The 57,671-nt window shown below is 34.4% G+C and carries 56 protein-coding genes, 1 other RNA gene and 2 pseudogenes (2 of these 59 cut by a window edge); 20 read left to right on the top strand and 39 right to left on the bottom strand.

Annotation, left to right across the window (positions count from 1 at the left end):
• Window positions 1-2,225, bottom strand: the 5' portion of a protein-coding gene (locus tag CIGNP109_RS06480; protein ID WP_086228648.1) for a S8 family peptidase. Its footprint begins 1,690 nt before the window's first position; 2,225 of the gene's 3,915 nt are visible here — the first part of the coding sequence; the start codon lies at window positions 2,223-2,225; the stop codon falls past the left edge of the window.
• A 211-nt stretch (window positions 2,226-2,436) separates the two neighbouring features.
• Here CIGNP109_RS06480 and CIGNP109_RS08465 point away from each other — a divergent pair, with 211 nt between their 5' ends.
• Window positions 2,437-2,595 (top strand): hypothetical protein, encoded by a 159-nt coding sequence (locus CIGNP109_RS08465; protein ID WP_180379762.1) that lies wholly within the window; start codon window positions 2,437-2,439, stop codon window positions 2,593-2,595.
• Window positions 2,595-2,969, top strand: coding sequence for a type II toxin-antitoxin system death-on-curing family toxin (locus CIGNP109_RS06475; protein WP_086228647.1), 375 nt, complete (start codon window positions 2,595-2,597; stop codon window positions 2,967-2,969). The genes CIGNP109_RS08465 and CIGNP109_RS06475 overlap by 1 nt, the downstream gene beginning before the upstream one ends.
• Before the next feature lie 57 nt (window positions 2,970-3,026).
• Here the strand turns inward: CIGNP109_RS06475 and CIGNP109_RS08780 are convergent, their stop codons facing one another.
• The 9 genes from CIGNP109_RS08780 to CIGNP109_RS06435 all read right to left on the bottom strand — a co-directional run bounded on the left by CIGNP109_RS08780 (window position 3,027) and on the right by CIGNP109_RS06435 (window position 10,582).
• Window positions 3,027-3,152 carry a hypothetical protein gene (locus CIGNP109_RS08780; RefSeq protein ID WP_272887908.1) on the bottom strand — a complete coding sequence of 42 codons (126 nt, stop codon included), beginning with the start codon at window positions 3,150-3,152 and terminating at the stop codon, window positions 3,027-3,029.
• Window positions 3,153-3,165: 13 nt separating this feature from the next.
• Entirely contained in the window at window positions 3,166-3,801 is a 636-nt protein-coding gene (locus CIGNP109_RS06470) for a protein-L-isoaspartate(D-aspartate) O-methyltransferase (RefSeq protein ID WP_086228646.1), read from the bottom strand.
• Window positions 3,794-4,456, bottom strand: coding sequence for a carbon-nitrogen hydrolase family protein (locus CIGNP109_RS06465; protein ID WP_086228645.1), 663 nt, complete (start codon window positions 4,454-4,456; stop codon window positions 3,794-3,796). Before CIGNP109_RS06465 ends, CIGNP109_RS06470 begins: the two co-directional genes overlap by 8 nt.
• Complete coding sequence (locus CIGNP109_RS06460; protein ID WP_086228644.1) at window positions 4,446-5,468, bottom strand: ribonucleotide-diphosphate reductase subunit beta; 1,023 nt, start codon at window positions 5,466-5,468, stop codon at window positions 4,446-4,448. Before CIGNP109_RS06460 ends, CIGNP109_RS06465 begins: the two co-directional genes overlap by 11 nt.
• 27 nt (window positions 5,469-5,495) lie before the next feature.
• Window positions 5,496-6,860, bottom strand: coding sequence for a nicotinate phosphoribosyltransferase (locus tag CIGNP109_RS06455; protein ID WP_086228643.1), 1,365 nt, complete (start codon window positions 6,858-6,860; stop codon window positions 5,496-5,498).
• A gap of 78 nt (window positions 6,861-6,938) precedes the next feature.
• Window positions 6,939-7,433, bottom strand: a complete 495-nt coding sequence (locus CIGNP109_RS06450; RefSeq protein ID WP_086228642.1) for a phosphatidylglycerophosphatase A family protein — start codon at window positions 7,431-7,433, stop codon at window positions 6,939-6,941.
• 8 nt (window positions 7,434-7,441) lie between these two features.
• The gene (locus CIGNP109_RS06445; protein ID WP_086228641.1) at window positions 7,442-8,620 is read right to left on the bottom strand and encodes a sulfate adenylyltransferase; all 1,179 of its coding nucleotides are present in this window, start codon (window positions 8,618-8,620) and stop codon (window positions 7,442-7,444) included.
• Entirely contained in the window at window positions 8,598-9,470 is an 873-nt protein-coding gene (locus CIGNP109_RS06440) for a response regulator (protein WP_086228640.1), read from the bottom strand. The genes CIGNP109_RS06445 and CIGNP109_RS06440 overlap by 23 nt, the downstream gene beginning before the upstream one ends.
• The gene (locus tag CIGNP109_RS06435) at window positions 9,467-10,582 is read right to left on the bottom strand and encodes a bifunctional 2-C-methyl-D-erythritol 4-phosphate cytidylyltransferase/2-C-methyl-D-erythritol 2,4-cyclodiphosphate synthase (protein WP_086228639.1); all 1,116 of its coding nucleotides are present in this window, start codon (window positions 10,580-10,582) and stop codon (window positions 9,467-9,469) included. The genes CIGNP109_RS06440 and CIGNP109_RS06435 overlap by 4 nt, the downstream gene beginning before the upstream one ends.
• A 384-nt stretch (window positions 10,583-10,966) precedes the next feature.
• Between CIGNP109_RS06435 and thiC the strand changes: the two genes are divergently transcribed.
• Entirely contained in the window at window positions 10,967-12,328 is a 1,362-nt protein-coding gene (gene thiC / locus CIGNP109_RS06430; RefSeq protein ID WP_086226618.1) for a phosphomethylpyrimidine synthase ThiC, read from the top strand.
• Window positions 12,309-13,295 carry a YeiH family protein gene (locus CIGNP109_RS06425; RefSeq protein ID WP_086228638.1) on the top strand — a complete coding sequence of 329 codons (987 nt, stop codon included), beginning with the start codon at window positions 12,309-12,311 and terminating at the stop codon, window positions 13,293-13,295. Before thiC ends, CIGNP109_RS06425 begins: the two co-directional genes overlap by 20 nt.
• On the opposite strand, the gene CIGNP109_RS06420 is transcribed toward CIGNP109_RS06425, so the two are convergent.
• A complete protein-coding gene (locus CIGNP109_RS06420; protein WP_086225271.1) occupies window positions 13,287-13,862 on the bottom strand; it encodes an anthranilate synthase component II in 576 nt (191 codons plus the stop codon). The two genes, CIGNP109_RS06425 and CIGNP109_RS06420, sit on opposite strands and share 9 nt — an antisense overlap.
• On the bottom strand, window positions 13,859-15,598 hold the full coding sequence (locus tag CIGNP109_RS06415; protein WP_086228637.1) for a bifunctional chorismate-binding protein/class IV aminotransferase: 1,740 nt from the start codon (window positions 15,596-15,598) through the stop codon (window positions 13,859-13,861). The genes CIGNP109_RS06420 and CIGNP109_RS06415 overlap by 4 nt, the downstream gene beginning before the upstream one ends.
• Before the next feature lie 85 nt (window positions 15,599-15,683).
• Between CIGNP109_RS06415 and CIGNP109_RS06410 the strand changes: the two genes are divergently transcribed.
• Together CIGNP109_RS06410 and CIGNP109_RS06405 are read left to right on the top strand one after the other, a co-directional pair.
• Complete coding sequence (locus CIGNP109_RS06410; protein WP_086228636.1) at window positions 15,684-16,754, top strand: Mrp/NBP35 family ATP-binding protein; 1,071 nt, start codon at window positions 15,684-15,686, stop codon at window positions 16,752-16,754.
• Window positions 16,755-16,774: 20 nt separating this feature from the next.
• Window positions 16,775-17,149, top strand: a complete 375-nt coding sequence (locus tag CIGNP109_RS06405; RefSeq protein ID WP_086228635.1) for a group III truncated hemoglobin — start codon at window positions 16,775-16,777, stop codon at window positions 17,147-17,149.
• Window positions 17,150-17,194: 45 nt separating this feature from the next.
• Here the strand turns inward: CIGNP109_RS06405 and CIGNP109_RS06400 are convergent, their stop codons facing one another.
• The 16 genes and pseudogenes from CIGNP109_RS06400 to rsmA form a co-directional block, all read right to left on the bottom strand.
• Window positions 17,195-17,728 carry a GNAT family N-acetyltransferase gene (locus CIGNP109_RS06400; RefSeq protein ID WP_086228634.1) on the bottom strand — a complete coding sequence of 178 codons (534 nt, stop codon included), beginning with the start codon at window positions 17,726-17,728 and terminating at the stop codon, window positions 17,195-17,197.
• Window positions 17,725-18,168, bottom strand: a complete 444-nt coding sequence (locus CIGNP109_RS06395) for a low molecular weight protein-tyrosine-phosphatase (protein ID WP_086228633.1) — start codon at window positions 18,166-18,168, stop codon at window positions 17,725-17,727. Before CIGNP109_RS06395 ends, CIGNP109_RS06400 begins: the two co-directional genes overlap by 4 nt.
• Window positions 18,169-18,747: 579 nt before the next feature.
• Window positions 18,748-19,326 (bottom strand): hypothetical protein, encoded by a 579-nt coding sequence (locus CIGNP109_RS06390; protein WP_180380024.1) that lies wholly within the window; start codon window positions 19,324-19,326, stop codon window positions 18,748-18,750.
• Between the two features lie 217 nt (window positions 19,327-19,543).
• Window positions 19,544-20,443 (bottom strand): helix-turn-helix transcriptional regulator, encoded by a 900-nt coding sequence (locus CIGNP109_RS06385; RefSeq protein WP_086228631.1) that lies wholly within the window; start codon window positions 20,441-20,443, stop codon window positions 19,544-19,546.
• A 260-nt stretch (window positions 20,444-20,703) separates the two neighbouring features.
• On the bottom strand, window positions 20,704-22,734 hold the full coding sequence (locus CIGNP109_RS06380) for an AAA family ATPase (protein ID WP_086228630.1): 2,031 nt from the start codon (window positions 22,732-22,734) through the stop codon (window positions 20,704-20,706).
• Window positions 22,735-23,752: 1,018 nt separating this feature from the next.
• Window positions 23,753-24,457: an SIR2 family NAD-dependent protein deacylase gene (locus CIGNP109_RS06370; RefSeq protein ID WP_086228628.1), complete on the bottom strand. Its 705-nt coding sequence runs from the start codon at window positions 24,455-24,457 to the stop codon at window positions 23,753-23,755.
• A gap of 67 nt (window positions 24,458-24,524) precedes the next feature.
• Window positions 24,525-26,033: a DUF2779 domain-containing protein gene (locus tag CIGNP109_RS06365; protein ID WP_086228627.1), complete on the bottom strand. Its 1,509-nt coding sequence runs from the start codon at window positions 26,031-26,033 to the stop codon at window positions 24,525-24,527.
• Window positions 26,034-26,317: 284 nt separating this feature from the next.
• Window positions 26,318-27,664: a PD-(D/E)XK nuclease family protein gene (locus CIGNP109_RS06360; RefSeq protein ID WP_086228626.1), complete on the bottom strand. Its 1,347-nt coding sequence runs from the start codon at window positions 27,662-27,664 to the stop codon at window positions 26,318-26,320.
• 100 nt (window positions 27,665-27,764) lie between these two features.
• Entirely contained in the window at window positions 27,765-28,667 is a 903-nt protein-coding gene (locus CIGNP109_RS06355; protein WP_086228625.1) for a hypothetical protein, read from the bottom strand.
• Between the two features lie 73 nt (window positions 28,668-28,740).
• Window positions 28,741-29,262 (bottom strand): DUF1643 domain-containing protein, encoded by a 522-nt coding sequence (locus CIGNP109_RS06350; protein WP_086228624.1) that lies wholly within the window; start codon window positions 29,260-29,262, stop codon window positions 28,741-28,743.
• A gap of 72 nt (window positions 29,263-29,334) precedes the next feature.
• Window positions 29,335-29,409: pseudogene (locus CIGNP109_RS06345) on the bottom strand (arsenate reductase/protein-tyrosine-phosphatase family protein); the annotation flags it as partial.
• A gap of 82 nt (window positions 29,410-29,491) precedes the next feature.
• A complete protein-coding gene (locus tag CIGNP109_RS06340) occupies window positions 29,492-30,439 on the bottom strand; it encodes an HTH domain-containing protein (protein WP_086228622.1) in 948 nt (315 codons plus the stop codon).
• Window position 30,440: 1 nt separating this feature from the next.
• Window positions 30,441-31,205, bottom strand: coding sequence for a pseudouridine synthase (locus CIGNP109_RS06335; protein WP_086228621.1), 765 nt, complete (start codon window positions 31,203-31,205; stop codon window positions 30,441-30,443).
• A gap of 1 nt (window position 31,206) precedes the next feature.
• Window positions 31,207-32,160 carry a KpsF/GutQ family sugar-phosphate isomerase gene (locus CIGNP109_RS06330; protein WP_086228620.1) on the bottom strand — a complete coding sequence of 318 codons (954 nt, stop codon included), beginning with the start codon at window positions 32,158-32,160 and terminating at the stop codon, window positions 31,207-31,209.
• 11 nt (window positions 32,161-32,171) lie between these two features.
• The gene (locus tag CIGNP109_RS06325; protein ID WP_086228619.1) at window positions 32,172-34,139 is read right to left on the bottom strand and encodes a ribonuclease J; all 1,968 of its coding nucleotides are present in this window, start codon (window positions 34,137-34,139) and stop codon (window positions 32,172-32,174) included.
• Window positions 34,108-34,914: a 16S rRNA (adenine(1518)-N(6)/adenine(1519)-N(6))-dimethyltransferase RsmA gene (gene rsmA / locus CIGNP109_RS06320; RefSeq protein WP_086228618.1), complete on the bottom strand. Its 807-nt coding sequence runs from the start codon at window positions 34,912-34,914 to the stop codon at window positions 34,108-34,110. The genes CIGNP109_RS06325 and rsmA overlap by 32 nt, the downstream gene beginning before the upstream one ends.
• A 63-nt stretch (window positions 34,915-34,977) precedes the next feature.
• Here rsmA and hisF point away from each other — a divergent pair, with 63 nt between their 5' ends.
• The 4 genes from hisF (at window position 34,978) to CIGNP109_RS06300 (ending at window position 37,780) form a co-directional block, all read left to right on the top strand.
• Window positions 34,978-35,739, top strand: coding sequence for an imidazole glycerol phosphate synthase subunit HisF (hisF, locus tag CIGNP109_RS06315; RefSeq protein ID WP_086228617.1), 762 nt, complete (start codon window positions 34,978-34,980; stop codon window positions 35,737-35,739).
• Between the two features lie 26 nt (window positions 35,740-35,765).
• A complete protein-coding gene (locus CIGNP109_RS06310) occupies window positions 35,766-36,296 on the top strand; it encodes a phosphorylase family protein (RefSeq protein ID WP_086225306.1) in 531 nt (176 codons plus the stop codon).
• A complete protein-coding gene (gene rlmN / locus CIGNP109_RS06305; protein WP_086228616.1) occupies window positions 36,293-37,369 on the top strand; it encodes a 23S rRNA (adenine(2503)-C(2))-methyltransferase RlmN in 1,077 nt (358 codons plus the stop codon). The genes CIGNP109_RS06310 and rlmN overlap by 4 nt, the downstream gene beginning before the upstream one ends.
• Before the next feature lie 216 nt (window positions 37,370-37,585).
• The gene (locus CIGNP109_RS06300) at window positions 37,586-37,780 is read left to right on the top strand and encodes a hypothetical protein (RefSeq protein ID WP_086228615.1); all 195 of its coding nucleotides are present in this window, start codon (window positions 37,586-37,588) and stop codon (window positions 37,778-37,780) included.
• Window positions 37,781-37,803: 23 nt separating this feature from the next.
• On the opposite strand, the gene CIGNP109_RS06295 is transcribed toward CIGNP109_RS06300, so the two are convergent.
• Window positions 37,804-38,781 (bottom strand): pseudouridine synthase family protein, encoded by a 978-nt coding sequence (locus tag CIGNP109_RS06295; protein ID WP_086228614.1) that lies wholly within the window; start codon window positions 38,779-38,781, stop codon window positions 37,804-37,806.
• An 81-nt stretch (window positions 38,782-38,862) separates the two neighbouring features.
• Here CIGNP109_RS06295 and purB point away from each other — a divergent pair, with 81 nt between their 5' ends.
• The 4 genes from purB to CIGNP109_RS08820 are packed head-to-tail and all read left to right on the top strand — an operon-like array spanning window position 38,863 to window position 43,363.
• Window positions 38,863-40,194, top strand: a complete 1,332-nt coding sequence (gene purB / locus CIGNP109_RS06290; RefSeq protein ID WP_086228613.1) for an adenylosuccinate lyase — start codon at window positions 38,863-38,865, stop codon at window positions 40,192-40,194.
• Window positions 40,195-40,216: 22 nt separating this feature from the next.
• Entirely contained in the window at window positions 40,217-42,595 is a 2,379-nt protein-coding gene (locus CIGNP109_RS06285) for a ribonucleoside-diphosphate reductase subunit alpha (protein ID WP_086228668.1), read from the top strand.
• A 35-nt stretch (window positions 42,596-42,630) separates the two neighbouring features.
• Window positions 42,631-43,131 carry an amino acid permease gene (locus CIGNP109_RS08660; protein WP_336526417.1) on the top strand — a complete coding sequence of 167 codons (501 nt, stop codon included), beginning with the start codon at window positions 42,631-42,633 and terminating at the stop codon, window positions 43,129-43,131.
• A gap of 1 nt (window position 43,132) precedes the next feature.
• Entirely contained in the window at window positions 43,133-43,363 is a 231-nt protein-coding gene (locus CIGNP109_RS08820; RefSeq protein ID WP_336526416.1) for a hypothetical protein, read from the top strand.
• 190 nt (window positions 43,364-43,553) lie between these two features.
• On the opposite strand, the gene ruvC is transcribed toward CIGNP109_RS08820, so the two are convergent.
• Window positions 43,554-44,030, bottom strand: coding sequence for a crossover junction endodeoxyribonuclease RuvC (gene ruvC, locus CIGNP109_RS06275; protein ID WP_086225245.1), 477 nt, complete (start codon window positions 44,028-44,030; stop codon window positions 43,554-43,556).
• A 121-nt stretch (window positions 44,031-44,151) separates the two neighbouring features.
• Here ruvC and dnaA point away from each other — a divergent pair, with 121 nt between their 5' ends.
• From dnaA to CIGNP109_RS06250, 5 genes and pseudogenes are all read left to right on the top strand, one after another.
• Window positions 44,152-45,462 carry a chromosomal replication initiator protein DnaA gene (gene dnaA / locus CIGNP109_RS06270; RefSeq protein ID WP_086228612.1) on the top strand — a complete coding sequence of 437 codons (1,311 nt, stop codon included), beginning with the start codon at window positions 44,152-44,154 and terminating at the stop codon, window positions 45,460-45,462.
• 132 nt (window positions 45,463-45,594) lie between these two features.
• On the top strand, window positions 45,595-46,665 hold the full coding sequence (dnaN, locus tag CIGNP109_RS06265; RefSeq protein WP_086228611.1) for a DNA polymerase III subunit beta: 1,071 nt from the start codon (window positions 45,595-45,597) through the stop codon (window positions 46,663-46,665).
• A gap of 8 nt (window positions 46,666-46,673) precedes the next feature.
• A complete protein-coding gene (gene gyrB, locus CIGNP109_RS06260) occupies window positions 46,674-48,998 on the top strand; it encodes a DNA topoisomerase (ATP-hydrolyzing) subunit B (RefSeq protein ID WP_086228610.1) in 2,325 nt (774 codons plus the stop codon).
• Window positions 48,999-49,006: 8 nt separating this feature from the next.
• Window positions 49,007-49,450 (top strand): preQ(1) synthase, encoded by a 444-nt coding sequence (gene queF, locus CIGNP109_RS06255; protein ID WP_086225241.1) that lies wholly within the window; start codon window positions 49,007-49,009, stop codon window positions 49,448-49,450.
• A pseudogene (locus CIGNP109_RS06250) lies at window positions 49,450-50,649 on the top strand (HD domain-containing protein); the annotation flags it as partial. The gene queF and the pseudogene CIGNP109_RS06250, both read left to right, overlap by 1 nt.
• An 18-nt stretch (window positions 50,650-50,667) precedes the next feature.
• Here CIGNP109_RS06250 and ffs read toward each other — a convergent pair.
• Window positions 50,668-50,765: signal recognition particle sRNA small type (gene ffs / locus CIGNP109_RS06245), an RNA gene on the bottom strand.
• Between the two features lie 46 nt (window positions 50,766-50,811).
• On the opposite strand from ffs, the gene CIGNP109_RS06240 reads away from it, so the two are divergent.
• The gene (locus CIGNP109_RS06240) at window positions 50,812-51,240 is read left to right on the top strand and encodes a hypothetical protein (protein ID WP_086228609.1); all 429 of its coding nucleotides are present in this window, start codon (window positions 50,812-50,814) and stop codon (window positions 51,238-51,240) included.
• 148 nt (window positions 51,241-51,388) lie between these two features.
• Here the strand turns inward: CIGNP109_RS06240 and CIGNP109_RS06235 are convergent, their stop codons facing one another.
• The 8 genes from CIGNP109_RS06235 to recA all read right to left on the bottom strand — a co-directional run.
• Entirely contained in the window at window positions 51,389-52,453 is a 1,065-nt protein-coding gene (locus CIGNP109_RS06235) for an ATP-binding protein (RefSeq protein WP_086228608.1), read from the bottom strand.
• Window positions 52,450-53,019 carry a ribonuclease HII gene (locus tag CIGNP109_RS06230; protein WP_086225238.1) on the bottom strand — a complete coding sequence of 190 codons (570 nt, stop codon included), beginning with the start codon at window positions 53,017-53,019 and terminating at the stop codon, window positions 52,450-52,452. The genes CIGNP109_RS06235 and CIGNP109_RS06230 overlap by 4 nt, the downstream gene beginning before the upstream one ends.
• Window positions 53,012-53,983: a DUF475 domain-containing protein gene (locus tag CIGNP109_RS06225; RefSeq protein WP_086228607.1), complete on the bottom strand. Its 972-nt coding sequence runs from the start codon at window positions 53,981-53,983 to the stop codon at window positions 53,012-53,014. Before CIGNP109_RS06225 ends, CIGNP109_RS06230 begins: the two co-directional genes overlap by 8 nt.
• On the bottom strand, window positions 53,980-54,411 hold the full coding sequence (locus tag CIGNP109_RS06220) for a nuclease-related domain-containing protein (protein WP_086228606.1): 432 nt from the start codon (window positions 54,409-54,411) through the stop codon (window positions 53,980-53,982). The genes CIGNP109_RS06225 and CIGNP109_RS06220 overlap by 4 nt, the downstream gene beginning before the upstream one ends.
• Before the next feature lie 96 nt (window positions 54,412-54,507).
• Window positions 54,508-55,218 carry an AMIN domain-containing protein gene (locus CIGNP109_RS06215; protein WP_086225235.1) on the bottom strand — a complete coding sequence of 237 codons (711 nt, stop codon included), beginning with the start codon at window positions 55,216-55,218 and terminating at the stop codon, window positions 54,508-54,510.
• 7 nt (window positions 55,219-55,225) lie between these two features.
• Window positions 55,226-55,495 carry a hypothetical protein gene (locus tag CIGNP109_RS06210; protein WP_086225234.1) on the bottom strand — a complete coding sequence of 90 codons (270 nt, stop codon included), beginning with the start codon at window positions 55,493-55,495 and terminating at the stop codon, window positions 55,226-55,228.
• A complete protein-coding gene (eno, locus tag CIGNP109_RS06205; protein WP_086228605.1) occupies window positions 55,492-56,742 on the bottom strand; it encodes a phosphopyruvate hydratase in 1,251 nt (416 codons plus the stop codon). The genes CIGNP109_RS06210 and eno overlap by 4 nt, the downstream gene beginning before the upstream one ends.
• Window positions 56,742-57,671 carry the 3' portion of a recombinase RecA gene (recA, locus tag CIGNP109_RS06200; RefSeq protein WP_086225985.1) on the bottom strand. Its footprint extends 105 nt past the window's final position, so 930 of the gene's 1,035 nt are visible here — the last part of the coding sequence; the start codon falls outside the window, past its right edge — the gene reads right to left on this strand; the stop codon is at window positions 56,742-56,744. The genes eno and recA overlap by 1 nt, the downstream gene beginning before the upstream one ends.

Here is a 57,671-nt window from a genome sequence, read left to right as displayed (position 1 = left end):
CCAGTTTTGAAAAACTCCCCACTAAGCGGGATATAAACCAAATTTCCGCCCTTGATATCATAGTTTGTAGCGATGATATCTGAGTTTGCTTGGTTATTAAAATTTATGTGTAGGCTTGCGTTTTGATTTTGGGTATATGTGCCATTTACATTTAAAACGCCGATTTGCCCCGCTCCACCAGGCATCACAATACCGCTTTCATTTATGAGATTTTTGGCTATGGTTCCAGTTCCGCTTATCAAACCACGATTTCTAGCATAGACATCGCCACCAGTGAGCATGCCAATTATTCTAGCCTCACCGCCATTGATAGCGTATAAATTTTGTTTGGCGTTAGTTTCGCCTGATATTAGGATTTGACCGCCATTATCAGCATAGAGAGCTGAATTCTCCGCTGTTACTCTATCAAATTCCAAAATCCCGCCACGAGCTATCGTAGGGCCAAAATAGTTTAGAGTATTTTGGCTAAATGTCAAAGTCCCATCGCCAGTTTTTATAAATCCAGCTTGTAGAGTAGATAAATTCACATTTACTCTATCATCGCTTTTAAGGGAGTTTGTAGCGTCATTTAGATGGTATTTATCATCCCATTTTATCTCATCTATACTGTTTGTGAAGGTGCCATTTAGCCCATTTGTATCGATGGTGTAAAATCCATAATATTTATTATCAAAGCTCTCTATATCACTAGGATTTAGGCGATTTATATTTAGTGCTGCTAAGCCATTTAGAGCCTTACTAGCATCCAAGATACCACTACCTATGAAATCTTCTTTGCTTAGTTTCATCACTGCTACTGAATTTGCTTTGAGACCACTGCTAGCATCGGCATCGCTTTTTAACAAATGTTCTATTATATAGTTTGCTATGGTTTCATCATTTTGGCTTGATTTAAATCCAGCTGCTACTAAATCTTTTTTTACTTGTTCCCAGTCTATACCGCTACCATTTGTTGGCACTTCATGACCAATATAAAAAATGCTATAAAATTCAGACGAGCCAGTTTTGCCGACATTTTTGGTTACTACCAATTTTGGAGTCTCTACATTTTTATTAGCCGTAGTTAGCAAGATATCGCCGATTTGTGAGCCATTTAAAAATGGAAACTTCTGCTCTACCAAAGCTGCCACCCCACTCACAAGCGGCGCAGCAAAGCTAGTCCCAGAATCTGTGATAGTAGTGGTTAGGTCTGTTTGCTCTTTATATCCATTATTAGCATCATAATATGTATAGCCATATCTACCATTAGCTGTTACTATGTTTTGAGCCGGCGCCATAATACCATAAAGCGAGGCTGATCCAGCAAAAAAATTGCTATAAGTATAGATCCCTTGCTTATTAATTAGCTCATTTAGGATTATTCCGCTTTTTTTATTGCCTGTGCCTTGGCTCCATTTATCGGCTGCGGCTTTCCACTCATCATCAGTGATTCCACCGATTGTTATCTTATCATCTTGGATAGTGATTTTATCAGCGTTCAAGCCCCCAACAGCCAAAAGCCCACGATAGCTCTCATCATAACTTGGCAAAACAGAATTCGCCCTAGGTGAGCTAAAACCATCATTTCCTACGCCAACGATATTTAATATTCCTTGCTCTTTAGATAGTTCGGCCAAGGCTTGAGCCCTTTGCAAACTTATATCACTTTGTGTGAGCTTTTGGAATTCATCATAGCTTATAGCACTGCCATTTTGGCTATTTGGGGCTATAGCCTCTAGACCATTGCCCCATTTGCGATTTATAAGAGCAAATCCATTGCTAACATAGCTATGATTTATCACCTTTACGCCACTATCTATCATCTTTTGGACATCGGCTTTTATATCGCCTGTGTATAATGGGCTTGGATTTAGATATGCTAGGCCATAAAATGTCGCACCATTTGCCACGCCCATTAGATCGCTACTATTACCCACTATGAGAGATGATACTTGAGTGCCATGAAGCATAGTGATCTTATCACCACCAGCGAAGCGATCTGGGTCTATGCTGTTATTTATCGAATTTATCAATTTATTTTGGATTATTGGATTTTTGGTATTAAAGACGCTATCTACAACGCCGACCACCACGCCAGTGCCATCTATATTTGGATTTTCTACTTTGGCATTATGGAGATTTATAACGCTATAAACCTTATCATTGGCCTGTGCTAGGGAATTTGTAGCTGATAATAAAACAGAAGCACAAACTAATGATAGCGTGATTTTTGAGATTTTTTTCACAAATTTTCCTTAAAAATATGATAAATAATTTTGCCTAATAATTAAAATTATCACTTTTTATCACTTTAAATTCGCTTAAATTCATTTAAATTACATTAAAAATTATAAATTTTTAAACCACTATAGCTCAAATATCCAAAATATGATTTTTCATTTAAATAATTTTAAAATATTAAAAATATATAATAATCAAAACTAATAAGGAGATAAAATGAATGTAAATAATACCCAAAAAAATATTGAGAAAAAAAATAAAGAAACATCTCGTATGATTACTCGTGAAGAGTTTGAAAAAACTAGACAATATGGATTAGAAAAACTAAAAGACCCAGAAATTAGAGCCGTATTTATGCGTTTAAAAGATAAATAATGTATTATTTTGATTTGCGATGTGCTATTGATTTTCACGATGATATAATTCGTGAAATAGGTGGTTTAGAAGGATATAATAAAACTCAAATAGGATACCTAAATTCAGCATTAGATCAGATACAAAATGATGATTATTATCCAACTTTTTTTGATAAAATGGCTCATATAATTTTTTCTTGTGTAAAATTTCATCCTTTTTTAGATGGCAACAAAAGAACTGCAATTTATCTTGGTTGTCATTTTGCTAAAGTAAATGGCTTAGATTGTCCAAATCGATATTATACCAAAATGGAACATGTAGTTGTTAAGATTGCCGAAGATTACATATCAAAAGATGATTTAAAAGATATTCTTTCTGTAATTCTCGCTTAAAAATCTCCTAAACAAAGAAATAAGCAATGAAATCAAAAGAAGGGCTTTTAGAGTAGATTATCCCCTTTTGATTATCATAATATCACTATTTTTAGCATTAAAAGTATATTTTTTCTCTAGCGTGTGATAAGGTGGATTGTATCTTAAAACCTCATCTTTTCCTATCCAATTTAAAGATGGCATATTACTCCTTTTTTTATCTCTGCTCTGTTCCATCAAGCAATGGGACAAATACACACTCATCTAAAATTTTGCTAATGATTTGGCCATTTGATTTTTTGTATTGTGTGATATATTGTTTATTATCTTTAGCTACTGGTGCGACCAAAATTCCATCATCTTTAAGCTGGCCAAATAGCCTATCAGGCACACTTTGACAAAAACAACTAAGTATAATCCTATCATAAGGCGCATAGCTTCGCCAACCTAAATTCCCATCATCAAATCGTATAAATACATTATTTATCCCTAAATTTTTCATCAAAGATTTAGCCGAATTTGCCAACGTCTCAATCCTCTCCACACTAAAAACACGCCTTGCGATCTTAGCCAAAATCGCCGCTTGATATCCGCTACCGCAGCCAATCTCTAGTATATTATCGCAATTTTCGGCCTCTAGTGCCATTGTCATCTTAGCTACAGTTAGCGGTGAACTAATCCACTGATTTGAACCAATTGGATGCGCATCAAGCTTAAAAGCATTGATAGATACCGGCACAAAAGGCGTCCTAGGCGTACTGCTAAAGGCCTTATAAACCAAGGGGCTAAGTTCTACTAAATTTGCTATCTCATCGCTCATTTTTTGACATTTTGCTGCTTCTAAACTACTCATCATCTATCCATTTTCTAAATTTTTTAATCAAATTAATATCAAATTTAGCCACATCTGCCTTGCTACCATCAGGGGCAAAAACTGCACTAAATTTCAAATCCACATCGCTACACGCTAAAGTGTAACAACGATTTTGCAGAGCCAAAGCCTTGCATAAAGTCTCATAATGCTCACGCCTGCTTTGCCCCCACATTGCTGGTACTAGTATAACATCAGCGCCACGCAATCTACTCCAAAGATCTATAAATCTAAGCTCAAAACAGATCAAAACGCCAACTTTTATCCCTGCTATTTCTCGTATGGAAATCTCATCTAAATTGCCAAATTTAAAAATTTTATCCTCACCATTTGGCTTAAATAATTTATATTTTCTTTGTTTAAACTCAAGCCCGTTTGAACCTAAAAGCCTAAACTCATTATACCCATCAAACTCGCAGCTATATCCTAGATATGCACCACTTTTTAAAAAATTGGCTAAATTTTCATCCAAATCCAGCCAAAACATCCTATCAAGTCTCTCATAGCCGCTCACACACAGCTCACCACAAAGCGCTAAATCCCCACTTTTAAGCGAACTAGCAAATTCGCAAAGCTCGCTAGCTCTACGAACTGCTCCTAAAGAGCTTAAAACTTGCGTTTTAAGATTAGAAATCATCAAAGCTTAGGCTACCTTTGCTATAATTTGTAACCTTGCTTTCAAAGAAATTTGATTTTTGGTCATTAAATTTAGCAAAATCATCAACCCATTTTATCGGATGAGTTACATTATATAGCTTTTTAAGCCCAATTGATGTAAGTCTATCATCTACTAAATACTTTATATATTGCTCGATTATATCATCTGTAAAGCCCATTATTTGATTTTGAGTAATATATTTACCCCATTCAATCTCTAAAGCTCCAGCCTTTTGAAACATATCATAAATTTTAGCCTCAATTTGTGGAGTAAATAGATCTGGGCTCTCCTTACGAACTGAGTTTATCATATTTTGAAATAAAAGCAAGTGAGTTATCTCATCTCTTTGGATAAACCTTATCATTTGAGCGCTTCCAAGCATCTTTCCAGCCCTTGCTAAGGCATAAATTGCTGTAAATCCACTATAGAAATATACCCCTTCTAGAATTTGATTTGCCACCATAGCTAGAAGCAGTTTCTCATCAGTTACCTCTCCGGCTAACTCTTCATAAACACTTGAAATATAATCATTTTTACGCCTTAAAACCTCATCATGCTTCTCCATCTCATATATTAAATCTGTATTGTCACAGATCGCTTCTACCATTACTGCGTAGCTTTTAGAGTGATTTGCCTCTTCATAAGCTTGACGAGCCAAAACCGCATTTATCTCAGGAGCAGTGATATATGGATTGATATTATCAGCTAGGTTATTTGTCTGAAAGCTATCCATTGAGATAAGCTGGCTCCACACTAAATCATACATACGCTTTTCAGCCGCTGTGAGATTACAAGCATAGTCACGCACATCATCAGTAGTATCAACCTCTTTTGGAAACCAAGTATTTGCCTCCATAAGATCCCAAAGTTTAAGCGCCCAAGTATATTTAGCCTTTGTGAAATTCAAAATTCCATGCGGATTACCATTAAAAATTTTACGCTCACCTAGCGTCTCATTTGATGCTGGATTATATATCTTTTTTCTATGCATTTTCTATCCTTTATCTAAATTTATAAATTAATCATACTCCTTAGCCCTAGCCCTGATATCATCAAAGCTAAATTTGCGTAAAATTTCACCATCTTTAAATACCTTAGTTAGCCAATTTTGCCTACCATTTAACTCATCAAATCTTATAGTTTTATATAGGTCATTCTCTTTAATGAGTGCTAAGCGACCTGATTTTGAGCGTTTTTTGGGATCTGTAACTGGATCTTTATATACATCTCTCCACTTTATCCCATCGCTACTTACGGCATTTACCTTCATAGCAAACCTTAGAGTATCTCTATTTAAGTGTTGAAGCAACGCCCCACCCATACCAAAGACAATATTATCGCTACTAATTTTTCTAAATTTAAGCTCATTTAAGATATCTTCTATACTTTGCGGATTTATCCCATCGCCATATATAAGCCTTATATGATCTGGCAAGACCTTATAACCTTTGGAATTTACGCTATATCCTGCTAGGCTCATCATCTTCTCTATACACTCACTAGCCATTGTTACAGGATTACCACTATCTGGGCGAAGCACCACCTTGCCACCTAGCTTTTTAACCTTATCAAAGAGTTTGCCCCACAAATCAATAGCATTTAAGGTATCATAGCTATCAATCACACAAGCAAAAATCCCATCGCCGTAGCTTTGTACCATATTCTCATAAGCTTGAAATTCCCCATCCTTGCCCCATGAAGTCATCGTGCTATGCTCGCTAGCTGGTATGCTAAATGCCGCCATATCCGCACCATAATATTTTTTGGCAAATAGCGCGCCTGTGATGGTATCAGAGCCTTTGAAATTCACCATATGAGCACTCCCACCAATACCAGCACTCTCAAAGCTACTAACCCCCCTAGCACCAAAATCATGTAAGGCAAAATCGATATTTTCAGGTGTTCCGCTCTCTTTTAAAAAATGTAAGATATTTTGCTTACAAAAGTAGCTATTAGTCGCTACAGCCACAGGATACCAAATTGAGCGCAAAATCGCCGTCTCAAAATACCCCACAAGCCACGCTAAATTCGGATCTGTATTTTTAATCTGTAAAAGGACATTTTCAGTTTGTATAATGCTACCTTCGGCCACCGCCTCTATCTCTAAAGGCAAAACCCCACCATGATGCTCTACTATATATTTCCAGCCATCTTTATTACATTTCATCCCATGTGCTTTGATAAACTCATCAGCCTCATCTATATCATCGTAGCTTATCTTTTGACTTAGATACTCCATCAAAAATATCTGTAATCCATAAAATAACAAGCGATTCCACCGCCCACCACGAGACTCAATATATGAGCTTATAAATTTAATATCTTTTGGGTATTGTAAATAGTGTGAAATTTTGTAACTATCGGTATTTAGTATTGGATTCATATCTGCCTCTTTTGTAAAATTTGGCTTGTATTTTATCAAATTTAATTTGAATTTTGGGCATAATTAACTACAAATCCACTAAATAATTAAACCAAATTTAACCAAAATAGCCACAACTGCAGCGGTGATAAGCCCAGCAAATCCCCCTGCTACCATATCATCGCTCATTACACCAAGACCGCCTTTGAGATTGCGGTCTAGCCTACCAATGATACTAGGCTTAGTAATATCTAAAATTCGAAAAAAGACAAAAGCCAAAATCACACTAATCCAGCCAAATTTATCCACCCCAAACTGCTCCCAGCTAGATAAAGCTATAGATATTGCCACCCACACACCAGCAACCTCATCAATGACTATAGAGCTATCATCGTGTGTGCCACTTTTAGCCTCATAAGAGTCAATCACGCTAATACTAGCCAAAAATAGCAATATACTAGCCATAAATAGCGTCTCAAGCCCGATATAATAATATATAGCCACGCCCGCTATACTTCCAGCCAAGCTACCCCAAGTCCCAGGTGCTGGCCTTAGTAATCCAGAGTAAAAAAATGTTACAAATAGCTTTTGCATTTTCATCCTTATGTAAGTGAAGTAGTCTGATATAAACTCATCAAATCTAGATAAAAATCATTTTGAGTGCGATCTTCTAATAACCCAACATTAGGGAATAGATCATTGCAAATTTTTTGGAAATTTTCAAATCTATTTGGAAATAGCGTGCTTAATATCATAGCTGAAATCTCCTTTCGCATTAAAATCGCAGGCGGCAAAATCCCACTAAATAAAAGCTCTTTTAGTGTATCGGATTTATACTTGATATGATGGTGTTGGCCATGCGGACAAGTCTTGATACTCACAATCGTTCTACACTGATTACAATAGACTAATTCAGGCATAACTATAAGCTCTATATCCAAATTTTTTGTTACGCTATCTAAGATTGTATTTGGTTGATTATGATCGTAAAACATTCCGATACCGCCGTGATTTTGCCCTACTACTAACTTCGTCGCACCAAAGTTATAAGCTGCTAAGCACTCCAAAACCGGATTTATATGATTGCTAAATAGATAGGTATTTTCAAAAGGCACTATAACCACACGCTCATTAGGCAAGAAATTGCTTACGAAATATTCTAAGGTTTTTAATCTCAATTTAAAATCCAAATTTCGCCTATTTTCAAGGGTACAAATCAAGAAAATTATAGTGATATCAGCCTTATCAATAGTCATTCTCACTAGCCTTTCATGAAGTCTGTGGAATGGATCAGCTGTGAGCATTAAAGCGGTTACTTTTTGATAGTTATTTTCCTTTATTCTATTTAGAACATTTTCTTTAATCTTAGCTAAATTATTATCATAAATTTCAAATTCGCCGCTAACTGCGTATTTACCTGTTTTATTATCTTCATCAAGTTCAATCTCTCTAGCAGCAAAAATACTATTATAAGGATTTTCAAGCTTATAAACAGATGAGACAACCATATGACCAACTATATTTCCATTTAGTGCAAATTCAAGTTTTTGACCCTGCTTGATAGTTCTAATTACAGCTTGATTTCGCCTACCAAATGGAGCAAAGGTATAAGCATATGGCATAGGCTCACCTCTAAAATATCCAGTTTGATAAACTGTTTTAGCCTCATTAGCATCCATAAGCCTTTTAAATTTACCTAAAATTTGATTTTTGATAAGACCTAAGGTGCCATATGTATCTTGATTGATATTTATAATATTACTTCTGTCTGTAGATATCATGCCTTTTTCTTCTTTCCCATATAGATTTACGCGATATTCCAAGTTTTTTTGATATCTCAGTATCTGGCAAGATATCTTGATATAATAAAATCATCTGCTTAACATACTCATCAATTGATAATATATCACTCATCATAGCAGCACGCGGCTCACCTAGCATCATAAAATTAAATCCTATATGATCACTTGCGCTATGAACGATAGTTGGCGTACCTCGCAAAGAATCAAGCATATTAGCCCTTGCATCTAAGCTAAGCTCATCAATATTTCTAATATATATAAAGCTATTTGGCAATAAAGCCTTAATATCAAAGCCAAGCTTAGCATCTGCAATTTTACAATTTAATCCGCTCTCTTTAGCATAACTAAAAACAAAACCATCGCTAATTTGAATTTTACTAGAGCTAATAATCAATGGTAGCTTAATCTTTTTATGGTCTAAGCTAGCTGGTTTATTAACTATCATAGCCGATTCTAGCATAATGCGGTAAGTTTCATTTAAGGTCTCATATCGCTTAAAAGACTCAAAAAATTTAATCTTTCTAACAAGCTCTTCTATCATAAATGGCTTTTGGATATAATCACTCACCCCAGCTTTAATAGGATTTAGCACGGTATCAGAGCTAATGTAGCTAATTAATAAAATTATAATTGAATTTTTGTGATTTTCTATAACCTTATAAAATTCATTAGCCCCAAAGCTAGTAGAGAGCAAAACTACATCATATTTATCATCCCTTAAAGCCTCAAATGTATGAGTAGCAATCTCACAGCTATAGCCAAATTCAGATAACTTGCTAGCGATACTTTGAGCTAGGTAAATTTCGTTTTCTACTATTAAAACTCTCATATCCTAGTCCAATCAAAATATTTTAAATTCGCATTTGCTATCACAGCTACCCCTTCGCTACGCCCTGTAAAGCCTAATTTCTCGCTTGTTGTGGCTTTGATATTTACTCTAAATCTACTTATACCCATCACACTTGCTAAGGTTTGAGCCATCTCATCTTTATATGGAGAGATTTTAGGCTTTTCACAAATGATAGTCAAATCCACATTTACAATCTCAAATCCAATAGAACGGATGAAATCCACACTCCTTTCAAGCAAAATTTTGGAGTCAATGCCTTTAAATTTCATATCATTATCTGGAAATAACTGCCCAATATCAGGTGCGCTAGCCGCCCCTAAGATCGCATCACAAAGTGCATGTATAGCTACATCGCCATCGCTATGAGCCTTAAAAGCTCTATCAAATTCTATCTTCACACCGCCTAAATTCAGATGATCGCCATCGCAAAAGGCATGGACATCAAAGCCATTACCACAAAATATATCAGATGAAGGCGGATCAAGATTTATAAGCTTCAAATCATCTTTATATGTTAGTTTCCTAGCTCTCTCATCACCAGCAACATACCATACCTTACCACAGGTAGCAGCGATAGCCGAGCTATCATCTGTGTAAATTTTATCGCTATTTAAAGCCTTTTTTAATACCGCAGTTTTGGAGAGTTGTGGGGTTTGAATTCGCTTTAACTCATCTCTATTTATATACTCACTACCATAAGCAACTGTGTCGCTGACTTTTAGAGCTGGCACGATACAATCAGCCAAATTCGCATTATCTATCAACCGCTTTATCAAAGCTTGACTTATATCCACTCTAGCTATATCACTCACCATAACATAATCGCTATTTATATGATTAAGAGCGTTTTTAAGGCTCTCTTGCCTAGTGGCGCCACCTTGGATGAATTTGATATTGGTAGCGAATTTGGACATATATTCGCACTCATTACTAACTACAATAATCTCTTTAAAATTATAATTTGAGCTTATATTTCTAGTCGCTTTTAGCCACAATGGGGTATCACCGCTGCGTAGCCACTGCTTTTTAACAGGCAGTCCAAACCTTGTAGAGCTTCCCGCACCTAGCATTATTAAAGATATATCAATCAAAATAGATCCTAAATTTAAAATTATGTTACGAAATTATACATAGTTTTAAATTTCATTTGACTGAAATTAACATAAATTTTAATCCAAATTTGGCTAGTTAATCACCAAATTATAGATATTTTAATCAAATATAAACCAAATTTACTTACAAAAGCCACTTAAAAACTATATTTAAGATATATTAAATTTAAGCTTTTTAATGTGTAATCTCTACTCAACAATATTATAAAAGCTAAATTTGTAACACAAATAGCTCAAAATAGTCTAAATTTAATGAAAAAATTATATAAATCAAATTTAAATCAACAAATTATTTAAGAGTTGTTTTGTATTTAATTAAATATTGTAAAATTCACTTTTTAAACGCTTAAAAAAGGATAATAAATGAGAAAAGAGTGGTGTCAAAAACGCCAAAACGACGCTACCCCAACTCAAATGTATTACGCCAAAAAGGGCATAATCACTGAAGAGATGGAGTATGTAGCCAAGATAGAAAAGCTTCAAGCAACCCAAATTCGAGACCTAGTCGCAAGTGGAAAGCTCATAATCCCATCAAATATCAATCATCATCATCTAATTCCGATGGCAATAGGCAGAGCCGTAACTTGTAAAATCAACGCAAATATCGGATCAAGTGCGATAATCAGCAATATAAATGAAGAGATAGAAAAGCTAAATGTATGCTTAAAATATGGAGCCGATACCGTGATGGATCTAAGCACTGGTGGGGATTTAGATGCTATTAGAAAGGCTATAATAGCCAACTCAACCGTCCCGATTGGCACCGTGCCAATATACCAAATCATTCACGATATCAAGGATTTAGATAATCTCACACCACAAATTATGCTAGATTGTATCGAAAAACAGGCTAAACAAGGCGTTAGCTACTTCACTATCCACGCTGGATTTTTGCTTGAGTTTATGCCATTAGTGGCTAAACGCAAAATGGGAATTGTCAGCCGTGGCGGTAGCTTGATGGCTAGTTGGATGATGAAACATCACAAAGAAAATCCATTCCACACAGCCTTTGATGATATATGCGATATCTGTGCTAAATATGATGTGGCTCTATCTTTGGGTGATAGCTTGCGTCCTGGCTGCTTGGCTGATGCGAGCGATGCTGCTCAAATGGCTGAGCTTAAAGAGCTTGGCAATCTAACTAGAAGAGCCTGGGCCAAAAATGTCCAAGTAATGGTAGAAGGCCCTGGCCATGTGCCATTTAATCAGATTGAATTTAATATGAAAGAGGAGCAAAGACTTTGCGATGATGCGCCATTTTATATCCTTGGGCCACTTCCAACTGATATAGGCGCTGGATATGATCATATCACAAGTGCTATTGGTGGGACTATGGCTGCATATCATGGTGCTAGTATGCTATGCTATGTAACGCCAAAAGAGCATTTAGGCCTACCAAACGCAAAAGATGTAAGAGATGGGATAATAGCACACAAAATCGCTGCCCACTCTGCTGATATCGCCCTTAATAGACCAGGAGCTATAGATAGAGATCACGCTATGAGCGACGCTAGATATAAATTTGAGTGGAATAAACAATTTGAATTAGCCCTAGATCCTGATAAGGCTAGAGAGCTTCATGATGAGAGCTTGCCTCAAGATGTCTTTAAAGAAGCTGAATTTTGCTCTATGTGTGGGCCGAAATTTTGCGCTTATAAAATCAGCCAAGAGATAGCCAAAACTAGCTGTGAAAGCTACCCTACAAATGAGAGCAAAGATATATAAAACAAGGAAAATTTACGCCGCTACTATCTTGATAATTTTAGCGGCGATATCTATTTTAGCAGCGAATTTTTTAAGCGCTTATGGGATTAGTGCTTTGATAATTGCTGTGATTTTGGGTGCTATTTTAGCCAATAGTAGCAAAAAAAGTGCGAATTTGATAGCTAGAAGTGGAATTTTGGCTATATCTACAAAGCAAATTCTAAGACTAGGCATTGTCTTATATGGATTTAAAATCAGCCTTGATGAAGCACTTAGTATCGGCTATGCTGGGATTTTAAGCGCTTTTATCATTGTTTTTAGTAGTTTTATTTTTGGATATTTTATCTGTCGTGTTTTTGGTATTGATAAGAAACTTTCAGTCTTGATAAGCTCTGGGTCTAGTATCTGCGGTGCGGCTGCTTTACTAGCCACTCAAAGCATTGTCAAAGCTTCACCAAATACCGTGGCCATCGCACTTTGCTCGGTTGTGGTATTTGGTAGTTTAGGGATGTTTGTATATCCATTTGTCCTTAGTGAAATCCAAAATCTCAAAGCTGGATTTATAATCGGTGCTAGCTTACACGAAGTAGCGCATGTAGCTGGTGCTAGTGCTTATAATGAAGTAGTAGCCAATAACGCAATTATAATAAAAATGTTAAGAGTTCTAATGCTAGCGCCATTTTTGATAATTTTAAGCCTTGCTAGTGGATTTTTCATCGGCGAAAAATCAAGCATTAGGGCAAATTTCCCATATTTTGCTCTATGGTTTTTTGTAGCGTTGCTCTGCTCTGGATTTATAAATCCGCAAGTTAGAGAATTCATATCTTTAGTTGATAATTTCTTGCTTAGTGTTGCGATGAGCGCCCTAGGGCTTACAATCACCAAAAAAGCTTTGAAAAATGCGAATTTAAAGGTATTTATCGCTTCTAGTTTGATATTTTTGTGGCTTATTGTTTTGGCTTTTGTATTAGCAAATTTGCTATTTTAAATTTAAGAAATTTTTTAATATCTTTTTGCCTTGAGCTTGCAATATAGACTCAGGGTGAAACTGCACCCCATAGCAACTATATTTTTTATGCTTGATAGCCATTATAATGCTTTTATTCTCCACTTTTATATCTGCTAAGATATCAAATTCAGCCGTATTCTCCACGCACAATGAGTTATATAAAGCGATTTTTAATGGCTTTTTCACCCCTTTAAAAAGTGTGGATTTTTTAAATTCGCACTCCACACTCACCCCATGAAAAGGGCGTGGCATCCGCACCACTTCTGCGCCAAAAGCCTTAGCCAAACATTGATGACCTAAGCATATACCTAGAATCTGCTTTTTAGCCCCAAGAGCCTTAATAATATCCATACAAACTCCAGAATCATCAGGTGTGCCAAAGCCTGGTGAAATAATGATTTTATCAAATTTATTAGCATATTTTATAGCTTTTTTGGCTTTAGCAAAATCATTTTTGACTACCTTGACTTTAGCGCCTAACTCCTTCAAATAATAGACTATATTATAGGTAAATGAGTCGTAATTATCTATTAGTAAAACTCTCATAACTCCACCTTGATAGCGCCACGAAGTGAGTTAATAGCGTAAATTTCTTTAGCATTTTTTAAATCATCTAAACCCAAAATCGCCTCTTTTATCTCGCCAAATTTCAGCAGTCTCTCACGCAAAGTCCCAGCCAATAGACCACAATCTAATTTTGGTGTTAATAGCTCATCTCCGATATTTAAGACGATATTTGAGCGACTCCCCTCACATAGCTCATCTCTTTGATTAAGATAAAAAATATCAAAAAGCCCATCATCTATAATCCGCTCATCTCTTAGCGTGGTTTTGTGATACAATAGATCATTACAAGAGTTTAGGCGGTTTTGGCTAATTGCGATTTTATGGGATTTAAGTGGGGGAATTTGAGTTTGGGTTATCTGATATTTGCCACTTTTATTAAGGGTTAAATTCACTCTTAAATCCACATTATCAGCCCTTAAATCAGCAAAAATATCTTTAAATTTATCTATACTCTCAAATCCGCCATTAATCCCACCAACTATATCGCTAAATTTCAATCTCTCTTCATCCATCTCGCAAAGCTCAAATCCCATAGGCAATTTAAATCCTAACAACCTAGCGCTATTTATCAATCTTTTTAAATGATTTTGTAACAAAAATATCTTATCCCCGCGTAGTAACATAGTCTCAAAAAGATTAAATTCAATTTTTGGTTTTAAAAAGCTACTTTTTAGCTCCAATTCAGCAAATTCATCATCGCACTTTGAGTCCCATACCACGCCACTCCCAACGCCGTATCTATAATATTCATCTTTAGTCCATCTTTGAAGTGTTCTAATCGGCACGCTAAATTCCGCCCTTTTATCACTGATAACCCCCATCGCACCGCAATAAACCCCACGATCTCTAGCTTCTAAACGCTCTATAATACGCATTGTGGCAAGTTTTGGCGCACCAGTAATCGATCCACACGGATAAACCGCTTCAAAAATCTTATTTAAATTTCTATTCTTAAGCCTTGCTTTAAGCGGCGAAATCGCTTGAAATAGCGTTTTTAGCTTGATGATTTTCATCGGCTCTTTTAGCTTTAATGAGCCAATTTTGATAATCTTACTCATATCATTACGGAGCAAATCAACTATCATCAAATTTTCACTTCTATTTTTTGGGTCGTTTTTAAGCTTATTTTTTAAAACCCTATCTTCATCTTTATTTTGACCCCGTTTTATCGTGCCTTTCATAGGTGCAAAGGTGATTTTCTTGCCTTTTAGTTTAAAAAACAGCTCTGGCGAAAATGATATTATCTCACAAAATTCACTCTTAAAATAGCCAAAATATCTACTCTTTTGCCTACTTAAAAGTAAGGTTATAATCTCCTTGCTACTAGCTTTGGTTGATATTTGTAGTTCATTTGTGAAATTTATTTGATAGCTATTGCCACTGGCTAATTCATCTTTTATTTGATTAAATGCTTTTTCATACTCTTTTTTGGATAAATTTTTTACAATTTGCGGATAAAAATATGGCTTAAATATAGAGAATTCAAAACTCTTGTCTGGTTTGAAAATCTCTTTATTGTTATAACCTTTAAAGTGCGCTATAGGATAATTTGACGCTGTTTTACTAATATCATAAACTATATAACCTACAAAATATAAATTTTTTATCTTTTGTATAGTTTTTAAAGCTTGATTAAGCTCATCTTTATTAAAGCAGATAAATTCGCTTTTTAAATCACGATATAAATATTTACCAAAAATACTAAATTCACTCATACAATTCTCTATTTTAATTTAAAAAATTTTAGCCAAAGATTTATAATTTTTAGCTAATATACCTAAATTTTAAAAAGGACTAAAAATGGATGAAAAAATTCTAGACAGACTAAAAAGCGTGATCTACCCAGGCTTTAAAAAGAGCATTGTAGAATTTGGCTTTGTCAAATCCACAGATCCAAAGATCATAGTAGAGATCACCTCAGCCAAACCAGAAGTAGCTCAAACTATCAAAAATGAGATAGAAAAGCTAAATTTAAACAAAGAGATAGAGATCATCGCCCCAAAGCCTCAAACCCAGCAATCCAACTCACAAAGCGGCAAAAATATCGCCCCACAGATTAAAAACTTCGTAATGGTAAGCAGCGGCAAAGGTGGCGTAGGCAAATCCACAACTACTTTAAATTTAGCCATTAGCCTAGCCAAACAAGGCAAAAAAGTAGGGCTATTAGACGCTGATATCTATGGGCCAAATATCCCAAGAATGCTAGGCGTCCAAGGCAAACAACCCGAAGTCATAGGCCAAAAGTTAAAGCCACTTCAAACTCACGGAATCGAGATGATGAGCATGGGGCTTTTGATAGAAGAGGGTCAAGGACTAATGTGGCGTGGCGCTATGATTATGAAGGCTATAACTCAACTTTTAAATGAAGTTGAGTGGGGAGAGCTAGATATCTTACTTCTTGATATGCCTCCAGGCACAGGCGATGCGCAAATCACCCTAGCCCAAAGCGTGCCAGTAACAGCTGGAATTTGCGTTACAACTCCGCAAACAGTCGCCCTAGATGACTCCGCTAGAAGCCTTGATATGTTTGAAAAGCTCCATATCCCAGTCGCTGGCGTGATAGAGAATATGAGTGGATTTATCTGCCCTGATAATGGCAAAGAGTATGATATATTTGGCAAGGGTGGAGCTGACGCGCTGGCTAGTGAGTATGATACTACGATACTAGCTCAAATCCCTATAGAACCATCTGTTAGAATAGGTGGTGATAGCGGAAGGCCAGTTAGCTTTTATGAGCCAAATTCAATTAGCGCTAAACGATATGAAGAGGCCGCTACAAAGCTATGGGATATTATAGAAGATATCAACGCAAATGGCGGTGCTGATAACTCAGCTATTCAGCCTGATATGAGTAGGTCTGGCTGTCATTAATCAAATTTGAAAGGATAAAAATGAAATACAAAGAGATCACAAACGAGAGCATTGCTAAGCTTATGGAGAGCTTTTATGAAGCTATTAGAGAAGATGAGAGCGGTCTTGGCGAGATATTTAATAACAAAATCGGCACAAGCGAAGAGGCGTGGGACGCTCATAAGGCCAAGATTGGTGAATTTTGGAAAGGGATGCTCATAGGTCAGAGCGAATTTAGAGGCAATCCTATGCAAGCTCATATGAATCTTGATCCATTTCCGCCTGAATATTTTGATAATTGGCTGAATTTGTTTAAAAAGAGCTTAGATAGCATTTATGAGCCTGAAATTGCCGATATGATCTTAATGCGCGCACAGATGATCGCAAATAGATTTAAATCAGTTTTATACTCATAATTAATATCCAGCCAAATTTGGCTGGATATAGCTAAATATTATCTGCTATTCAAATTTAAAATCAAAATAATTTTTGCTCTTAAATAGATTAAACATATCTATAAATTGCTTAGAATCAAACTCAAAATTACTATAAATACTATAGGTCATTTTGCAATATGATATTTTATAACCAGAATCTTTAAATCCGTGATTGTTATAAAATTTACTACGTTTGACTCTTTGTAAGTAATCAGTAGCTTTTGGATCTAAACTCTCAATCTCTAAGACGATTTGGCTAAAATTTGATTTTAAAATTTCTAAAATTAAGCCACCAAAACCACGCCCTTGATACTTAACACAAACTGCTAAAAATGCTAAATAAGATATATTTTCATAGCTATATATAGCAGCATAACCTACAAACTCTTTATCATTATAAAAAGAGAAAATAGATAGATTTTCATCATTTGCATATATGTTATTAGATAAATTTATTGGTGCTACTAGCTCATTTGAAGGGAAGACTTCTGAATTTAGCCTTAAAATATCTGTAAAAATATCGCTATTTATATCAACTAATCTACAATCCAAACTCATTTACAAACCTCATCAAACATCGTATTTATCGCATTGTTAAGCATATTATAAACGCTTTGAAAATCACTCATATCACCATAATATGGATCTGGAATTTCAGCCCCATCAAGCCCAAAATCCCCCATCAAAGCTACCTTATTGCCAAGCTTTAAACGCAAAATATTATCATAATTTTGCTTATCCATCGCTATAATCAAATCAAATTTAGAATCACTCCTATCAATTTGCCTACCTTTTAGCATAGAGATATCAACTCCATTTTGCTGCCCGATCCTTATAGAGCGACTATCTGGTGGCTCTGATATATGATAATTACTAGTCCCTGCCGAATCTATCAAAATATCCAAACCACGCTCTTTGGCTACCTTTCTTGCGATACCTTCAGCCAAAGGCGAGCGACAAATATTACCAAGACATACAAATAAAATTGATTTAACCATTAAGACCCCTTATATTTTATTTTAAAATCAATTATTTTGATTTTGTTGCTTTTGCGTGATGGATGTGGCGGATAGCCATCTTTCAATTTATACATTTTCTTGCCTTTTAATTTTAATTATCTTAGGAATTTTAGAATTCTACCACCATTTCTAGCCAAAAAGTTTGTAAAACCAAAATATTTCCTTAGTTTATAATTAAAATTGTTTTGTGAATTATAATAAAATTAACATTACAATTCTAGCTAGAATTGCAGACTATTTATTATCTGTTGTAAAAATCATTTAAAACATTAAAATAACTTTTGATAAAGCAATCTCACCTTCTTTATAAATGCTTGATTCTTCAATCATCACTTTTTCAATACGAGAGATATATTTTACTGGCACTTCAAAAGTCATCATTTTACAAATAAAAGCTCCGCAAAACCTAAACTCATCACATACGTCATCAACAAGCTTATATCCGCAAAGCTCGTATTCATAGTCGCCTTTTTTTACCCTTTCATCAACTAATTCACCATAGTATTTGCTTTCATCAATAGGATTTGAAAGGAATTATATATATCAAAACAGACACTTTTATGTCGTATTAAAAAATATTTTTATCCAATCTTCTTTTTGTAGCTCAATACTAGTTTTATTGCTTTTATCACCCTTTTTTCTATTAGCACTACCCATTCCACCTGCGTGTGCCATGGCATAGATTTTACTTTTACCATATTCAAACTCATTTTGTGTTACAATAAAATAATTAAATGATGCGATTTTTGGTCTTTCAAGCTCTAATGCTTCTAAAATAATCTCATAAGTATTTTTACCAAGAGCTATTATATATTCAGGTTCCAAAATTTCTACAAGCTCTTTAAAAATCTCTTTGTCTGTAGAAATTTCAGCTTTGGTAATGTGTGCTGAAGTATTTATTGTGCGATATCCTAGCGAAATGTTTGTAAAAAATAAATCGCTATATCGCTTTTTGTCTATATTGGGATAGCCGATGCTGGCAAATAATTCTACTAAATTTTTATCAGTTACAAAAGGTTTTAAATCATCTAAATATTGTCTCTTTTCATATTCATTTGGACTTAGTAAATTTATCTTAGAAATGTTTTCTAGTGTTTTTCTACCGTCAAAATCTGTATTGCCCCAGTATTGCCCCACAAGCAAGATTTTTATTTTTGGAGTATCTATTTCATAGCCTAGACCTTGCCAATAAGTCCATAGGTTTATTGCTTTTTACACTCATCACCACTTGAAATTTGCGTGTTTTTTATATTCGTAATTTTGTCTTGCTCGTTCTATAAGGGATAAATACTTTTGTTTTTTATCTCTCATTTTTTACCTTTTCTAAGCACTTTAGTAATTATAACAAACAAAACTAACCCCTTATTTCTTTTATATACCTCTCCATCTCCGCTAGTATATCATCGGCTAGACTGCTAGGCTCTATAACTTTGATATGCGGCAGGTAATAAAAAACAAGCGGTTTTATCTCCATTATATGTGTGACTTGAACTTCTATTTCTATACTGCCATCTTCGTTCTCACACATTATTTGTTGATTTGGCAGTGGTTTTCGCTCAAAGTATTTTTTGACCACTTTATCTATCCATAGCCTTACGATAAAGCTTTTCTCAGGGTCAAACCAAGCCGAATTAGCACTTTTAATGCGGTTTTCTAGGCTCTCATCTATCTTAAATTTACTAGGTAGAATTTTTATCTCTTTTATACTTTTTAGGTGAAATTTCTTGAGCTTTTCACCAGCCATTGCAAGCAGATACCAAAAGCCATCAAATAGCGCAATTTTAATAGGCGAGAGCCTGTGAGTTTTACTAAAATACAGTAGTTCTATTTCATTGCGACTTGCGATGACACTCTCTAGGTTTTCTATTAGCTCAATGTCTTTTTTTTCTAGCTTCTCAGCACTTAGACTTACAAAAATCGGATGATTTAGCCCTTCGCTTATGCCTTTTAGCAAGCCATGAGCCTTTGAGTAGAACTCAGCCCCTACATTTTTTGCCATTTTATCAAGCACGGCTAGGATGATTTGATTTTCGTCTTTTGGGTCAATTTTGCTCTCATCTATGCTCCACAGCCTACCATTTCGCACAGCTCCGTATTTGACTAGGACGCCATTTAAATCACGCTGGATGGTGCGCTCGCTCACTCCTAGCTTGTCTGCGATTTGGCTGGTGCTAAGTGGAGTTTTTGCGATTAGCTTACAGATTTCATTTATACGCCAAAAACGTTCATTTGGTTCTTTTTGTATTTCTTTCATGCTTTGCCTTTTTTAATTTTCAAAATTCTAACATAATAATGATATTTTTCAAACCTTTAAGATAACAAAAACAAGAAAAGTAGCCAAGAGTAAAAAAGTAAAGCACTAAGCGGGAGTTGAACCTATATCTCCCTATGTTTGCAGTCCGCCTTGACTACATTGGCGCATTAACGCTTTAAGTCATGTTATAGCAAAATATTTTAAAAATAAAAGTAAAATTGTAAAATTTTACCTTTATCCTCAGCTAATTCTAGAATTCCCTATCTCACAAAGCCTAGTTTGCTGCCACTCTCTGCGTTTTTTAGGACGACTTCGCTTTTTAGGCGAGCGGCAAAGTCATCGCTATCTTTTATAGGATAAAAGGCATTTGCTCTTTTAACCGCTGCAAAGTCGCCAGGGGCTAAGGCTCTTAGAGAGCTTACACGCTCCAAAGCCCCAGCATTTATTTCAAGTCCTAAAAGCTCGCATTCTTTTTTAAATAATGCGCTAGCTTGTTCAGGCTTTAAATACCCAAACTCAATTTTCATATCAAAGCGCCTTAAACTCGCTTTATCAAGGCTTTCACAAAGGTTGGTTGTAGCTATAAAAACACCATTAAAGCTTTCCATTTGAACAAGCATTTCATTTACTTGACTTATCTCCCACGAGCGATTTGCACTGCTTCTATCTTGCAAAAAGCTATCAACCTCGTCAAATACAAGCACCGCCTTTTTATTTTTAGCCTCTTTAAAGGCATTTGCTATGTTTTTTTCAGTTTGCCCCACATACATACCTAGAATTTCGCTAGCTTTTTTGATGATTATTTCGCAGCCTAGCTCGCTAGCTATAAACTTAGCATAGGCACTTTTGCCAGTGCCAGCTACGCCATATAGGCAGATTCTAGCATTTGGTCTTTCTTTTATCCCTGCTACCATAGCTTGCGGGTCTACGCTAGTATTTATATAGCTAGTATCGTAGCTTTGCGGCAGTTCTGTGCCCTTGCTTTTTTTAGACTTTTTGCTCTCTATGCGTAGTTTGCCTTGGGCGTTTAGATTAGCATTTATTAGCGTAGTAAAGAGCTTATTTCGCTCTTTTTCATCTGCTACTTTTAGGGTATTTAGCACCTTGCTTGCGCTACTTATTAGAGCTGGGGCTATATCTTTGTTTTTGGCTAGTTTATTTATAGTTTTTTCGCAAACAGCCCCTTTTGTGTAATTTTTTATTAGCTCTTTGCGTTTAGTTTTTGGCGGTATTTTAAACTCTATTACCATATCAAATCGCCTAATATACGCATTATCCATGCTATAAACATCATTTGTAAGCCAAAATGTAGGCACTATATTTTCTTCAAGCGTGCGGTTTATGAGAGCCTTTGAAATATGCCTATCTCTAAAAATATCCTCCACTTCATCAAACAAAATAACGCTATTTTTCGCTTCCAACAGAGCATTTGCACAAATTAAGCTAGAAAATCTCTCAAGTGAGTTTAGACTATCCCCATCATCATCGCAAAATGCCACCTCAAAAAGCTCTTTTTTAAGCCTGCTAGCAATAGCCTTACAAAACTCGGTTTTGCCAGTGCCAGGCAAACCATGAAGCAAGATATTTGCGCCTTTTTGGCAGTTTTTTAAATACTCTAAGATGTCATCAGTCTTTATGCTCAAATGCTCATAATCACTTATTTCAAGCTTTGGGCTAGAACACTTGCGCAAAATACCGCCAAAAAGCATATCAATACTAGGCTTTTTAAGCTCTATTAAATTAAAAGGAAAATCATCATCGCAAAACTCTATCAAATCGTCAAAATCAGGTCTATAACGATTTTTATCAAGCTTAATTATTTTACAAGAAAGCAGAGCCGAGTTAGCCTTTAGCGCAGATTTTACTAAATTTAGCCTTGCTCCAAGCACCTTTGAGATGAAAAAGCTTAGTTCAAAAGTATCCACCTTGATATCTCTCATCAGCTCTTTTAACACTCCTATAGACTTTGATGCAGCAAAAAACTCTAGCAAATCACGCTCAGTTTGACTTAGACCAAGAGTGTTTTTTACTAGCTCTAAGTTTGCGCTTAGGTTAGCATTAGAGCCTATTTTACCAGCCTCATTTAGCTCTTCAAGGCGTCTTAGCTCATCTTTTAGCATTTTGCTTACATTTGGAGCGTCTTTTTTCTCCAAATCACAAGGGATCCTAAAAAGCTCACGAACATCATCATTTCTAATCACCAGATCATACACTCCATCGCACTCAAATATCGCTCTTAGTGTCCATAGCTTGATTTTATCTCTTAGACCAGTTGGCGTGTAAACTTTCATTTTAGCTCCTTTGATTTTTAAGAAGCATTATAATGATTTTAACAGACAAAAAAGTGTCATTTGTAGAGTTGTAATTTTTTCTTAAAATCTTTGGTGTGGTTTTTGTGGTGATAAAACAATACCCATTCCTAAAAATTAAAGGAATGAGTATTAAAAATAAATATTTAAAATTCACTAGAATCTTGCGTGCTTATGCCTGCCTAGTTAAGCATATATTCTTAGCTTTTTATATTTTTTACGAACTTATCAAAATCAGAGTTTATCTTTTGGGTTTTGTTAAACTTAACGTATTGGCTAAAAGCCTTGCTTTGGCTGCGATATAGCTATTAAAAACGCAATCAAAACTAATTTTTTCAATTTTTATTAAAAAATATTGCTTTTTGCTAGAATCATGCTATAACACGCCTAATTTATGGGGGGGGGTGGATGTCTCCCCGCTCTTATATTTTAATCCCAAAACTCTTTAAAATATCATCTAAAAATTCAATTAGTTTATCTGGACTTATTCTTTTAATAGCAAAATCATTGTTTTCAAAAACAACTTTTGCGCTCAGTCTTGGTAAGCCATTTTGTTGTATTTTTAATAGATTTTCATTATGAAAAGCACGGTTTCTTATATTTTTTTATAAGTTGTAAAATTAGCGAAGCAATTTGTAAATATTTTAACCAAATTATAAAATTTTAGCAAGTATATAATTTGCAAATTATACACCTTGTTAGCAAATAAATAGCGTGAGTAATTACCACACTATTTATTTATCGCTTCATAGATAAAATAACAGCGTGGTAAGTAATCTTTTTGCATTTTTTATCGTTTAGTAAGTAGGTAAAACCTTTACAATTATGAAACATGCGGCACTAAATTTTAAGATTTGCTGACTTATCTAAGAGCTGATTAAAAGCCCTAGCTCCATTAAACATGTTTTCTGTGTTTTCTACACTACTTACACCCAGTATCCAATATGAATATTAAAACAAGCACATCTCTTAAGCTCTATATAGCTATTTTGCTAAAATTCTAGCTAAAAAACTTCTCTATATCAACTTCTATTTTTGGTGCAGCAGTTGTGGCTTTTTCTATGTAGCATTTGCTGAATGCATGGTCTATATCGCTTTTATCAAGGTTGTTTAAAATACTCTTTTTAGCGTATTTAGCAAAGCTTGCCACATTTAGCACTTGACCACTCGTGCCTATGCATACAAATAGTGAGTCCTTAGCATATCGTAAATCTTCTAGCTCGTGGTATAAAGTAGCATAAAAAGGTGCTGCTTCGCCAAACATAACGATATTGTGGCGAAACTTCTTACACCCACATTTACAAATATGCTCTCTAGCATTTATAGCCTCGTAGCCGATATACTCTACTTTTTTACAATTTTGGCAGTAAATCTCAGGCAAAAATCCGTGCAAATGAACGACATCCACGCAGCCTGCCCGCTCTAACAAATCATCTACATTTTGCGTTAGAACTGCGATTTGCTCGGGGTATTTTGCCTTTATACGAGCTATCATGCGGTGAGCCTCGTTTGGCTCGCACTCTGCTAGCTGAGCCCTGCGCTTGTCGTAAAAGTCCAGCACTTTTTGCCTATCTTTTTTAAAACCCCTAGCCGAGCAGACCTCTTCTATATCATACTCTTCCCAAAGTCCGTCAGAGTCTCTAAAAGTCCTTAGCCCACTCTCAGCTGATAGCCCAGCACCACTTAAAATTAGCACTTTTTTCATCTTTACTCCTTAAAAATACTAATAACTCTAGCCAAAATTCCAGACTATTTTTTATAGCTGCAAATACCTATTTTACCAGCTCTTTTAGTCCTTCAAGCACCTTTACCATAGCCAGTGTATCAAGTCCGCAATAAGCTAATAGCTCTTTGCGTTTTTTGGCGATTTGCTCGCTACTCATAGTAGCAAAAGCTGGAAAAGCATTCATCGCCTCGCCGCCGTTTGATATCTCGCCACGGCTCGCCATTGCTTTGTAGCCATCATCTATGCTTGGGGCTAGTATGGGCTGGATTTTTTTGATAGAGTAGCTACCGTTTTGTCGCCAGTCGTAAAAATCACGCTTAGCAAAAGGCTCCATAAGGTCTTTCATATTATTATGAATATCCATCAAATGCTCGCTCAAATCAGGGAAAAGCTCAGCTAGTCGTCTTAAAACTCCCTTTTCAAACTGCGCATTATAGGCTAGCGAGCAAACGCCCTTTGGTATATCACGCACTAGGCTAAGAGCCAAAGCTCTGCGTGGGTCGCAAAACTCAGTAGGCAAAAACTCCTTATGCTCTGGCTCGCTACCATCGCCCTTGTCAATGTGAAGCGAATACTGAAATGGCGTCTGTTCGTATGGCTTAGCCCCACGCCACAGCGGAACTGCGCTTTGAAATGTCTCAAAATCAAGATGATAAAGCGGATAGCTAAGCGTGTCTAAAAACTCACGCACAGCATTGGCATTAAGAATTCTAGATTTTTCTTTATGGGCTTTTAGCTGTATTTGCTGGTAGGCTGGAAAGCTCGAAATATCCTTTATATCATCTATATTTTTTACGCCCGAGTGCCACAGCGCAAACTTGTCTTTTTTGTAAAATTTCACTCCAAGCTTTGAGCCGATATCAAAGACTGAGCCTTGCGCCACCCCAGCCCAGCAGTATTCAAATGCCCCACAAGTATAAGGCTCGTAGCAATGCATGTCTATATCGCACTCTGGTTCATTAGGGAATTCTAGAATTCTCTCAAAGCGAGCGATATTTTCACGCACATTATTAAACTGCTCTTTGGCGTTTTCAGTAAGGTCTTCGCTGATAAAAAGTCCACGCAAATCAAGCTCGTCCCCACGCACATACTCGCTATTTAGATATATTAAATTTACAGCTTTTACATTGTAGCCAAGGCTAGTTAGCACAAAATACTGAAAAGCCGTATCATCCATATACACAGGGCTTACGCTGGTGCTTGATTTTACTTCGTTTATAATAAGGCTACCATCAGCGCAAATCTCTAAAATATCTACCATAATAAGTGCTCCGCCAAAGCTAAAAGTAGCTTCATAAATGTAGCGAACACCACGCTCAATTAGTTCTTTTGTTCGCGCAATTTTCTCATCAAAGCTCGTGCCCTCCCACTCAATGCGCTCTCCATTTGGGAAAAGCTCGCACGCTAGATCGCCAACTTCATTTCCACGCTCAAAAACAGCCTCCAAGCTAGCATCAGGCGCAAACACGCTCCTATCGCCCTTGCGATGCTTGCTTAGCCACAGCAGCTTAGGACACTGCATACCATTTATATATAGAGATTTTGAAAGAGCCATTTTGTTATCCTTTTTTTTATTTTTGTAATTTTAGCATATTTGGCAGACGATTTTATATCGTATTTTTGAGCTTGTGAGTATTTTACTTTAGGAACGAGTATTATTTTAAGCCTAGCTCCTTTAGCTCGGCTAGACTTTGTGGCTGATATTTTTCCATCTAGAATTCCTTTGATTTTATAAATTTTATAGGAATTCTAGCATATAAAGCAGACTATTTATTGTCGGTTTTTGGCTTTATGAGAATTTTAGATTAGGAATGAGTATTAAAATGCTCATTCCTAATGTTATTTATTCAAACTTATAATTTTTTTTGCCAATCTATACATAGCTGTTTCGTAAAGCTCATTTTGGTATGGTTTTGTATGTGGCTCTAAGGCTTTTAGAAACTCCTTGCGCATTGCTTCTTCAAAATCTGTTTTTGGCTTATTATTTTCAAAATATTTTTTAAAGAAGCTATAAATATCGGCATATGTTAGAATTTTGTATTCAATGCCCTTTGAAGTCTTATATATTTTTTCGCTGTTTTCCGTTGCATATTCTTTTACTATATTGTGATGGTTTGGTAAAAGTAAAATACATTTAACTTCTCTTTCTTTTCCTTCATTATCTTTTTCTTTGGCAACACCATAATATTTATCGAGCTGGCTTGTTATTTCGTTTGTTTCTTCATCTTGCTTTATACCATTTATACCAGATTTAATTTTATTTTCTATCACGATAGCATTTTTGTCATCTTTTATGTAAATATCTATATTTTCATATTCTCTAAAAATCCTAGTATTTTCTTTGTCTATTTCCGTGTTGGTAAATTTTTGGCAAAATTTAGCTAATAACTCTCTATCCTCATCAAGCCAGTAGCTTATCCAGTTCGAAAATGCCAGTTCATCATTTTGTTTGCCTATAATTTTCATAAAACTTAAATTTTCATTTTTTACAAGGCATTCAAAATCTTCAGCCTTTAGATAGATTTTTTTAATATTATCGTCCCAAAACTTATCATTTTCAATAACTTTAATAAGTTTTTCTAATTTTACTTCTTTATCTTTATTTTTCCCCAAAAGTAAGCCATCATACAAATACTGAGTATTTCTTGTAAAAGTATAAGGGATATAACATATATTTTCATATTCTCCGTCTTTCTCTTTCTCTTCTTTATCTCTAGTAATGTATATTTTTTCCTTTGCCAACTTCACTTTTTTGGCTCTAAATGAAGTATAAAATGCTGTTTTTTTATACTCTGTTCCATCTGATTTTTTTGTATTTTTACTTTCTAATATTTCAGTAAGCAATGCGCCACCATATCGTATATTATCCTTTTCTATCCATTCTTTTTGCGCTTTTATTTTATCGTTTTTATTGTTATTCTTACATTTTAAAAATTCTTTACTACAAATACACTCTAATCCAGTAGCATAGCCTATGACTTCTAAAAATTTTTTTTGTATACCACTTCTTACTAAAAGAATATAATCATTCTCTTTAAGCTCATTTGTTTTACTAACTTCACCATAAGGTGTTACATAAATATAATGCTCACCATTATCCGCCTTAAAAAGACATACTGCTTCGTGACCAATATTTTTATCTAAATACTCACCAACAAAAACTTTATTTAGCAATATTTTAGTCATTTTCTCTCCTTAAAAGATTTAGTTTTAGAATTTCAAAAATTTTATGATTATAGTAAAACTATAACTTTTTTAAAGTATCAATTTTAACAAAATAAGCAGACTATTTAAAGTCTTTTTCTAGCTCTCTTTGCGTAAACCACTTAAAATTCCTATCTTCTTCCACTTTGTCTGCTATCACTTTAAATACATCGCTTAGCGTGGTATTGCTTGGCTCTGGGGTTTTAAAATACGAGCTTGCATCGTAGTTATCGCTCCACAGCGAGCGAGCAGTTTGCCCAGTAACCGAGCCGATTACTTGCCTATTTGCGCTTATTATCTCATCGCAGAGCCGCTCATAAAACAGCACCTTAGCGTGAGTAAAAGCAAAGTCCTTTATCCACCAAGGCAGAAAAATCAGCTCTTTAAGCAAAGCCAAATTTATCTCGCATTGCTTATTAAAATTGATTATATCGCACTTTTTGGCAATGCCATAGAACTCGCTACTCTCATCAAAAGCATCATAAATTTTAAATCTATTTATCCCGCAAATATACTTGCCACCACACTCATACTTGCGAACTACCCTTTGGGCGATAGGCGAGATAGGCAGGCTTGCTGATTTGGCAAATGCGATAAAGGTAGTGGCAAAAATACTCTCGCCGCTCTCGTCCTTGCCACGACCAAAAGCTACGGCAAATTCTATATCTCCACGCTTTCTAAGCTCTTTTAGCTCTTTTGGGTATTTTTGATTTGGTTCCTTGCTAAACACACTAAAAATCGCAATTTGCTTTTCTTTGATTTTTGCGATGATTTCATCTTTTTTGTCACTATAAAGCCTAGCAAAAAGAGCCTTTGAAATGCGCCTTTTAATCTCATCTTTGTGTGAGTTTCGCACCCAAAGAGCCTCGCTCTTAATAAGTTCATTTATTTGGCTTAGCATTTGCGCCTTCGCAGCTTTATCCATCGCTTTGAATTTGCTAGAATTCTCTAAGAATTCCAAGTAGTTTGTAAGATTTGTATCCATTTTATTATCCTTTCTGCCGATACATTTTTTGCATTTTGGCAATTCTAGCTAGAATTTTAGCTAGAATTGCAGACTATTTGTTGTCGTTTTTTATTTTAAAATCAATTATTTCGCTTTTAGTGCTTATGCGTGATGGATGCTTTGGTAAGCCATTTTTTGTGGTTCCAAGACATTTTATTTTATGTCCATCAAAAAGCTTTAAAATATCTTTTAAGCAAGGTTCTTTCAAATATTTACGCTTATTTAAAACACCACCATAGCAAAGCAAAATATCACTATTTTTAAACTCAGCCAAAACTGCCTCGATTTTGGCTAAATTTTTTGCGTGTATTTTCTCATCAAAGTCATCCGGAAGCTCATCTGGGTTAGCAGATATTAGCGGATATAAATTTATCATCACATAGCCGTCATAGCCATTGTTTGCTAAAATAGAACAAATATTATTCATAGTCTTGTCAGACTCATTGCCTTTTGCTACGCTAGGATTCGCCCCTATACAAATCATTGTTTTATTGCCTTTTTTGCCAAGCACATATCTACATTGCTCGTCTTTATCGCAAATATCAGGCTCAAAGCCATTTTTCCATTTATACATTTTATATCCTTTTAATTTTAATTATCTTAGGAATTCTAGAATTCTCTAATTTTAACTTAAAAAATTAAGCGCCTTTCTTGCGATGCCTTCAGCCAAAGGCGAGCGACAAATATTACCAAGACATACAAACAAAATTGATTTAACCATCGATATTTTGCTCCACTTATTTTAAAAATCTTTTAAATTTATTTAGCAGCTGCGAAGCATCGTATTGCTATTAAATTTATTTTTATCCTTTAATTTTCTTCTCTTTTAGATAACTTTCTAATCTCTCATCATCTAAAACATCATCAAATTCACTTTTGCTTCTATAATCTTTTTCTATATTAAACTCTTCTACGCTCTCAAGAAATTTTTTAAAATCAGGATTTTTATCGCTTAACTCACTCATCACAGAATAATCCAGTCTCTCCCTAAATCTCGCCCTAGCCAAAATCACACTCTCATCGACATTTTGTGAGCTTAGACTTACAATCCCTATACCAAATGAATAGCTAAGGCGCTTGATTAAATCCATAAGCTCCTCATCACTCTCATCGATATCAAGTGCGACCAAATAGCCCTCATTTGCCCAGCTTGAGTTACTCACAGCTTGAAAGTAATACTCTCTAAAATTACCAACACTAAGATGCTTTTTCATCTCAAAAGCGTAAATTTTAATCGGCAAAGAGTCAAATTTGCCTATAAATCTATTTAACTCTTTTTGATAATCCTTATACTCAAAACTCACACCAACTATATCTGGATATAGCCATTTGTCTGCGCCTTTTTGGGATTTTTTGCTACTTTCGTGATAAATCGTCTTTGTATAGGCTTTAAAATTCTCATTAAAAGAGACAAATCTACTTAAAAGCGGATGCAAATCCCTTTCGCTATAAGAAGTTTTTGGCTCTTTTATCTCGCTATTTTTCTCTATTTGAGCTTCTAAATTTATATCTTGTTCTTTTAGCTTTATAAGCATAATAGGTTTTGTAGCCACTACTTCAAAAATGCTATCTGCTTCTTTAACATTCATATAAATAGCAGCTCCAAAACTCTGCCACGGCGTTTTGCCATTTAAATTTAGCTCTTTAGTAAGCCCCATTTCATTTGCTATATGATACATTTTAATTGGATTTAACGCCTCTTTTTTACGCTCTAATATCTCCTTTGCCACCTCTATAATAGATTTTGCCATATCAATATCTCACTCCATTTCGTTTTAAAAAATCTCTTAAATCATCATATTCGGAATTCGTGAAATACCGCCATTTCCCCTCGCCTAATTGATCTAAGCTAACCCTACCAAAGCTAACTCGCTTTAGATCCATAACCTCTAAATCAAAATAGCCAAAAAACCTTCTTAACTCTCTATTTTGCCCTTCATTTATGATGACTTTTAGCCTTGTATAGCCACCACTTTGGCTTATAATTCTATAGGCTAAAAATGGTTTAAATTCCATTGAAATTTGCTTTGTTTTGGCGTGAGCTCCTTTAGTAGCATCCTTAGCGAAAAAGCCTTCACGCATCGCATTTATAACTTGTTCTGTGATATTACCTTTAATTTTTAGGTAGTATTCACGCTCTATATCACTATCCATAAGAGCCTGAGCAATCGCAGGAGCGTCAGTCAAAAGCAAAAGCCCCTCACTAGCAAAATCTAGCCTACCGATACTAATAAATTTAGAAAATCCCCGTGGCAAACTATCATAAATCGTCCTTCTGCCACGATCGTCCCTTTTGGTTACTAGCTCGCCTTTTGGCTTGTTATAGACTATGACGCTAAATTCTTTTTTGAGCTTAACTAGCCTTGAGCCGATTCTTACCTTATCGCCATCTTTGATATCGGTTGATAAGTCGCTTATAATTCGCCCATTTATACTGACCTTACCAGCCTTGATAAGCTCATCAGCCTCACGGCGTGAGTAGTTTGTATTGTGTGAGATAAATTTATTGATACGCATTTTATAGCCCTAAGCTCGTTAAATCATGAATATGTAAAAGACCTATTGGTTTTTGATCTTTTTGTATTATGAGAATTTGAATCTTATACTCTTCTATTAATCTAAATGCATCATATGCTAACATATCTGGATTATCTAGAGTTTTTGGATTTTTGGTTGCAAATTCTATAGCCTTAGAGTTAATATCAAAACTATCTTGCTCTAATGCTCTTCTTAAATCTCCATCGCTTAAAATTCCACTAAGCTTGCCATCATTATCTACTAAAATCACACTACCTAATCTACCTTCGCTCATTGTTGTAATGGCTGATTTTAACGATATATCATCTTTGGCAATTGGTAAATTTGATTTTCTCATAGTATCTTTTACCTTTAGATATAGCCTTTTGCCAAGGCTTCCACCTGGATGAAATGCTGCAAAATCCTCGCTTTTAAAATCTCTAAGCTTCATAAGGCAAACAGCTAACGCATCACCAAGCGCTAAGGTTAGCGTAGTTGATACTGTAGGTGCTGCACCTATTGGACAAGCTTCACGCTCTATATCTATATTTAAATTTACATCACTTAAATTGGCTAAGCTTGAACCTGATTTAGAGATGCCTATGATTTTTATATTTCTTCTTTTAATATGCGGAAGAATAGCTAATAGCTCGCTACTTTCGCCACTATAACTAATAGCCAAAACTGCATCATCACTCCCAATCATTCCCAAATCACCATGCATAGCCTCTGTTGGATGGATAAAAAAGCTAGGCGTTCCAGTACTTGCTAAAGTAGCAGCAATCTTAGCTCCAATATGGCCGCTTTTGCCAACTCCAGTTACTATTAGCTTGCCTTTGCAGCTATAAATTAAATTTACAGCTTTTTGAAATTCGCTACCAACTAAACCAGCCTGACGCCTTAACTCATCAGCTTCTAAATTTAAAACTTCACTTGCAATTTTAGCTATATCCATTTTTAACTCCGTTACATCAGATAGACAACTGGTACAATTGTCGGATATTTTTTAAGCTTTCTAAATATATGCTTTCTAATAACTTGACGAATTTGATTTTCTAACGCTCTTTGGTCATTTAGCATATCATCTTTGACATTAGTTAAAAATTGCAGCAATATCTCTTCAAGCTCTTTACTTAGACTTCTTGTATGTCTTTCGCTTACTAATCCATAGCTAATTACTCTATTATGAATTAGAGTTTTAGCATTTTTATCAATTTGTGAAATGATAGTAATAACTCCAGCCTCAGCTAACTTTTGACGATCAATTACTACATCATCGGCGATCTGTTTATTTATCTGATTATCGATGAAGACTTTGCCGGTTTTAACCGTTTTTACCCGTTTTATGTGTCGTTGGCATACTTCAACTTGATCTCCATCACTCATCAAATATATATTTCTCTCATCAATTCCACAGCTCATCGCTGTCTCTTTGTGCTTAACTATGTGATTATACTCGCCATGAACTGGAAGGAAAAATTTAGGTTTAATCAGCCTTAGCATAAGCTTTTGCTCCTCTTGGGCTGCGTGGCCGCTTACATGAATTTCGCTAAAATCTTGATGAGCCACACTTGCTCCACTTTTTAATAAGAAATTCAAAATCGTTGATACGCTAGTTTCATTGCCAGGAATTGCTTTGGAACTGATGATTACTTGATCACTTGGCTTGATTTTGATATATTTATGCTCATCAGTTGCCATCCTATATAGAGCGCTCATTGTCTCGCCTTGACTGCCTGTTGTGACTATTAAAACCTCATTATCTGGATATTTGACAACTTCATTTGCATCGATAAAAATCTTGCGATCTAAATTCACATATCCAAGCTCGATAGCCGTCCATAGATTTCTCTCCATACTTCTGCCTATCACGCAGACTTTTCGGCCATATTTTATACCACGCTCGATAGCTTGATAAACTCTATGGATATTTGAGCTAAATGTGCTCATTATCACCCTGCCCTTAGCGGTAGCAAATATAGAATCAAAGGTCTTTCCTACACTACTTTCACTTTTTGTAATTCCATCTTTGTAGCTGTTTGTAGAGTCGCTTAATAAGCACAAAACGCCCCTTTCGCCATAATATGCTAAGCGATTTAAATCCGTTGGATAGCCATCGATTGGGGTGTGATCAATCTTGAAATCGCCAGTGTGGATTATAGTTCCAGCCTTTGTAGTGATGGCTAACGCACTAGCATCGATTATAGAGTGAGTGATATGTATAAGCTCAAATTTAAATTCCCCAAGCTCATAGACCTTGCGTTTTTCAATCGGGCGAAAGTAGCTTCTATAAGACTTTAGCCCATGCTCTTCAAATTTATTGCTTATCATCCCCAGTGGAAGTGGCGTAGCATAAATCGGGAATTGAAATTCTTTGAAAAAATATGGCACCGCACCGATATGATCTTCGTGTGCGTGAGTGATGATAATGCCTCTGATTTTGTTTTTGATCTTTCTGACATAGTCAAAATCTGGCACCAAAATATCCACGCCATGCATACTCTCAGTAGGAAAACTCATACCGATATCAATGATAATCGCATCGTTATTTGTCTCAAAAATAGTCATATTGCCGCCGATCTCGCCAAGACCGCCAAGCGGAGTTATAGTAATTTTGTGTTCGGTTGAATTTAGGTATTTGAGTGGTTCAAGACGCAACTCATGACTAGCCTTATTCGCTTCTATGGCGGCTTTCATATCTTTTTGCCACTCTTCGTTGCCACTGATTTTTACTGTTGGATTGCTATTTTTGCGACGCTTTTTAGCTTTTTTGGTTTGCTCTTTTGACTCATCAGTTTTGGTAGTTTCATCAATTTGCGAATTTTGATCCTTAGCTGCGTGTTTCGCCTCTTTTTTTAGATTATCTTTATGATTGCGATATCTTCTTTTTTTGCTAGGTTTTTCACCTAGAGTTTGTGCATTCTCTTCGTTCATTTTTAGCCTCTTTAAATAGTTTTAAATATAAGGCGACACAAAGCTCATGAGGACGAGTAGTAAGCGGTAAATTATGTTTAGCCAAAAAGCTCTCTACAATAGACTTTGAGCAAAAACAAGCTAAATTTTTAAGTAAAGTTTTACGTGGAGCAACAAACGCAGACCTTAAAAACCGCTCAAATTCACCAAGCTCAAAATCATCTACTAAATTTCTATTTTTCATAATTCTAATCACCGCTGAGACAACCTTTGGCTCTGGATTAAACGCAGTTGCAGGCACATCAAAGAGCAACTCTACATCACCCCTAACTCCAGCTAAAATAGCCAAAGCACTAAACTCGCTATCACCTGGTTGTGCGCTAAATTTCAAGGCTACCTCTTTTTGAATCATAACAACAAGCCCCTTGCATCTGCTATCGCTAAGCGCTTTTAATATCATATTTGTCGCTACATAGTATGGCAAATTCGCTACTAAAAAATAGTCCTGTCTTGCTATCTCATCCCAGGATTCAAGAGCGTTGGCGTTAGTTATTTTTAGTTTTTGCTCCAAGATCTCACTAGCAAATTTATCTAGCAAAATCTCATAAAGCTCGCTGTCTATCTCAAAACACTCGATTTTTCCACTCAGTTGTACAAGCTTTTGTGTTAAATCACCTAAGCCAGGCCCAATCTCTACGATCCTTTCTAAATCATTGGGAATCGCTTGGATGATTTGACGCTTTATGCTCTCATCGGTTAAAAAATTCTGACCAAATTTCTTTTTTGCACGTATCATAGGTAGCTATTTTAGCTAAATTTGACTGAATTTATAGTAAAATAAAAATAAAAAGTTTTAAAAATGGAAAATTTCGCTAAAAGAATCATACCTTGCTTAGATGTAAATAATGGAAGAGTTGTCAAAGGTGTTAATTTTGTAGGGTTAAAAGATGCTGGTGATCCAATCGAAGTAGCCAAAAGATATAATGATGAAGGCGCTGATGAACTATGTTTTTTAGACATTACAGCTAGTAGCGATGGAAGAGATACCATAGTACATGTAGTAGAAGAGGTCGCAAAACAATTATTTATCCCTCTTACTGTAGGTGGTGGAATTCGTAAAATAGATGATATATCAAGGCTATTAAATGTTGGCTGTGATAAAGTCAGCCTAAATTCATCAGCTGTTGATAATCCAAATTTAATTTATGAAGCTGCTAATAAATTTGGTTCTCAATGCATTGTAGTTGCTATAGATGTCAAAAAAAATAGCAATGGTAGTTATAATGTATTTGTTCATGGAGGACGTAAAGATACCGGACTAGATGCGATACAATGGGCTAAAAGAGTCTATGATTTAGGTGCTGGAGAGATACTTTTAACCTCTATGGATAGCGATGGAACCAAGGCTGGATATGACTTAAATATAACATCGGCCATATCAAACTCAATCCAAATTCCAGTCATTGCTAGTGGAGGAGCAGGCACAATGCAGCACATCTTGCAAGCTTTTCAAAATGGAGCTGATGCAGCGCTTGCAGCTAGCATATTTCATTATAAAGAGATTGAAATTATGAAATTAAAAGAATTTTTAAAAGATAATGGAATCGGGGTCAGAATTTGAGTCAAAATAAACTTAATAGCAATACTTTGATAGTTTGTGCCGGAGAAATGGAGAGTTTTCAATTTGCTACAACAATTGGAATTGGAATGGTTGAACCAGCAATAAATTTAACTAAAATTTTACTTAATTTAAAACAACTACCAAAAAAGATTATATTTATTGGAAGTTGCGGAATTTATGGCAATGAAAATTTGCTTAAAATTTACCAAAGTTCTTTAGCGTTTAACTATGAAATTAGTGGAATTATAGGGCTTAGCTACACTCCTATCAAGATAAATTTGCCTAATGTTTCACAAAAAACAATTTTAATAAATTCATCAAACTTCATTACAAATTCAGCTGAAATTTCAAAAAAATTTAAAAATTTAGGTTTCACAGCTGAAAATATGGAAGCTTACAGTGTACGATGTGTAGCAAACTTATTCAAAATAGATTTTGAATGCATTCTATGCTCCACAAACTACTGCAATGAAAATGCACATGATGATTTTATTAAAAATTATCCACAAGCCAAAGAAATAATTACAAAATATCTAAAATCAAAAGGAATTATATGAAAAATTTGCTTGATTATACTCAAGTGGAGCTGTCTGAATTTATCCAGCCAAAATTTAGAACAAAGCAAATTTACGAGTGGATATATAAAAAAAATGCAAGATCATTTGATGAGATGAGCAACTTGCCAAAAGATATTAGAGAAAGATTAAAAAATGAATTTTATATCGAACCACTAGAGATGATCAAAAATGAGATTAGTAGCGATGGAAGTATAAAATATCTTTTTAAACTTAAAGATGGCAAAACAATTGAAAGCGTTCTTTTGCCTATGAAAGAAGAGATTGTAGATGAAAATGGCAAAACACAAAAACACGCTAGATACACTATCTGTGTCAGCTCTCAAGTGGGTTGTAAGATGGGATGTAGCTTTTGTCTAACGGCCAAAGGTGGCTTCATACGCAATTTAACTGCTGGTGAGATCGTAGGTCAAATTCTATGGATAAAAAGAGAAAATAACATACCATATGAGAGACGCGTAAATATCGTATATATGGGTATGGGAGAGCCTCTTGATAATCTAAATAATGTATCAAAAACTATAAATATTTTAAAAGATAATGATGGTCTAGCTATAGGAGCAAGACGCCAAACTATTAGCACAAGTGGGTTAGCTACACAGATTAAAAAGCTTGGCGAAATGGATTTGGGCGTGCTTTTGGCTATATCTTTACACGCTGTTACAGATGAATTAAGAGAGAAATTAATGCCGGTAAATAAGGCTTATAATATCGCTAGTGTGATGGATGCTGTGCGTCAATTCCCTATAGATATGAGAAAAAGAGTTATGTTCGAATACCTAATAATGGATAAGATAAATGACAATCTTAGCGACGCAAAAGCCCTTGTAAAGCTACTTCACGGGATTAAAGCAAAGGTGAATTTAATCCTTTTCAATCCACATGAAGGTAGCCCATATCAAAGACCATCGCAAGAAAATGTAGAAAAATTCAGAGATTACCTTCAATCTCGTGGCGTTACATGCACAATTCGTCAAAGTAAAGGACTTGATATCAGTGCTGCTTGCGGTCAATTAAAAGAGCGAAGTAAAGGGGAAAATAGTGCCACTGCTTGATATAATTCAACTTGTTTTTATTGTCATTGTCGTTGCTATTGGATTAATCGGAATGATATATGTGATAAAATCTGATAAATGAATTTTAATACTAATTGATCTATCCCTAACTCATCTTTAAAAATTTAACTATTTTTTATAGTAATTTTAATCATATTTTAAGTTAGGGATGGGGGGGGGTAGAATACTCTTTTTAGACCAAAAAAAGGAGTAATTATGAAAAAATTTATCCTATTCATCACCCTAGTTGCAAGTGCTATCTTTGCTAATGCATATGATTTATCCTATGATTCATCTAGTTATGAATACCAAGGATTATCTGATAGAGTTGATGAACTAGAAAGAGAAAATAGAAATCGTAAAAGAGATGCTCAAATGAGAAGTCTAGGTACCGATGATTTCTATAGATAAAATTTGCCATTTGACCCAGGTTTTTAATCCATTTGCGCAAATGGACTTAATCCAAATTTCATCTTGGAACTGATATCAAATTCAGTTCCATTATAGTTAAATTTGAGCCGATTTGAGTGAAGCATAAGTCTATTAGCCCCACTCTTTTGGATACGCTCATTTTTGCTCATTTTGCCATCTAAAATTCTCTCTATATCACGTCGTTCAAGCCCATAAATTGGATCACCTAAAATTTTATGTTTCACATAAAACAGGTGAAGCCTAAGCTGATGCTGGCGTCCAGTTAATGGAATACATTCAACCAAAGTTGCATTTATTTTCTCGTCAAATTCAATCGGCCTAAATAGTGTTATAGCACGCTTACCATTATCACAAATTTGCATTCGAATTTTAATATCATCATAATCTCTTGTAATATCCATCGCTCTATCTATCACAAGCCAATTCTCATCGTTAATAAAACTAAATTTATCTACAAAATCCATATAATTTGCTGCTATGAATCTCTTAAATTTACTCTCCTGAACTTTACCACTCACCAATGCTAAATAGCTTTTAAAAATACATCTACTCTCAAACATCGCCTTAAGTTTTTTAGTAGTTTCTATACTTTTGCCAACTACAATAATTCCACTTGTCTCTTTATCTAATCTATGTGCTACAGATGCATTTTTTCCCCATAGGCTCCAAATCTCATCACATAGGCTATAGTTACAATTCCTACCATTTGGATGGGTCAAAACTCCACTTGGTTTATCAAAAACTCCAAATTCATCAGATTCAAAAATCGGCTTTATTCCCACTGGCTTGCACTCATAATCTATAAAAAATAATTCACCATTTACAGTACTATTTTTATCTAATGTCACACCATTTTTATCAATTAATCTACCCTTATCGCAAAGCTTTTGAGCTTGGCTCATTGTATAGCCACGTGATAACAAAATTTGATAAGTTTTCTGCCCGATAAATTCACCAATTTTCATCTTAACATATGCCATTTATTAACCTAACTTTTAGAACATTTTTTATATAATATTAGATTAACTATTATATAAAAAATCAGCAAAAAAGGTTCTGAAATGGTAGAGAGATACGCTAGAAAAGTTATGAGTGATAAGTGGAGTATGCAAGCTAAATATGATGCGTGGCTAAGAGTTGAGCTAGCAGCAGTCAAAGCGTGGAATAAGCTAGGATTAATTCCAGATAGTGATTGTCAAAAAATCTGCGAAAATGCTAAATTTGATATTACTCGCATAGATGAAATAGAAAAAACTACAAAACATGATGTTATAGCATTTTTAACAAGTGTTAGTGAGAGCTTGGGTGAAGAGAGTAGATTTGTCCATTTTGGTATGACAAGTAGTGACTGTATCGATACAGCTGTGGCTTTGCAGATAAAAGATAGTATGGAGCTAATCTTAGATGATGTTAAAATTTTAATGGACACTATCAAAAAAAGAGCTTACGAGCATAAAAACACTCTAATGGTTGGCAGAAGCCACGGAATTCACGGAGAGCCTATAACATTTGGTTTAGTTCTTGCTATTTGGCATGATGAGATCAAAAGAGCCTACGAGCTACTAAACCACGCTAAAAGCGTTATTAGCACTGGTATGATAAGCGGTGCGATGGGTAATTTCGCTCACTCTCCACTTGAATTAGAAGAGCTAGTATGTCAAAACTTAGACCTAAACCCAGCCCCAGCAAGCAATCAAGTAATCCAAAGAGATCGCTACGCTCAAGTGATATCGGCTCTAGCCATACTAGCTAGTAGTTGTGAGAAGATAGCAGTAGCGATAAGACACTATCAAAGGACGGAAGTTTATGAAGCTGAGGAGTATTTTAGCCCAGGGCAAAAAGGCTCAAGCGCTATGCCACACAAGAGAAATCCAGTTTTAAGCGAAAATGTAACCGGTCTTTGTCGTATGATTCGTAGCTACGCTATTCCAGCGATGGAAAATGTCGCCCTTTGGCATGAAAGAGATATCAGCCACTCAAGTGTAGAGAGATTTATCTTGCCTGATGCCTTTATAACGAGTGATTTTATGCTAAATAGATTAAATGGCCTACTAGCAAATTTAGTCGTATATCCAGAAAATATGATGAAAAATTTAAATTTAACCGGTGGATTAGTCTTTTCTCAAAGAGTCCTTTTAGAGCTACCAAAACAAGGCGTAAGCAGAGAAGACGCATACAAAATCGTCCAAAGAAATGCTATGAAAGTTTGGGCTGACTTACAAGAGGGCAAAAAAGCTCTTAATGAAAATGGCGAGAGTCTATTTTTACAAAATTTACTAAATGATAATGAGCTTAGAGAAAAACTCAATGAAAATGCGATAAAAGAGTGTTTTGACTACACTTACTATACAAAAAATGTAGATAGAATATTTAAAAGAGTATTTGAAATTTAATATAAAGGCACAAAAAAATAATATGAAAGTTATAAAAAGAAATGGCAGAACCGAAGAGCTAGATATATCTAAAATCAAAAAATACACAAGCGAAGCCGTAGCCGGACTAGATAATGTCAGCTTAAGCGAGCTTGAAGTTGATGCGAAAATTCAATTTCGTGATAATATCACAACTGAAGAGATCCAGCAAACTCTCATCAAAACCGCAGTTGATAAGATAGATATAGATCGCCCTAACTGGACCTTTGTCGCAGCTAGGCTATTTTTGTATGATTTGTATCACAAAGCAACTGGATTTAGCGGATATAATAGCCTTGAAGATTATCTAATCAAAGGAGAAAAAGAGGGCAGAATCTTGCTTGGTTTAAAAGAAAAATATGATCTTGATGATCTAAACAACTATATAAAACCAGAGCGAGATATGCAATTTACATATCTTGGGATTAAAACTCTATATGATAGATATCTTATAAAAGATAAAAATGGAAAACCTATAGAGTTACCACAACAGATGTTTATGGCGATCGCTATGTTTTTGGCTCAAAATGAGCTAGATTCTCAAGGTTGGGCGAAAAAATTTTACGATATCATAAGCAAATTTGAAGTAATGCTAGCAACTCCAACTCTCTCAAATGCTAGAACCACAAGGCACCAACTATCAAGCTGCTATGTTGGAAGCACTCCTGATAATATTGAAGGAATTTTTGATAGTTATAAAGAGATGGCTTTGCTCTCTAAATTTGGTGGTGGTATCGGCTGGGATTGGTGTAAAGTGCGTGCTATGGGCGGTAGCATTGATGGGCATAAAAACGCAGCTGGCGGGATAATACCATTTTTAAAAGTTACAAACGATATTGCAGTTGCAGTCGATCAGCTAGGGACTAGAAAGGGTGCAATAGCAGTTTATATCGAGCCTTGGCATATGGATGTAAGCGACTTTTTGGATCTTCGTAAAAACTCTGGCGAAGAGCGTCGCAGAGCTCATGAATTATTTCCGGCTTTGTGGATAAATGATCTTTTTATGAAAAGAGTGGAGAATAATGAGAGATGGACGCTATTTGATCCAGCTGATACGCCTGATCTTTGTGATCTATATGGCGATAAATTTGAAAAAAGATATCTAGAGTATGAAAATAACCAAGATATCGCTAAAAGCGTAATCCAAGCCAAAGAGTTATGGAAGAAAATTCTTACAAGCTATTTTGAAAGTGGTATGCCGTTTTTATGTTTTAAAGATAGCGCAAATAGGGTAAATCCAAATTCACACAAAGGCATAATTAGAAGCTCAAATTTATGCACTGAAATCTTCCAAAATACTGAGCCCAATTACTATCAAACTAAGGTAATCTACACAGATGGTAGCTATGATCTATTTGATGAAAATCTAGAAGTAACAGTTGATGGCGGATACACTAAAAAGGCTAAAAAAATTACCGCTTTAGATAGATTAAACAACAAAGATATATTTATAGTAGAAAAAGGCTTAAAAGAGGGCAAAACCGCCGTTTGTAACCTAGCAAGTATAAATTTAAGCAAAATCAACACACCAGAAGATATAGCAAGAGTTACACCAATAGCCATTAGAATGCTAGATAATGTTATAGATCTAAATTTCTACCCACATGCTAAGGTTAAACACACAAATTTAGCTAGTCGCTCAATAGGCTTAGGTGTAATGGGAGAGGCTGAAATGCTAGCTACAAAGCAGATACAATGGGGTAGTTACGAACACCTTGAAAAAATAGATGAAATAATGGAAAATATCAGCTACAATGCCATTTACGCTTCATCAAATTTAGCCGTAGAAAAGGGCGTTTATCCAGATTTTCCTGGCTCAAACTGGAGTAAAGGCATCTTCCCAATAGACCTAGCAAATCCAAACGCCAAAGCCCTTGTCAATCGTGGCGGAAGTCTATTTGATGAAGGTAGTTGTGATTGGGCTAAATTAAGAGAAAAAGTCAAAAAAGATGGTATAAGAAATGGCTATTTAATGGCCATAGCACCAACTTCTAGTATAAGCATATTAGTAGGGACAACTCAAACAATCGAGCCAGTATATAAACGAAAATGGTTTGAGCAAAATCTAAGCGGTATGACCCCTTGCGTAGTCCCAAATTTGAGCCCTGAAACTTGGCAATACTACACTCCAGCTTATGAGCTAGACCAAAGAGTCCTTATCAAAGCAGGAGCAATCCGTCAAAAATGGATAGATCAAGGTCAAAGTCTAAATATATTTATGAGTTTAGATAAAGCTAGTGGAAAATATCTTAGCGATATATATATGCTTGCTTGGAGCTTAGGCGTGAAATCTACATACTATCTAAGAAGCGAAAGCCCGGACTCAAGCCACTTGGATAATAAACCAGTTGATCGTAGCATAGAGTGCGAAGGGTGTCAATAAATTTAATTCATAGCTAAGATCTATTCTAGCTATGAATCTTTTTAATTCTATTTAATAAGAATTATCTTGTCAAATCAAAATACATTAAAACGAGCAATGCACTCACGCCATTATATATACCTGTAACTGGAAGTTTTCATGAGCATGGAAGTAGATTTATTAGTTCATCTTTTGGATTTGCTATTGGATGGAATTACTGGTTTAACTGGGTTATTACAGTTGCTGCTGGAGAGGCTAAAGATCCAAACAGAAATATTCCAAAAGCTATAAATGCAATATTTTGGAGAATTTTGCTATTTTATATATTTGTTATTTTTATCATTGGTACGCTTTTACTTTTTACAGATCCAAATTTGCTCAAAAATAGCAAAACAGATATAGCTCAAAGCCATTTTACTATTTTATTTGATAGAGCTGGAGTTGCCTTTGCAGCTAGCGTGATGAATGCTGTTATATTTACTGCGATATTTAGCGCTGGAAATAGTGGATTGTACTCAAGCACTAGAATGCTCTATTCCTTAGCTAAAAGCTCATAAAATATTTGCTAAGACTGATTCTAGAGGTGTTCTAGTTTATGCATTAATTGCTACTGCTACTATAGGTGCAGCATATTTTTGGCTTATTAATGCTTCAGCTTTAGCTGAATTTATCACATGGGCAGGTATAGCCTGGTCGCATTATAAATTCCGCAAGCCTACATCGCTCAAGGCAAAGATATCAATGATCTACCATTTAAAGCAAAATGGTACCTACTTGAGCCAATTTTAGCACTTATAATGTGTATAATTGTAATAATTGGGCAAAATTATGAAGCCTTAATATAAAGTAGAGATTTTGTCACACTTTTTACTAGCTATATTGGATTGTGGCTATTTTTACTTATTTGGGCTGGGCATAAACTTATAACTAAAAGTAAAGCTATTGATCCACTTCAAGCCGATATAAAACGCTATAATTACTAAGATTTTATATTAAAACTATGAGTTAAAGCTATTGCTATTGCGTCTGTAATATCAAGTGGCTTTATCTCTTTAGTTATTCCTAGCATCTTTTTTACCATAAATGAAACCTGTTCTTTTGTCGCTTTTCCTTTGCCTGTTACAGCTTTTTTGATTTGAAGCGGAGTATATTCACTAAATTCACCATGAATTTGCAAAATTTTAAGCATTAAAGCTCCACGAAATTGTGCAAGCTTTAAAACTGTTTTTGGATTATAAGCAAAAAATATATCTTCGATTGCTACTGCATCAATTTTATGTGCTTTAAATATTAGATCTAAACCTTCACAAAGCTGAGTAATTTGAAATTGTAAATCGTCTTGTTTTATTTTAATAAGTCCAGCCTCAACCAGTGATTTTCTATTGCCAAATTTCTGAATTATCGCATAGCCGCAATTGCGAGTACCAGGGTCTATTCCTAAGATTTTCACATATATCCTTTTAAGTTATTCACATTATTCACATCTTTAGTGAATTTAATTTATAATAATATCATAATAAGTCATTTTTAATTAAATTTTTAGTAGAATATTAGCTAATAAATTTAAAGGGAAAATATTGCTAGGCACAAAAGCGCTTGAAATTTTGGGTCAAGAGATCTCCAAAAGCGAGATGGATAATTACATTTCACGGATTAAATTTAGCGAAAAAGGTTCAAATTCTCAAAGAGTTATTTTTATCGCTCCTAATGAGCTTATAGCCAAATTTATCCAAACAAAATATGCTAATAAACTAGCTAATATCTACGAAGTTCACACAGGTATAAAGCCTGAGGTTTTAATCACAACCCAAAAGGCAAATTTAAGTATAAAATCAAAAGATGTAAATGTAAAAGAAATTAGAAGTCAAAGTTCACTACTCAATCCTAGCTATACATTTGATAACTTCGTTGTTGGTGATTCCAATCAATTTGCATTTATTAGTTCAAAACAAGTTGCAAGCAATCCAGGAAAAGCATATAATCCGCTATTTATCTATGGTTCAACCGGCCTTGGTAAAACACATCTTTTACAATCTATAGGAAATGAATGTCTAGAAAATGGCAAAACAGTAATTTGTATAACTAGTGAACAATTTACTAGTGATTTTATACGAAATCTAGAAAACCGAACTATGAATAAATTTAAAGAAAAATATCGTAATTGTGATGTTTTACTAATTGATGATGTGCAGTTTTTTCACAAATCAGAAAAAACACAAGAAGAATTTTTTCACACCTTTAATGAAATTCACGCTAAAAAAGGTCAAATAGTAATGACCTCAGACAAACCTCCAAAAATGTTAAAAGATTTTGAAGAGCGTCTAAAAAGTCGATTTGAATGGGGATTAATGGCTGATATTACGCCGCCTGAACTTGATACTAAAATCAGAATTATTAAAACAAAATGTGAATTTGATAAGATAGAACTAAGTGATGATATAATCGAATATATCGCTTCAAATATGGGTGATAATATTAGAGAAATTGAAAGCGCAATTATAAATATTAACGCTTTTGCAAATATTATGCGTCAAGATATCACACTTGAATTTGCCAAAAATGTAATAAAAGATCAGATAAAAGAGAAAAAAGAAGCTATAAGTCTAGAAAATATAATAAAAGATGTAGCACATGAAATGAATATTAAACCAAGTGACATAAAAAGTAAAAATCGTACTAAAAATATCGTAGAAGCTCGTAGAATTTGTATATATCTAGCCAAAACTCTCACTCCAAACTCTATGCCTCAGCTCGCATCACACTTTGGATTAAAAGACCATAGCGCAGTTAGTCACAATATTAAAAAAATTAATAATCTAATGGAAAACGATAGCTATTTTAAAGCTAGATTAGAAGAATTAAAAAATAAAATATTATCAAAGGAATAGTGAATATGTGTGAAAATTCCCTTCAAAGTTTTTCAATAAAATTTACCCGATTTTGCGGTGTTTTGTGTAGTTATTCACAAAATCAACAAACCAACTAAAAAGAAAAATAAATTTAAAAAATAAAGGCAAAAAATGAAAGTTTTAATCAAAAAGAATATTTTAGAATCAATTATCATAAATACAAACCCTTATCTTGATAAAAAAGATCTTAGTTCAATAACATCTCACATATTCATAAATGCAAAAGATTCAATTCTAACAATTAAAGCTACAGATAATGAAATTGGTCTAAGTTATAAAGCCTCAAATGTAAACATAATTGAAGATGGAATAGCAACAGCAAATGGTAAAAAACTTCTTGATATCATAAAAAGCCTTAAAGATGGTGAAGTTATCTTAGAAACAATCCAAAATCACCTATATATAAAACAAAATAACTCAAAATATCGCTTACCTATGCAAAAAGCCGATGATTTCCCAGATTTCCCAACAATAGAAAATAAAAAAAGATTTAATATAAACGCAGCTAACCTAAGCAAAAGCCTTAAAAAAATCACAAATTCAATAGAAAATACAAATTCAAAAATAGAATTGACAGGTGCTTTAATCGATATAAAAAATAATAGTATAAATTTAGTTGGTACTGACACCAAAAGACTTAGCGTTTATACCCTTAATATAGACTCACAGAGCGAACCATTTAGCATAATAATCCCTAAAAAAGCTATAGTAGAAATCCAAAAAATATTTTATGAAAATATAGAAATTTACTATGACGAAAATATATTTATAGCAATTAGCCAAAATTTTGAATTTTTCACAAAACTGATAAATGGTCGCTATCCAGACTATGAAAGAGTAATCCCAAAAGAGAGCAAAATCAATATAAATTTAAATCGTGAAAAGATGATAGAAGGTATCAAAACAATCTCAATGCTATCTGAAATTATAAAAATCACAATAAATAAAGAAAACATAACATTTGAGAGTATAAACAACGATAATAGCGAAGCTAAAACAGTAATTGAACAAAATTTTGATATAGAAGACAACATTATATTAGGTGTGAAAAATAGATTTATTCTTGATTTCTTATCAAGCATTGAAGATAGTGAATTTACCTTATCATATAATGATGTAGGACTTCCATTTGTGCTTAGCTCTGAAGAGTTAAAAACAGTTATAATGCCTATAAATATTTAAGGATTAAAATGGAAAATTTAGAACAAAAAAAATACGCCGCTGGAAGTATCAAGGTTTTAAAAGGTCTTGAAGCTGTAAGAACACGCCCTGGAATGTATATAGGCGATACAAACATAAATGGTCTTCACCATATGATATATGAAGTAGTAGATAACTCCATAGATGAGTCAATGGCAGGATATTGCGATACTATCGATATTGAGCTTACAAATGAAGGTTCAGCCATAATTACAGATAATGGTAGGGGAATTCCAGTAGATATCCATCCAACTGAGAATATTTCAGCTGCGACTGTGGTTTTAACAGTGCTTCATGCGGGTGGTAAATTTGATAAAGATACATATAAAGTATCAGGCGGACTTCATGGGGTTGGAGTTTCTGTTGTCAATGCATTATCTAAAAAATTGGTTTTGAATATAAAAAGAGATGGAAAACTTCATCGCCAAGAATTTGCCGAAGGCATACCACAAAGTGATTTAGAAGTTATCAAAACTACTAATAAAACTGGAACTAGCATAGAGTTTTGGCCTGATGATACTATCTTTGAAATAACTAAATTTGATAGAGAAATTTTAACTAAAAGATTTAAAGAGTTAGCCTATTTAAATCCTAAAATCACTATAAATTTTAAAGACCAAAGAGATGGATTTAAAGAGAGTTATCACTTTGAAGGTGGGCTTGAGAGCTTTGTAACTGATATGAATAAAAGCAACCCAGTAAGCAAAGCTGTGAGTTTTAGCGGTGGTGAAGAAGATGTTATAGTCGATTTTGCTCTACTTTATAATGAGACATATAGTGAGAATTTACTAAGCTTTGTAAATAATATCAAAACCCCTGATGGTGGGACTCACGAAGCTGGATTTAGAGCGGGGCTTACTAGAGCTATTACAAATTACATAACAGCAAACGCTAATGCTCGTGAAAAAGATACTAAAATCACTGGAGATGATATAAGAGAGGGTCTTATAGCTGTTGTGAGTGTCAAAGTCCCAGAACCACAATTTGAGGGCCAAACCAAAGGCAAACTCGGCTCAAGCTATGTCAAACCAATAGTCCAAAAGATAACTTTTGAAGTGCTTTGTAAATATTTTGAAGAAAACCCAAACGAAGCAAAAGCTATTATGAATAAAGCTCTTTTAGCAGCTCGTGGTAGAGAAGCAGCCAAAAAAGCTAGAGATTTAACACGCAAAAAGGATAATTTAAATAGCGTTGGGACACTGCCTGGTAAATTAGCCGATTGCCAAAGCAAAGACCCAAGCGAGAGTGAAATTTATCTTGTTGAGGGTGATTCTGCTGGTGGTTCAGCAAAGCAAGGCAGAGATAGGGTATTTCAAGCTATTTTGCCACTTCGTGGTAAAATTTTAAATGTAGAAAAGAGCAGACTTGATAAAATTTTAAAATCTGAAGAGATAAAAAATATGATAACCGCATTTGGTTGTGGTATTGGGGATGAGTTTGATGCTAGTAAATTAAGATATCATAAAATCATTATTATGACAGATGCTGATGTCGATGGAAGCCATATCCAGACTCTACTTCTTACATTTTTCTTTAGATTTCTTACGCCAATTATAGAAAATGGAAATGTCTATTTAGCCCAGCCGCCACTTTATAGATACAAAAAAGGCAAAAAAGAAATTTATCTAAAAGATGAAAAAGCCTTAAATGAATTCTTAATAGAAATAGGAATTGAAAATGAAGATTTTGAAGGTATTGGCAATAATGATTTGATTGATTATTTAAAGTTAATTAGCGTTTATAGAAGCGTTTTAAATGAGCTTAAAAAGCGTTTTAATCTATTAAGTGCGATTAGATATATGATAGAAAATCCAGATATCATCAGCAAAGATTTTAAAGAGTTATTTGAGATTATAAAAACAGAGCTTGAAACTCAAAATTATAATATCTTAAATTCATATGTCAATGAAGATGAAATTAGAATTTATGTCCAGACTCCAAATGGCCTTGAAAAGTTGATTATAAATGATACTTTATTTGTTAATCCTTTATATGTTGAGGCTGTCCATATATATTCTAAGATGAGAGAGCGTGATATTGACCTTAATGGTGATCCATTAGAAGTATTAGAAAATATAGAAAAAAATGCTAAAAAAGGTGCTTATATCCAGCGTTATAAAGGTCTAGGTGAGATGAATCCAGATCAATTATGGGAAACTACCATGAATCCAGAAAATCGCCGTTTATTAAAGATAGATGTCAAAGATATGCAAAGCGCTAGTGATATATTTGAGCTATTTATGGGTGATGAGGTTGAGCCAAGAAGAGAGTATATCCAAGCTCACGCTAAAGATGTTAAGCACTTAGATGTTTAAGGATAGATATGGAAAATTTAAAATATGGCGAAAAAATAATAGCTGAATTTGATATAGATAAAGATTTTGAGATATGGCCAAATAGTGCTAATAAAGATTATGCGATCAAAATCACTCTACCAGAGTTTGCTTGCTTTTGTCCAAGGAGTGGCTATCCCGATTTTGCTACAATTTATCTAACCTATGTCCCTGATAAATTTGTAGTAGAGTTAAAGGCTCTAAAATTATATATAAATAGCTTTTTAAATCGCCATATAAGTCATGAATCTAGTATAAATGAAATTTACGATACTCTAGATAATAAACTAAAACCAAAATATCTAAGAGTTGTTGGTGATTTTAATCCAAGGGGCAATGTCCATACGATTATAGAAGTTGATAGCAATATGATAAAAGAGCAAAAATACGATACAAGCTCTATTGTATTTGAAAATACTAGGAAATTTAATTAATGATAAATCCAAAACTTATTGAACATATTTTCAAAGCAGCCAATATATCAAGGTGGAATGACTATCCTAAGATGGTTGAGCTATCAGAGCTAGACAAACAAGCTCATAAATTTATAATAGCATATTTCATCGCAAAGCTTGAAAATGATGTAGATATGCATTATATAATAGAAAGTGGGGTTTTTGAGTTTTTAAGTAGAGTTGTGGTAACTGATATTCGCCCAGATGTCTTTCATCATATCCAAAAAACCAAAGCTAGTGAGATAAATAACTGGGTTTTGACAAATTTAGAACCATTAATAGAAGATATTGAAGATGGTAAATTTTTAGATAGATTTAAGAGTTATTTAGAAGACAAAGACCACAAAAAAGAGAGATTGATTTTAAAAGCCGCTAGTTATCTAGCTACTAAGTGGGAATTTAGCATTATATATCAAACTAGTAAATTTTTAAATGATATTGATGAATTAAAGCAAAAAGTAGATGAAGAGCTAGAAGATTATTATGAATTAATCGGCGTTAGAAAGATCGCTATGAATCAAAAATTAGCTCGCATAGTCGATCTAAGCGGAAGATTAAGATTTCAAAAGCGTTGGGCGCAGACGAATCGCATTCCAGAAACAGCAGTTTTAGGTCATATGCTAGTTGTAGCGATATTTGGTTATTTTTATTCAATCAAAGTTGGAGCAAATTCAAAAAGATTAGAAAATAACTTTTATTGTGCTTTGTTTCATGATCTGCCTGAGAGCCTAACTCGTGATATTATAAGCCCTGTTAAATATGGTATTGATGGGTTAAATGAGATAATTAGTGATTATGAGATGAGATTAATCGAAGATAAAATTTTGCCATATATCCCACAAAGTTTTAGAGATGAATTTAGCTATATTTTGGGTGTTAGAAGCGATGATGGAGTCTTTAAAAAAGATGAATTTGAAAATAGAATTTGTCGCACAACTCCACAACCATATCACGGAAGTATGAGTAATGTCAATGATGATGAGTATAATAGCATTGATGGCAAGGCTTTGAAATATTGTGATAGATTAGCTGCTTTTGTCGAGGCTGGACTCTCTATAAGCTATGGTGTTAAAAGCAAGGATTTAGTAAGAGGATTTCAAAATATAAGAGCTAAATTTAAAAAAAGCCCAAAGATTGAAGGGGTGGATTTTGATAAAATTTGTAGAGATTTTATGAAAGATTTAGATATAGAAAACCTCTCCCCAGATGACTGCGGCACACACCTATAAAAAGTGCTCTGCTATGTTCCCATCCTGAAGCGGTGCTTTTTAAAAGCATTGCACAGGTCTAAGGAAAGGCGGATGAAATTATATCTATATTTTACTTAAAATAGGATTATGATGAGTTATAAATTACATTTTTTATCTATTTTTCGTGAGCTTTTTGTTCCGCATTATCGATCACTAGAGTTTAGAGCCAAGATTTTTACTGCTATGTTAATTGCTAAAAATAGTATTTTAGATAGTGATTATCAAGAGGTTGAAGAGATAGCAAAAGATATATATGGTGATGATAAAAAGCGAATTCACATCCTAGTCCAAACGGTTAAAGAGTATGTAGAAAAGTCCACTCAAGCCTCTAAATTGAATTTAGATATATTACTAAAAGATATAGATTATGAATTAAAAATGATAAAAAGATATGTCAAAAAAATTGATTTTGCGCATTTGCGTCGTTTGATGGTTAATAGTGATGAGATAGATGCACATTTTCAACAACAAGTTTATGAATTTTTTTTAAATGAAGTTAAAATTTATTCACATAGTTAATTAGTTTATATTATATTGCAAATGATATATCTAAATAAAATGGCTCTTTTTGATTTTGTCTTTTAGTTTATTTTCTATTTTTGTTTTTTCTGCTGTGATTTTTATTGTTTCTTTTTCTAAAGTATCAAACATTACATTAAGCGTGAAACTAATTAAGCCCTACAGCCCACTGCCAAAATGGCATTACATTATATGTGATTTTTTCAAATTTAGCTATTTGACTTTGTGAATTTGAGATTATATCTACTTTTTTTAAACCTAGATCATTACAGTGATTGCTTAGTTTTTTAGCTTTTAATATTGCAAGTTCAGATGGCAAAAATGGCAAAATCAAAATCCCATAACTCATATCAGGAATGATAAAATCAATTTGATTGCTATACTTTATCTCTTTTTTTAGCTTTAAAAGTTCGCAAAATACCATATTTGCTATCGTTGCTTTGGGATCTTTGTGTAGACTTAGAGCTGATTTTAGAGCAAAATTGCTAAAATATACCCGTTTTAAAGCGATATTATCGTTGATATTTGAAATAGTTTTTATAAGATTTTGATCTTCTAAATCGGTTATATTTTGATAAAGTTTGTCTTTGCTAAGTTTCATATGGGTTTTTAGAGTTTTGTAAATCTTAAATGAATTTAACGGTTGATGTATAAAATTTGCGATATTTGCTAATATCTTACTATTTAGATCTCCTTTTGATGCTTTTATATGCTTTTGCAAAAATGCCGTAGTTTCAAATTCGCTTAAAAATGGACTAAAAGCCAAATTCCCACGAATCAAAAAGTGGCTAAAAAGCGTTCTAGCTTCATAATTTTTACGATAAAATAGTATAAACTCTTCATAATCCAGCCCGAGTATTTCAAGTTGATTTAATCCATCTATATGCAAAGAATTTAGATCAGTAGAGATGATAATATTATCACAAATAGGCAGTTCTATTTTGGATTTTAGATTCTCAATTGCTAAGGCTTTGATATTTTTGGCCTTGATAAACTCATTTAAGTTATTAAGTTCTATACCAAAACTTCTTATATCATCTAAGTCTATATATAAAAAATTATCAAATTTACTTAAATGATTTAAAATTAATGAGCTTTTGCCGCTTCCATTGGCTCCTTTTAGTAGAATTTTAGAGCCTTCTATGCGTATTTTTCGCTCTAAAAACTCTCTTGATTTTGGCGGGTTTTGATATAAATTTTCTAAGATATTCAAATTTCATCCCCAAATAGCGAAGCCTCAAGTGCTTTTGGTTTAAAACTTTGTCTAGTTAATTCATTTGGGCCATATTTTTGTAGTGCTTCTATATGAGCTTTAACTCCATAGCCTTTATGTTTTGCGTAGCCAAAGTATGGATAAAAGCTATCAAAACGGCACATTTGCAAATCTCTACTAACTTTAGCAATTATACTAGCAGCGCTAACTTGTGGAATTTTAGCATCAGCTTTAATAATTGTCTCAATTCCATCAATACCATAATTACAGTTTCCATCATAGATAATTTGATGTTCTCTAAAGTGAAATTTAATCACCCTTAAAGCTCGTCTTAGACAATTGCTAAGCCCGATTTCATCTATAATTTTATTGTTAAAATATATGGTTACAAATTCACATTGTTGGATTAAGCTTGTATATATTTGTTCTCTTTTTTTAGGGGTTAGCTTTTTAGAATCGGTTAAATTTAACTTACTTAAATCGCTATTAAAAGCACATCCACATACAACTAGCTCACCAGCTAAAGCGCCTCTACCAGCTTCATCAACACCACAAATTTTAGTCAATATTTCTCCTTTTTAACACTGAGTGAATAAGTACTAAGGTGATAAATAGCATACTAGCTGTGCCAGTTATAATCTCACTAACTTCATAAAAAATTTTAATAAACATTATCACTGCTAGAGCTAAAATCGCATAGTGAGCGCCATGTTCAAGATAGATAAAACTCTCAAGTATCTTTTTACGAACCATATAGATAGTCAGACTTCTTACAAACATAGCTCCAATACCAAGCCCAATCATAATAATAAAAATATCTTGACTCATTGCAAAAGCTCCAATAACCCCATCAAAGCTAAAGCTAGCATCTAAAACTTCAAGATATAAAAAACCCATTATCCCGCTTTTAATTCCACTTGTACTAAATATCTCATCAAACATTCCTAGCCCTAAATGCAGCACTATAGCACTAAAATATGCGATGGCATAGGTAGAATTTTGGGTTAGCATAATTAGGATTATTCCAGCTAAAATAGCAATAAAAAGAGTTATATTTTGAGATTTTGAAAGGGTTTTAATTAAATGATTATCCTCTAAAAATCTAATCCATTTTGTCTCTTTTTCTTCAAAAAAGAATGATAAAAATACCATTAGTAAAAATCCGCCACCAAAGATATAAATTTGATTTTTATTACTATGTAGAGCATGATGATACTCATCTGGATTATTTAGTGCTAAATTTAGCGTCTGTAGCATCCCCATATCAGCAGCAATTGATACAATAAGAATTGGAAATAAAAATCTCATTCCAAAGACAGCAATAGGAATTCCATAGATGATAAATCGCCTTTGCCATACTTGAGACATATGACGTAAAATTCTAGCATTTACCACAGCATTATCAAAGCTTAAGCTAACTTCAAGAATAATTAATAAAATACAGATATAAACAGCAACAAATCCACCTAAAAAATATGCTGCTACTAGACCTAAGATTGTTAAAATAAATGATGAATAGAAGTATTTCATGACTTAGAAAATAGCCTAGAAACTGCTAACTCACTAGCTGTAGATTTCAAATTTTCTTTAGCATCACTTTTGCTGATATTTGGAAAAATCGCACGCATCTCTACATTAATTGGTGTATGATTAAAGTTTTCATTAAGCACAGAAAGGATTATATTTTTGTATTTACTAGCTTGATTAAATGGCGCATTATTCTCATCAACATTGTCTAAAGATTTCCAGTTTTTAACCTCTATTATATACTTTCCAAGCATTGGGTGAATAAGTAAAATATCAATTTCGTAAATTATATTGGCATTTTGAAATTTAGCTTTTGGTATTAGGTAGTAGTTTTCATTGCTATGTTGTAAGATTGATATTAAAGATTTAATTACTATCTCTTCGCCTTTTAGATATTTAATTAGAAATTTTTCTATATTAATAATCCCCATACTGCTCCTTTGAGTAAGTTATAATTAAAGAATTTAAATCTCAAATTAGATCTGAATTTAGTTTACCGCATACTCAAATGCCCCAAAGGGGCTAGATTATCTAAGTGTTAGCGTATATCCATTACCGCTTTGTCGGATAGCGTAATGATAGTTACCATCTAGGGATAAAACCACTCTATAATAATCCTTATGAGCTCCGATTGTAGCTTTTTTTAGTGGGCCTTTTTGAACCTTTATACTTTGAGTTGAAAACTCGCTACCTCTTTTAAAATCCATAACTATTTTATCAGGTTTATTAATGATAAAGTCTCTAAACATCTGATCTTTTGTGATTATTTCAATTTTAGAAGCAAATATATCAAATTTGATAAAATCCATAAATGCTATACTTTTTAGCGGTGGTTCTATTTTTGGTAGGACACTAAGTGGTTTTGGTGTAGCTTGTTTGGCTACTGCTTGTTTAGTCTGTTCATTTGTGGTAGTTACTGAGACATCTAAAGATGGAGTAGTCTCGCTACTTACTGGTGGCTGAGATAAGATAATTATATCATCGTGCCAATCAAAACTAGCATTAATATCAATACTTTTTTGTTTTATGCTACCATCTACTGATTTATAACTAAATGTTGCTGTGACAATCTCTCTAGCATCGCTTGGAAATTTAGCTACAACTCTATTTAATTTTGGCGGGTTTTCACTAATATTAGTTGAATCTAGTGTAGTAACATTAATATCATCTGGGGTAAATGGATTTTCTCTAGCTACGAGTGCTAAAACGCAGCTTGATATTAAAATAATCTTTTTCATTTTTTACTCACTTGTAACTATCTGGATCGAGTCCGATTAGCTCGAAATACTCTTTTTGTAGAGCTGAATTTAACTCTTGGTATTTTTTTACCTCGTTACTTAGGGCAGATTTTTGCTCTTTTAAATCATATAAAACACTAGCTGAGCGACTCCCAAAGAATACATTTCCTACATATACTGCAAATAGTATAGTAACAAATATTAGTAGTGAATATGCGATAATTTTTCTAATGGAGCTAGATTTTTTACTCTCTAGCTCAGCTAGGATAGGGTTCAAATTTTATCGCCTAGATATTCGCTAGTTTCGTACTCGATTTCTAGTAAGCGATTGTATTTAGCATTTCTTTCGCTTCTACTAGTTGCGCCAGTTTTAATCTCGCCAGTATTTAAGGCTACAGCAAAATCAGCAATAAAACTATCTTCGCTTTCACCACTTCTATGGCTCATAATACAGCGATAGCCATTTCTTTGTGCTAGTCTTACTGTTTGCATAGTTTGGCTTACTGTGCCGATCTGATTTGGCTTGATTAATACTGCGTTTGCGATACCTTTTTGAATTCCCTCTTTTAGGATTTTTTCATTTGTTACAAATAGATCATCGCCTACTAATTGAACTTTGCTACCTAGCTTATCAGTTAGGATTTTCCAGCCAGCCCAGTCATCTTCGCTTAGGCCATCTTCGATTGAGAAGATTGGATATTTTTCACATAATGCGGTGTATTTTTCTACCATTTGTTCACTTGTAAATTCTTTACCTTCAAGCTTATATACCTTACCATCATAAAGTTCGCTAGCAGCAACATCTAAAGCTAGTTTAATCTGCTCGTTTGGTTTATATCCAGCTTTTATAATAGCTTGCATAATTAGTTCAAGTGGTTCTTCATTATCTTTTAAATTTGGAGCAAATCCACCCTCATCACCTACTGCAGTACTATGTCCAGCATCATTTAGTAGTTTTTTAAGTGTTTGATAAATTTCAGCTGCAGCACGAAGCGCATCGCTAAATTTATCAAAACCAAATGGCATAATCATAAACTCTTGAAAATCAACGCTATTATTAGCATGCGCCCCACCGTTTATGATATTAAACATCGGAACTGGTAAAATAGTAGCATTTGCTCCACCAAGATATCTATATAATGGAAGTTTGCGTGAATTTGCTGCTGCTCTAGCTACTGCCATAGATACGCCAAGAGCTGCGTTAGCACCGATTTTGCTAAAATTTTCAGTACCATCTAGAGCAATTAGTGCATCATCAATTGCTTTTTGATTTAAAGCATCTTTACCACATAACTCTTCAGCTATCATTGAATTTACATTTTTAATAGCTTTTAAAACGCCTTTACCACCAAATGCATCACCACCATCTCTAAGTTCTAAAGCCTCTCTTTTACCTGTGCTTGCACCGCTTGGGACGATTGCTGAACCGGTACTACCATCACATAGCGTTACAAATGCTTTGATTGTTGGATTTCCACGACTATCTAAAACTTCAATTGCTCTTACATCTTTAATTACTGGCATTACTCTTCCTCACTTTCATTCTCATCATCACCGCTACTCATCATGCTATCACCTATATTTTCACGGATTTTAGCTGTTATCTCATCAGCTATATTTAAATTCTCTTTTAAAAACGCTTTTGCATTCTCTCTACCTTGACCTAGTTTTGTGCTTTCATAGCTAAACCAGGCGCCGCTTTTATCGATTATATCAAGTTTTACACCATAATCTATAATTTCACCTTCTTTACTAATTCCTTCGCCAAACATTATATCAAATTCAGTCACTCTAAATGGTGGAGCGACCTTATTTTTAACCACTTTAACCTTAACTCTATTTCCAATTGGCTCTTCACTTTGTTTTAATGTGGCGACTTTTCTTACATCTAAGCGGACTGAAGCGTAGAATTTAAGTGCATTACCACCTGTTGTAGTCTCTGGAGTACCATATCCCATAGCGCCGATTTTCATACGAATTTGGTTGATAAAGACAACTGTGGTTCCCATTTTATGGACGACACCAGTAAGTTTTCTTAGGGCTTGACTCATTAGTCTTGCTTGAAGTCCTACATGCTGGTCCCCCATATCGCCTTCTATTTCGCTTTTTGGTGTTAGAGCTGCGACACTATCTACTATGATTAGATCTACTGCGCCACTTCTAGCTAGAGTCTCAACAATATCAAGCGCTTGTTCACCAAAATCTGGCTGAGAGATGTAAAGATTATCAGTATCTATGCCTAGATTTTTAGCATATTTAACATCTAATGCGTGTTCTGCATCGACAAAGGCACAAACTCCACCATTTTTTTGACATTCAGCAATTAGATGAAGAGTCAGAGTTGTCTTACCGCTACTTTCAGGACCGTAAATTTCGATGATTCTACCACGAGGAATACCGCCTATGCCAAGTGCAATATCAAGTCCGATTGATCCAGTTCCAATAGCATCAAT

It is taken from the genome of Campylobacter sp. P0109 (assembly GCF_002138755.1).
Lineage (GTDB): Bacteria > Campylobacterota > Campylobacteria > Campylobacterales > Campylobacteraceae > Campylobacter > Campylobacter devanensis.
The sequence above is the reverse complement of the archived record's forward strand: the minus strand, read 5'-3'. Positions and strand labels throughout refer to the sequence as shown.

Bases quoted from the DNA above. Each gene is read 5' to 3' on its own strand.
- CIGNP109_RS08465 (WP_180379762.1), top strand. From the start codon at position 2,437: ATGAATGTAAATAATACCCAAAAAAATATTGAGAAAAAAAATAAAGAA.
- CIGNP109_RS06475 (WP_086228647.1), top strand. From the start codon at position 2,595: ATGTATTATTTTGATTTGCGATGTGCTATTGATTTTCACGATGATATA.
- CIGNP109_RS08780 (WP_272887908.1), bottom strand. From the start codon at position 3,152: ATGCCATCTTTAAATTGGATAGGAAAAGATGAGGTTTTAAGATACAAT.
- CIGNP109_RS06470 (WP_086228646.1), bottom strand. From the start codon at position 3,801: ATGAGTAGTTTAGAAGCAGCAAAATGTCAAAAAATGAGCGATGAGATA.
- CIGNP109_RS06465 (WP_086228645.1), bottom strand. From the start codon at position 4,456: ATGATTTCTAATCTTAAAACGCAAGTTTTAAGCTCTTTAGGAGCAGTT.
- CIGNP109_RS06460 (WP_086228644.1), bottom strand. From the start codon at position 5,468: ATGCATAGAAAAAAGATATATAATCCAGCATCAAATGAGACGCTAGGT.
- CIGNP109_RS06455 (WP_086228643.1), bottom strand. From the start codon at position 6,860: ATGAATCCAATACTAAATACCGATAGTTACAAAATTTCACACTATTTA.
- CIGNP109_RS06450 (WP_086228642.1), bottom strand. From the start codon at position 7,433: ATGCAAAAGCTATTTGTAACATTTTTTTACTCTGGATTACTAAGGCCA.
- CIGNP109_RS06445 (WP_086228641.1), bottom strand. From the start codon at position 8,620: ATGATATCTACAGACAGAAGTAATATTATAAATATCAATCAAGATACA.
- CIGNP109_RS06440 (WP_086228640.1), bottom strand. From the start codon at position 9,470: ATGAGAGTTTTAATAGTAGAAAACGAAATTTACCTAGCTCAAAGTATC.
- thiC (WP_086226618.1), top strand. From the start codon at position 10,967: ATGAGAAAAGAGTGGTGTCAAAAACGCCAAAACGACGCTACCCCAACT.
- CIGNP109_RS06425 (WP_086228638.1), top strand. From the start codon at position 12,309: ATGAGAGCAAAGATATATAAAACAAGGAAAATTTACGCCGCTACTATC.
- CIGNP109_RS06420 (WP_086225271.1), bottom strand. From the start codon at position 13,862: ATGAGAGTTTTACTAATAGATAATTACGACTCATTTACCTATAATATA.
- CIGNP109_RS06415 (WP_086228637.1), bottom strand. From the start codon at position 15,598: ATGAGTGAATTTAGTATTTTTGGTAAATATTTATATCGTGATTTAAAA.
- CIGNP109_RS06410 (WP_086228636.1), top strand. From the start codon at position 15,684: ATGGATGAAAAAATTCTAGACAGACTAAAAAGCGTGATCTACCCAGGC.
- CIGNP109_RS06405 (WP_086228635.1), top strand. From the start codon at position 16,775: ATGAAATACAAAGAGATCACAAACGAGAGCATTGCTAAGCTTATGGAG.
- CIGNP109_RS06400 (WP_086228634.1), bottom strand. From the start codon at position 17,728: ATGAGTTTGGATTGTAGATTAGTTGATATAAATAGCGATATTTTTACA.
- CIGNP109_RS06395 (WP_086228633.1), bottom strand. From the start codon at position 18,168: ATGGTTAAATCAATTTTATTTGTATGTCTTGGTAATATTTGTCGCTCG.
- CIGNP109_RS06385 (WP_086228631.1), bottom strand. From the start codon at position 20,443: ATGAAAGAAATACAAAAAGAACCAAATGAACGTTTTTGGCGTATAAAT.
- CIGNP109_RS06380 (WP_086228630.1), bottom strand. From the start codon at position 22,734: ATGAAAGTTTACACGCCAACTGGTCTAAGAGATAAAATCAAGCTATGG.
- CIGNP109_RS06370 (WP_086228628.1), bottom strand. From the start codon at position 24,457: ATGAAAAAAGTGCTAATTTTAAGTGGTGCTGGGCTATCAGCTGAGAGT.
- CIGNP109_RS06365 (WP_086228627.1), bottom strand. From the start codon at position 26,033: ATGGCTCTTTCAAAATCTCTATATATAAATGGTATGCAGTGTCCTAAG.
- CIGNP109_RS06360 (WP_086228626.1), bottom strand. From the start codon at position 27,664: ATGACTAAAATATTGCTAAATAAAGTTTTTGTTGGTGAGTATTTAGAT.
- CIGNP109_RS06355 (WP_086228625.1), bottom strand. From the start codon at position 28,667: ATGGATACAAATCTTACAAACTACTTGGAATTCTTAGAGAATTCTAGC.
- CIGNP109_RS06350 (WP_086228624.1), bottom strand. From the start codon at position 29,262: ATGTATAAATGGAAAAATGGCTTTGAGCCTGATATTTGCGATAAAGAC.
- CIGNP109_RS06340 (WP_086228622.1), bottom strand. From the start codon at position 30,439: ATGGCAAAATCTATTATAGAGGTGGCAAAGGAGATATTAGAGCGTAAA.
- CIGNP109_RS06335 (WP_086228621.1), bottom strand. From the start codon at position 31,205: ATGCGTATCAATAAATTTATCTCACACAATACAAACTACTCACGCCGT.
- CIGNP109_RS06330 (WP_086228620.1), bottom strand. From the start codon at position 32,160: ATGGATATAGCTAAAATTGCAAGTGAAGTTTTAAATTTAGAAGCTGAT.
- CIGNP109_RS06325 (WP_086228619.1), bottom strand. From the start codon at position 34,139: ATGAACGAAGAGAATGCACAAACTCTAGGTGAAAAACCTAGCAAAAAA.
- rsmA (WP_086228618.1), bottom strand. From the start codon at position 34,914: ATGATACGTGCAAAAAAGAAATTTGGTCAGAATTTTTTAACCGATGAG.
- hisF (WP_086228617.1), top strand. From the start codon at position 34,978: ATGGAAAATTTCGCTAAAAGAATCATACCTTGCTTAGATGTAAATAAT.
- rlmN (WP_086228616.1), top strand. From the start codon at position 36,293: ATGAAAAATTTGCTTGATTATACTCAAGTGGAGCTGTCTGAATTTATC.
- CIGNP109_RS06300 (WP_086228615.1), top strand. From the start codon at position 37,586: ATGAAAAAATTTATCCTATTCATCACCCTAGTTGCAAGTGCTATCTTT.
- CIGNP109_RS06295 (WP_086228614.1), bottom strand. From the start codon at position 38,781: ATGGCATATGTTAAGATGAAAATTGGTGAATTTATCGGGCAGAAAACT.
- purB (WP_086228613.1), top strand. From the start codon at position 38,863: ATGGTAGAGAGATACGCTAGAAAAGTTATGAGTGATAAGTGGAGTATG.
- CIGNP109_RS06285 (WP_086228668.1), top strand. From the start codon at position 40,217: ATGAAAGTTATAAAAAGAAATGGCAGAACCGAAGAGCTAGATATATCT.
- dnaN (WP_086228611.1), top strand. From the start codon at position 45,595: ATGAAAGTTTTAATCAAAAAGAATATTTTAGAATCAATTATCATAAAT.
- gyrB (WP_086228610.1), top strand. From the start codon at position 46,674: ATGGAAAATTTAGAACAAAAAAAATACGCCGCTGGAAGTATCAAGGTT.
- queF (WP_086225241.1), top strand. From the start codon at position 49,007: ATGGAAAATTTAAAATATGGCGAAAAAATAATAGCTGAATTTGATATA.
- CIGNP109_RS06240 (WP_086228609.1), top strand. From the start codon at position 50,812: ATGAGTTATAAATTACATTTTTTATCTATTTTTCGTGAGCTTTTTGTT.
- CIGNP109_RS06225 (WP_086228607.1), bottom strand. From the start codon at position 53,983: ATGAAATACTTCTATTCATCATTTATTTTAACAATCTTAGGTCTAGTA.
- CIGNP109_RS06220 (WP_086228606.1), bottom strand. From the start codon at position 54,411: ATGGGGATTATTAATATAGAAAAATTTCTAATTAAATATCTAAAAGGC.
- CIGNP109_RS06215 (WP_086225235.1), bottom strand. From the start codon at position 55,218: ATGAAAAAGATTATTTTAATATCAAGCTGCGTTTTAGCACTCGTAGCT.
- eno (WP_086228605.1), bottom strand. From the start codon at position 56,742: ATGCCAGTAATTAAAGATGTAAGAGCAATTGAAGTTTTAGATAGTCGT.